41 protein-coding genes are annotated in these 47,963 nt (G+C 55.1%); 19 read left to right on the forward strand and 22 right to left on the reverse strand.

Translation table 11 applies throughout. The features are described from left to right. Positions 1 to 128 precede the first annotated feature (128 nt). From sucD to sdhC, 8 genes are all read right to left on the reverse strand, one after another. The gene (gene sucD / locus C5687_RS17150; protein WP_008501094.1) at positions 129 to 998 is read right to left on the reverse strand and encodes a succinate--CoA ligase subunit alpha; all 870 of its coding nucleotides are present in this window, start codon (positions 996 to 998) and stop codon (positions 129 to 131) included. Further along, positions 998 to 2,164 (reverse strand): ADP-forming succinate--CoA ligase subunit beta, encoded by a 1,167-nt coding sequence (sucC, locus tag C5687_RS17155; protein ID WP_006809579.1) that lies wholly within the window; start codon positions 2,162 to 2,164, stop codon positions 998 to 1,000. The genes sucD and sucC overlap by 1 nt, the downstream gene beginning before the upstream one ends. Positions 2,165 to 2,281: 117 nt before the next feature. Then, on the reverse strand, positions 2,282 to 3,502 hold the full coding sequence (gene odhB, locus C5687_RS17160) for a 2-oxoglutarate dehydrogenase complex dihydrolipoyllysine-residue succinyltransferase (RefSeq protein WP_047958039.1): 1,221 nt from the start codon (positions 3,500 to 3,502) through the stop codon (positions 2,282 to 2,284). A 14-nt stretch (positions 3,503 to 3,516) separates the two neighbouring features. Further along, positions 3,517 to 6,324: a 2-oxoglutarate dehydrogenase E1 component gene (gene sucA, locus C5687_RS17165; protein ID WP_045286158.1), complete on the reverse strand. Its 2,808-nt coding sequence runs from the start codon at positions 6,322 to 6,324 to the stop codon at positions 3,517 to 3,519. A gap of 238 nt (positions 6,325 to 6,562) precedes the next feature. Further along, positions 6,563 to 7,279 carry a succinate dehydrogenase iron-sulfur subunit SdhB gene (gene sdhB, locus C5687_RS17170; RefSeq protein ID WP_014883037.1) on the reverse strand — a complete coding sequence of 239 codons (717 nt, stop codon included), beginning with the start codon at positions 7,277 to 7,279 and terminating at the stop codon, positions 6,563 to 6,565. A 15-nt stretch (positions 7,280 to 7,294) separates the two neighbouring features. Further along, positions 7,295 to 9,061, reverse strand: a complete 1,767-nt coding sequence (sdhA, locus tag C5687_RS17175; protein WP_025756374.1) for a succinate dehydrogenase flavoprotein subunit — start codon at positions 9,059 to 9,061, stop codon at positions 7,295 to 7,297. Continuing rightward, the gene (sdhD, locus tag C5687_RS17180) at positions 9,061 to 9,408 is read right to left on the reverse strand and encodes a succinate dehydrogenase membrane anchor subunit (RefSeq protein ID WP_012016623.1); all 348 of its coding nucleotides are present in this window, start codon (positions 9,406 to 9,408) and stop codon (positions 9,061 to 9,063) included. The genes sdhA and sdhD overlap by 1 nt, the downstream gene beginning before the upstream one ends. Further along, complete coding sequence (gene sdhC / locus C5687_RS17185) at positions 9,402 to 9,806, reverse strand: succinate dehydrogenase cytochrome b556 subunit (RefSeq protein WP_020684965.1); 405 nt, start codon at positions 9,804 to 9,806, stop codon at positions 9,402 to 9,404. Before sdhC ends, sdhD begins: the two co-directional genes overlap by 7 nt. A 639-nt stretch (positions 9,807 to 10,445) precedes the next feature. On the opposite strand from sdhC, the gene C5687_RS17200 reads away from it, so the two are divergent. Then, positions 10,446 to 11,729 (forward strand): citrate synthase, encoded by a 1,284-nt coding sequence (locus C5687_RS17200; RefSeq protein WP_025756373.1) that lies wholly within the window; start codon positions 10,446 to 10,448, stop codon positions 11,727 to 11,729. A gap of 85 nt (positions 11,730 to 11,814) precedes the next feature. Here the strand turns inward: C5687_RS17200 and nei are convergent, their stop codons facing one another. From nei to C5687_RS17235, 7 genes are all read right to left on the reverse strand, one after another. Continuing rightward, entirely contained in the window at positions 11,815 to 12,606 is a 792-nt protein-coding gene (nei, locus tag C5687_RS17205) for an endonuclease VIII (RefSeq protein WP_104557435.1), read from the reverse strand. 19 nt (positions 12,607 to 12,625) lie between these two features. Beyond that, positions 12,626 to 13,363: a 5-oxoprolinase subunit PxpA gene (gene pxpA, locus C5687_RS17210; protein ID WP_059386115.1), complete on the reverse strand. Its 738-nt coding sequence runs from the start codon at positions 13,361 to 13,363 to the stop codon at positions 12,626 to 12,628. Next, on the reverse strand, positions 13,350 to 14,282 hold the full coding sequence (gene pxpC, locus C5687_RS17215; RefSeq protein WP_059386057.1) for a 5-oxoprolinase subunit PxpC: 933 nt from the start codon (positions 14,280 to 14,282) through the stop codon (positions 13,350 to 13,352). The genes pxpA and pxpC overlap by 14 nt, the downstream gene beginning before the upstream one ends. Then, complete coding sequence (gene pxpB, locus C5687_RS17220) at positions 14,276 to 14,932, reverse strand: 5-oxoprolinase subunit PxpB (RefSeq protein ID WP_104557436.1); 657 nt, start codon at positions 14,930 to 14,932, stop codon at positions 14,276 to 14,278. The genes pxpC and pxpB overlap by 7 nt, the downstream gene beginning before the upstream one ends. A 14-nt stretch (positions 14,933 to 14,946) precedes the next feature. Next, complete coding sequence (locus C5687_RS17225; protein WP_059386114.1) at positions 14,947 to 15,690, reverse strand: type 2 GTP cyclohydrolase I; 744 nt, start codon at positions 15,688 to 15,690, stop codon at positions 14,947 to 14,949. 10 nt (positions 15,691 to 15,700) lie between these two features. Next, positions 15,701 to 17,113: a deoxyribodipyrimidine photo-lyase gene (gene phrB / locus C5687_RS17230; RefSeq protein WP_104557437.1), complete on the reverse strand. Its 1,413-nt coding sequence runs from the start codon at positions 17,111 to 17,113 to the stop codon at positions 15,701 to 15,703. A gap of 604 nt (positions 17,114 to 17,717) precedes the next feature. Then, positions 17,718 to 17,924: a YbfA family protein gene (locus C5687_RS17235; protein ID WP_014069366.1), complete on the reverse strand. Its 207-nt coding sequence runs from the start codon at positions 17,922 to 17,924 to the stop codon at positions 17,718 to 17,720. A 308-nt stretch (positions 17,925 to 18,232) separates the two neighbouring features. On the opposite strand from C5687_RS17235, the gene kdpF reads away from it, so the two are divergent. The 9 genes from kdpF (at position 18,233) to potE (ending at position 30,164) form a co-directional block, all read left to right on the forward strand. Then, on the forward strand, positions 18,233 to 18,322 hold the full coding sequence (kdpF, locus tag C5687_RS17240; protein WP_015386886.1) for a K(+)-transporting ATPase subunit F: 90 nt from the start codon (positions 18,233 to 18,235) through the stop codon (positions 18,320 to 18,322). Continuing rightward, positions 18,322 to 20,001 carry a potassium-transporting ATPase subunit KdpA gene (gene kdpA / locus C5687_RS17245; protein ID WP_104557438.1) on the forward strand — a complete coding sequence of 560 codons (1,680 nt, stop codon included), beginning with the start codon at positions 18,322 to 18,324 and terminating at the stop codon, positions 19,999 to 20,001. Before kdpF ends, kdpA begins: the two co-directional genes overlap by 1 nt. An 18-nt stretch (positions 20,002 to 20,019) precedes the next feature. Continuing rightward, positions 20,020 to 22,068 (forward strand): potassium-transporting ATPase subunit KdpB, encoded by a 2,049-nt coding sequence (kdpB, locus tag C5687_RS17250; RefSeq protein ID WP_045286153.1) that lies wholly within the window; start codon positions 20,020 to 20,022, stop codon positions 22,066 to 22,068. Between the two features lie 12 nt (positions 22,069 to 22,080). Continuing rightward, entirely contained in the window at positions 22,081 to 22,656 is a 576-nt protein-coding gene (gene kdpC, locus C5687_RS17255) for a potassium-transporting ATPase subunit KdpC (protein WP_104557439.1), read from the forward strand. After that, entirely contained in the window at positions 22,657 to 25,344 is a 2,688-nt protein-coding gene (kdpD, locus tag C5687_RS17260; RefSeq protein ID WP_104557440.1) for a two-component system sensor histidine kinase KdpD, read from the forward strand. It begins immediately after the preceding gene. After that, positions 25,341 to 26,018 carry a two-component system response regulator KdpE gene (kdpE, locus tag C5687_RS17265; RefSeq protein ID WP_025756362.1) on the forward strand — a complete coding sequence of 226 codons (678 nt, stop codon included), beginning with the start codon at positions 25,341 to 25,343 and terminating at the stop codon, positions 26,016 to 26,018. Before kdpD ends, kdpE begins: the two co-directional genes overlap by 4 nt. A gap of 277 nt (positions 26,019 to 26,295) precedes the next feature. After that, positions 26,296 to 26,400, forward strand: a complete 105-nt coding sequence (speFL, locus tag C5687_RS17270) for a leader peptide SpeFL (RefSeq protein WP_003858645.1) — start codon at positions 26,296 to 26,298, stop codon at positions 26,398 to 26,400. A gap of 255 nt (positions 26,401 to 26,655) precedes the next feature. Continuing rightward, complete coding sequence (speF, locus tag C5687_RS17275) at positions 26,656 to 28,854, forward strand: ornithine decarboxylase SpeF (RefSeq protein WP_104557441.1); 2,199 nt, start codon at positions 26,656 to 26,658, stop codon at positions 28,852 to 28,854. Then, positions 28,851 to 30,164, forward strand: coding sequence for a putrescine-ornithine antiporter (gene potE, locus C5687_RS17280; protein WP_059386050.1), 1,314 nt, complete (start codon positions 28,851 to 28,853; stop codon positions 30,162 to 30,164). The genes speF and potE overlap by 4 nt, the downstream gene beginning before the upstream one ends. A 104-nt stretch (positions 30,165 to 30,268) precedes the next feature. Here the strand turns inward: potE and pgm are convergent, their stop codons facing one another. Together pgm and seqA are read right to left on the reverse strand one after the other, a co-directional pair. Then, positions 30,269 to 31,909 carry a phosphoglucomutase (alpha-D-glucose-1,6-bisphosphate-dependent) gene (gene pgm / locus C5687_RS17285; RefSeq protein ID WP_094919168.1) on the reverse strand — a complete coding sequence of 547 codons (1,641 nt, stop codon included), beginning with the start codon at positions 31,907 to 31,909 and terminating at the stop codon, positions 30,269 to 30,271. A gap of 24 nt (positions 31,910 to 31,933) precedes the next feature. Continuing rightward, entirely contained in the window at positions 31,934 to 32,482 is a 549-nt protein-coding gene (seqA, locus tag C5687_RS17290) for a replication initiation negative regulator SeqA (RefSeq protein ID WP_059386048.1), read from the reverse strand. Between the two features lie 183 nt (positions 32,483 to 32,665). Here seqA and ybfF point away from each other — a divergent pair, with 183 nt between their 5' ends. The 4 genes from ybfF (at position 32,666) to fur (ending at position 35,278) form a co-directional block, all read left to right on the forward strand. Continuing rightward, a complete protein-coding gene (gene ybfF, locus C5687_RS17295; RefSeq protein ID WP_047958029.1) occupies positions 32,666 to 33,439 on the forward strand; it encodes an esterase in 774 nt (257 codons plus the stop codon). A 128-nt stretch (positions 33,440 to 33,567) separates the two neighbouring features. Further along, complete coding sequence (gene ybfE, locus C5687_RS17300) at positions 33,568 to 33,855, forward strand: LexA regulated protein (protein WP_023334913.1); 288 nt, start codon at positions 33,568 to 33,570, stop codon at positions 33,853 to 33,855. Positions 33,856 to 34,010: 155 nt separating this feature from the next. Beyond that, positions 34,011 to 34,541 carry a flavodoxin FldA gene (gene fldA, locus C5687_RS17305; RefSeq protein ID WP_008501067.1) on the forward strand — a complete coding sequence of 177 codons (531 nt, stop codon included), beginning with the start codon at positions 34,011 to 34,013 and terminating at the stop codon, positions 34,539 to 34,541. Positions 34,542 to 34,831: 290 nt separating this feature from the next. Then, complete coding sequence (gene fur, locus C5687_RS17310) at positions 34,832 to 35,278, forward strand: ferric iron uptake transcriptional regulator (RefSeq protein ID WP_014169146.1); 447 nt, start codon at positions 34,832 to 34,834, stop codon at positions 35,276 to 35,278. A 106-nt stretch (positions 35,279 to 35,384) separates the two neighbouring features. Here the strand turns inward: fur and chiQ are convergent, their stop codons facing one another. From chiQ to nagE, 4 genes are all read right to left on the reverse strand, one after another. Further along, positions 35,385 to 35,714, reverse strand: a complete 330-nt coding sequence (gene chiQ, locus C5687_RS17315) for a ChiQ/YbfN family lipoprotein (protein ID WP_045286162.1) — start codon at positions 35,712 to 35,714, stop codon at positions 35,385 to 35,387. Positions 35,715 to 35,760: 46 nt separating this feature from the next. Next, positions 35,761 to 37,158, reverse strand: coding sequence for a chitoporin ChiP (chiP, locus tag C5687_RS17320; protein ID WP_025756355.1), 1,398 nt, complete (start codon positions 37,156 to 37,158; stop codon positions 35,761 to 35,763). A gap of 446 nt (positions 37,159 to 37,604) precedes the next feature. Next, positions 37,605 to 39,272 (reverse strand): glutamine--tRNA ligase, encoded by a 1,668-nt coding sequence (glnS, locus tag C5687_RS17325; protein ID WP_104557442.1) that lies wholly within the window; start codon positions 39,270 to 39,272, stop codon positions 37,605 to 37,607. Between the two features lie 169 nt (positions 39,273 to 39,441). Further along, positions 39,442 to 41,463: an N-acetylglucosamine-specific PTS transporter subunit IIBC gene (nagE, locus tag C5687_RS17330; RefSeq protein WP_104557443.1), complete on the reverse strand. Its 2,022-nt coding sequence runs from the start codon at positions 41,461 to 41,463 to the stop codon at positions 39,442 to 39,444. A gap of 328 nt (positions 41,464 to 41,791) precedes the next feature. Between nagE and nagB the strand changes: the two genes are divergently transcribed. From nagB to asnB, 5 genes are all read left to right on the forward strand, one after another. Further along, positions 41,792 to 42,592 (forward strand): glucosamine-6-phosphate deaminase, encoded by an 801-nt coding sequence (gene nagB, locus C5687_RS17335; protein WP_013097568.1) that lies wholly within the window; start codon positions 41,792 to 41,794, stop codon positions 42,590 to 42,592. A gap of 55 nt (positions 42,593 to 42,647) precedes the next feature. Further along, complete coding sequence (gene nagA, locus C5687_RS17340) at positions 42,648 to 43,796, forward strand: N-acetylglucosamine-6-phosphate deacetylase (RefSeq protein WP_059386044.1); 1,149 nt, start codon at positions 42,648 to 42,650, stop codon at positions 43,794 to 43,796. 8 nt (positions 43,797 to 43,804) lie between these two features. Continuing rightward, positions 43,805 to 45,025 carry a DNA-binding transcriptional regulator NagC gene (gene nagC / locus C5687_RS17345; RefSeq protein WP_095441824.1) on the forward strand — a complete coding sequence of 407 codons (1,221 nt, stop codon included), beginning with the start codon at positions 43,805 to 43,807 and terminating at the stop codon, positions 45,023 to 45,025. 45 nt (positions 45,026 to 45,070) lie between these two features. After that, a complete protein-coding gene (nagD, locus tag C5687_RS17350) occupies positions 45,071 to 45,823 on the forward strand; it encodes a ribonucleotide monophosphatase NagD (protein ID WP_025756350.1) in 753 nt (250 codons plus the stop codon). Positions 45,824 to 46,072: 249 nt separating this feature from the next. Next, positions 46,073 to 47,737 (forward strand): asparagine synthase B, encoded by a 1,665-nt coding sequence (gene asnB / locus C5687_RS17355; RefSeq protein WP_025756349.1) that lies wholly within the window; start codon positions 46,073 to 46,075, stop codon positions 47,735 to 47,737. On the opposite strand, the gene C5687_RS24815 is transcribed toward asnB, so the two are convergent. After that, positions 47,728 to 47,963 (reverse strand): hypothetical protein (locus C5687_RS24815; RefSeq protein ID WP_238380491.1); only part of this gene is annotated, 236 nt, incomplete at its 5' end. The genes asnB and C5687_RS24815 overlap by 10 nt on opposite strands.

The following is a 47,963-nucleotide window of genomic DNA, read 5'->3' on the forward strand; positions in this document are numbered from 1 at the left end:
TAACACCCAGTTGTGACTATTGCATGACGCCCGGCAGGCAATAAAAAAGGCCGCTTTACAGCGGCCAACCATGTCGAAACGGACATTTTTTATACTGCAACGCCCCCCTTCCGGGGAGCAGAGAGGACTTACTTAATGATGGATTTCAGTGCTTCGCCGATATCCGCCAGGCTGCGAACGGTTTTCACGCCTGCGGCTTCCAGCGCGGCAAATTTCTCATCAGCCGTACCTTTACCACCGGCGATGATTGCGCCTGCGTGACCCATACGTTTACCTTTCGGTGCAGTCACGCCCGCGATGTAGCCGACAACAGGCTTGGTCACGTGTTCTTTGATGTAAGCAGCCGCTTCTTCTTCTGCGCTACCACCGATCTCACCGATCATGACGATCGCTTCGGTCTGTGGATCTTCCTGGAACAGCTTCAGGATGTCGATGAAGTTAGAGCCCGGGATTGGGTCACCGCCGATGCCCACACAGGTGGACTGGCCGAAGCCGTAATCGGTCGTCTGCTTAACCGCTTCATAGGTCAGGGTACCGGAACGGGAAACGATACCCACTTTGCCCGGCTTATGAATGTGGCCCGGCATGATGCCGATTTTGCATTCGCCCGGGGTGATAACGCCTGGGCAGTTCGGGCCGATCATGCGCACGCCCGCTTCGTCCAGCTTCACTTTCACGGTCAGCATATCCAGCGTCGGGATGCCTTCAGTAATGGTGATAATAAGCTTAATGCCTGCATCGATGGCTTCCAGAATAGAGTCTTTGCAGAACGGAGCCGGAACGTAGATCACGGTCGCGGTGGCGCCCGTCGCTTCTACAGCTTCACGCACGGTGTTGAACACCGGCAGACCCAGGTGCGTGGTGCCGCCTTTACCTGGCGTTACGCCGCCAACCATCTGCGTACCGTAGGCAATCGCCTGTTCAGAGTGGAAAGTCCCCTGGCTACCGGTGAAGCCCTGGCAGATAACCTTGGTATCTTTATTAATTAAAACTGACATTATTTCCCCTCCACTGCGGCAACAACCTGCTGAGCTGCATCCGTCAGACTTTTCGCTGCAATAATATTCAGGCCGCTGTCAGCCAGTTTTTTCGCGCCGAGTTCAGCGTTGTTACCTTCCAGACGTACAACAACCGGAACGTTAACGCCCACTTCTTCTACCGCACCGATAATACCGTCAGCGATCAGGTCGCAACGTACGATGCCGCCGAAGATGTTAACCAGAACGGCCTTCACATTGTCGTCGGAGAGAATGATTTTGAACGCTTCGGTTACGCGCTCTTTGGTTGCGCCACCGCCTACGTCGAGGAAGTTTGCTGGCTCGCCGCCGTGCAGCTTAACGATGTCCATGGTGCCCATTGCCAGGCCCGCACCGTTAACCATGCAGCCGATGTTGCCATCCAGCGCCACGTAGTTCAGCTCCCACTGTGCAGCTTGCGCTTCACGTGGATCTTCCTGAGACTGGTCGCGCATTTCACGCAGATCCGGCTGGCGGAACAGGGCGTTACCGTCAGCGCCCAGTTTGCCGTCGAGGCAGATCAGATCGCCCTGAGTGGTAATCACCAGCGGGTTGATCTCGATCAGCGCCAGGTCGCGCTCCAGGAAGATCGTCGCCAGACCCATGAAGATCTTGGTGAACTGCTGAACCAGTTTGCCTTCCAGACCCAGTTTGAACGCCAGCTCACGACCCTGGTAAGGCATTGGACCTGCCAGCGGATCGATAGCCACTTTGTGGATCAGGTGTGGGGTCTCTTCCGCCACTTTTTCGATTTCCACGCCGCCTTCAGTAGACGCCATGAACACCACGCGACGGGAGCTACGGTCAACCACCGCGCCCAGGTACAGCTCTTTCGCGATATCAGTCGCCGCTTCAACCAGGATCTGGTTAACCGGCTGGCCGTTCGCGTCTGTCTGGTAGGTCACCAGACGCTTGCCGAGCCAATGTTCAGCAAACGCACGAATCTCTTCTTTGCTCTTAACAACCTTCACACCGCCCGCTTTACCACGGCCACCAGCGTGAACCTGACACTTAACTACCCACGGGCCGGAACCGATTTTAGATGCGGCTTCTTCTGCTTCACGCGGGGTAGTACAGGCATAACCCACCGGAGCCGGTAAGCCATACCGGGCAAACAGCTGTTTGGCCTGATATTCATGTAAGTTCATGTGTTCTATCCATCCTTCAGGGTAATCGTTATCTTCAAACCTGTAGACCGGTGCGGTCTGTGTGCCGGATGGCGCTACGCTTATCCGGCCTACAGGGCAGGTGATGCTAAATGGTTACTAGACGTCCAGCAGCAGACGCGTTGGATCTTCCAGCAGCTCTTTAATGGCGACCAGGAAGCCCACGGATTCGCGGCCGTCGATCAGGCGGTGGTCGTAAGAGAGCGCCAGGTACATCATTGGCAGGATCTCCACTTTACCGTCTACCGCCATAGGACGATCTTTAATGGCATGCATACCCAGGATCGCGCTCTGTGGCGGGTTGATGATTGGGGTAGACATCAGTGAACCGAATACACCGCCGTTGGTAATGGTGAAGTTACCGCCGGTCAGATCTTCTACGGTCAGCTTGCCGTCGCGGCCTTTCACAGCCAACTCTTTGATATTTTTCTCAATGTCAGCCATACCCAGGGTATCAACATCACGCAGGACCGGAGTCACCAGGCCACGTGGGGTCGAAACCGCCATGCTGACGTCGAAGTAGTTGTGGTAAACCACGTCATCGCCATCGATGGACGCATTCACTTCCGGGTAGCGTTTCAGCGCTTCAACCACCGCTTTCACGTAGAAGGACATAAAGCCCAGACGGATACCGTGACGTTTTTCGAAGGCGTCACCGTACTGCTTACGCAGGTCCATGATTGGCTTCATGTTCACTTCGTTGAAAGTGGTCAACATCGCCGTGGAATTTTTCGCTTCCAGCAGACGCTCAGCCACACGCTTACGCAGGCGAGTCATAGGAACACGTTTTTCGCTGCGCGCGCCCAGAGCAGGCTGGGCTGCAGGGGCTGCCGCTGGCGCTTTCGCTTCTGCCTGAGCAGGCGCTTTCGCCAGGTGTTTGTCGATGTCTTCGCGGGTCAGACGACCGCCCACACCAGTGCCTTTGATGGCTGCCGGGTCAAGGCTGTGTTCAGCCAGCAGGCGACGGATCGCCGGGCTGAGCGCGTCGTTAGACTGTTCTTCCAGAGAAGCCTGCTGGCGCTGAGCCGGGGTAGAGGCTTTCTCTTCAGATTTCGCGCTGGACTCTTTGCCCGCGCTGTTGCCTTCACGCAGGCGACCCAGGATCTGACGAGAGGTGACGGTGGTACCTTCATCTTCCAGCACCGCGTCCAGAACGCCATCCGCCGAAGCCGGTACTTCCAGTACCACTTTGTCAGTTTCGATTTCTACCAGCACTTCATCACGCTTAACGGCATCGCCTGGTTTTTTGTGCCAGGTAGCGACGGTCGCATCTGCTACAGATTCAGGCAGGTCGGGAACAAGAATATCTACGCTACTCATTATGTATCCTTTAATTAATCGACGTTCAGCGCGTCATTGACCAGATCTTGTTGCTGCTTCTGGTGAACGGACATATACCCTACCGCCGGAGAGGCGGAGGCCGGGCGACCTGCATAGCGCAGGGCTGACCCAAATGGAATCACTTCACGGAAATGATGCTGGCTGCAGTACCATGCGCCCTGGTTGAGCGGCTCTTCCTGGCACCAGACAAAATCATGTACGTGAGCGTACGGTTTCAGCGCTTCCTGCACCGCCTGGTGCGGGAACGGATAAAGCTGTTCGATACGCACGATGGCGACATCTTTCTGATCGTTCTTACGGCGCTGTTCCAGCAGGTCGTAATAAACCTTACCAGAACACATCACCACGCGCTTCACAGCCTGCGGATCCAGCTCATCAATTTCACCGATAGCCGGCAGGAAGGTGCCGTTGGCCAGTTCATCCAGGCTGGAGACCGCCAGCGGATGACGCAGCAGGGATTTAGGCGACATCACCACCAGCGGACGGCGCATACCGCGCAGCGCCTGACGACGCAGCATGTGGTAAACCTGAGCCGGGGTTGACGGTACACAGACCTGCATGTTCTGCTCAGCGCAGAGCTGCAGATAACGTTCCAGACGCGCGGAGGAGTGTTCCGGGCCCTGACCTTCATAACCGTGCGGCAGCAGCATCACCAGGCCACACATACGGCCCCATTTCTGCTCGCCGGAAGAGATGAACTGGTCGATAACCACCTGCGCGCCGTTGGCGAAGTCACCGAACTGCGCTTCCCAGATAGTCAGGGTACGCGGTTCAGCCGTGGCGTAACCGTATTCGAAGGCCAGCACCGCTTCTTCAGACAGCACGGAGTCCCAGACCTTGAACTGGCCCTGACCGTTGTGCACGTGCTGCAGCGGGGTGTACGTTGAACCGTTGGACTGGTTATGCACGACCGCGTGACGGTGGAAGAAGGTGCCACGGCCCGCATCTTCACCGGACAGACGAACAGGAATACCTTCGTCAACCAGTGTCGCGTAAGCCAGCGTTTCCGCGCCGCCCCAGTCGAACAGCTTCTCGCCTGCGGCCATAGCCTGGCGATCAGCATAAATTTTTGCCACGCGAGACTGCATCTCAATAGCGTCTGGTACGGTGCTGATGCGTTTAGCCAGCTCCTGCAGGCGCTTCATCTCGACCTTGTTCGGGTAGCTCTCATCCCACTCGTGGTTGAGGTACGGCGACCAGGTAAAGGAGTGCATGTTCATCGGACGCAGCTCTTTCACCACGCATTCACCTGCATCCAGCGCGTCGCGGTAGAGGTTGACCATCTCGGTCGCATCTTCCAGCGTCGCCACTTTTTCGCTTTCCAGCTTGTCAGCGTAGATTTTGCGCGGGGTCGGGTGTTTTTTGATTTTCTGGTACATCAACGGCTGGGTTGCACTCGGCTCGTCGGCTTCGTTGTGGCCGTGACGGCGGTAGCAGAACAGGTCGATGAACACATCGCGTTTGAAGGTGTTACGGAAGTCCAGCGCCAGACGGGTCACGAAGGCGACCGCTTCCGGATCGTCCGCATTAACGTGGAAGATCGGCGCCTGAACCATCTTACCGATGTCGGTACAGTATGGGGTAGAACGCGCATCCAGCGGGTTAGAGGTGGTGAAGCCCACCTGGTTATTGATGACGATACGCACGGTACCGCCCACTTCATAACCACGCGCTTTAGACATGTTCAGGGTTTCCTGAACCACGCCCTGCCCGGTGACCGCGGCGTCACCGTGGATGGTAATTGGCAGCACTTTATTACTGCTTGGCTCGTCCAGACGATCCAGACGCGCACGAACGGAACCGATAACCACCGGGCTGACGATCTCCAGGTGTGACGGGTTAAACGCCAGCGCCAGGTGAACCAGACCGCCTTCGGTTTCGATATCAGACGAGAAGCCCATGTGATACTTCACGTCGCCGGTGCCAAGGTGTTCTTTATGTTTGCCCGCGAATTCGTCGAACAGGTCCTGCGGTTTTTTACCCAGCACGTTGACCAGTACGTTCAGACGACCACGGTGCGCCATGCCCAGCACCACTTCACGGGTGCCGCTCTTGCCTGCGTGACGAATCAGCTCTTTCAGCATCGGCACCAGCGCATCGCCGCCTTCCAGCGAGAAGCGTTTTGCGCCCGGGAATTTCGCGCCCAGATAGCGCTCAAGCCCTTCCGCTGCCGTCAGTTCATTGAGGAAGCGTTTTTTCTCGTCAGCCGAGAAGGTCGCGTGGCCTGCTACGGATTCGATACGCTGCTGGATCCAGCGTTTCTCTTCGGTAGAGGTAATGTGCATGTATTCCGCGCCGATGGAGCCGCAGTAGGTTTGCTTGAGCGCGTCAATCAGATCGCCCAACTTCATCGTGTCTTTGCCGATGGCAAAGGAACCTACGTTAAAGCTTTCCTGGAAATCGGCCTCGGTCAGATCGTGATACGCCGGATCGAGATCGGCCACACGGTCTTGTTTCCACAGTCCCAGCGGATCGAGATTCGCATGCTGGTGACCACGGAAGCGATAAGCGTTGATAAGCTGCAGGACTTTAACCTGCTTCGCATTGGTGTCAGGGTCGGAAATCGCAGAAGAGTAACGTGAGGCATCCTTCGCCAGACGACGGAAATAATCACGTGTTTTGGAATGGAATTGATCCGGTTTGACTCCCGTGCCAGGCAACTGCTGGAACATGGAACGCCAGTTTGCGTCCACTGAGTCAGGATCGGTTAAGAAGTCTTCATAGAGCTGTTCTATCCAGCTCTGGTTGGCACCAGAGAGGTAAGAAGAGTCCAGCCAGGCTTTCATTGCGCCGTTCTGCATCGTGATCCCTTAAGCATTTTTATGCTTACTTTCGCCGTAGAAACTACCACGTACACACCGTGTACGTGCCGGGGTTCACCTGCGAGCTCTTTTCATTTGGCCCGCGAAGGAACCTTTAGAAACTGTCTAAACGTCAGGGCAGTTTTTAAAGGTTTCTGCATTTTGCCCGGTGGCGCTACGCTTACCGGGCCTACAGACTCGTAGGCCGGATAAGCGCAGCGCTGTCCGGCAAATTTACTTACGCACTGCGCTGCAGCAGCATCGACTTAATATGGCCGATGGCGCGCGTCGGGTTCAGCCCCTTCGGACACACACTGACGCAGTTCATGATGCTATGGCAGCGGAATACGCTGAAAGCGTCACTCAGTCCTTCCAGACGGCTTTCGGTTTCGGTGTCGCGGCTATCGATCAGGAAGCGATAGGCAGCCAGCAGACCGGCCGGGCCGATAAACTTGTCCGGGTTCCACCAGAACGACGGGCAGGACGTTGAACAACATGCACAAAGAATACACTCGTACAACCCATCGAGTTTTTCACGCTGCTCAGGAGACTGTAAGTGCTCACGAGCGGGTGGATTTTGCCCATTATTCAATAAGTAAGGCTTAATCTTCTCATATTGTGCATAGAATTGCCCCATGTCTACCACCAAATCACGCACGACCGGCAGACCTGGCAGAGGACGGATAACAATTTTCTGACCCGGACGCTGCAGCGCTGAAATTGGCGTGATGCAGGCCAGGCCATTTTTGCCGTTCATGTTCACACCGTCAGAGCCACAGACCCCTTCACGGCAGGAGCGACGGAACGACAGGGTCGGATCTTTCTCTTTCAGCTGGATTAAGGCATCCAGCAGCATCATGTCACGACCTTCTTCCGCTTCCAGGGTGTAGTCCTGCATACGCGGAGCATCATCAACATCCGGGTTATAACGATAAACTGAGAATTCGAGTTTCATTATCCTGTCTCCGCATTAGTAAGTACGAATCTTCGGCGGGAACGCCGGACGCAGTTTCGGTTCCATATTGACGCTACGACGCGTCATGGATTCCGACTCTGGCAGATACAGGGAATGGCACAGCCAGTTTTCATCGTCACGCTCCGGGAAGTCGAAGCGGCTATGGGCGCCACGGCTTTCGGTACGGAAGTTTGCCGCCATCGCGGTCGCGAACGCGGTTTCCATCAGGTTATCCAGCTCCAGACACTCTACGCGCTGGGTGTTGAACTCGCTGGAGGTGTCATCCAGACGGGCGTTTTTGAGACGCTCGCGGATCGCTTTCAGCTGCTCAAGACCTTTGGCCATCGCGTCGCCTTCGCGGAATACCGAGAAGTTGTGCTGCATGCACTCCTGCAGCGCTTTACGGATTTCCACCGGATCTTCGCCGTTACGGTTGCCGTTCCAGCGGTTGAGGCGTTCAAGAGAAGCATCAATTTCGTCGTCGGTCGCATCACGCAGCGCACCCTGCTCGGCAATGGATTCCTGCAGATGCAGACCCACCGCACGACCAAACACCACCAGGTCCAGCAGGGAGTTGCCGCCCAGACGGTTAGCACCGTGTACCGATACGCAGGCGATTTCGCCCACTGCGAACAGGCCAGGGATAACCACATCTTCGCCCTGCTCGTTTACGGTCAGCGCCTGCCCGGTCACTTTGGTCGGAATACCGCCCATCATGTAGTGGCAGGTTGGGATGACAGGGATCGGCTCTTTCACCGGGTCGACGTGCGCGAAGGTGCGCGACAGTTCCAGGATGCCCGGCAGACGGGATTCCAGCACCTCTTTACCCAGGTGGTCGAGTTTCAGCTTCGCGTGAGGACCCCATGGGCCATCACAGCCGCGGCCTTCACGGATTTCGATCATGATGGAACGCGCCACCACGTCACGACCCGCCAGGTCTTTCGCATTCGGGGCATAACGCTCCATAAAGCGCTCGCCGTGTTTGTTCAGCAGGTAACCCCCTTCACCGCGGCAACCTTCCGTTACCAGCACGCCCGCACCGGCGATACCGGTTGGGTGGAACTGCCACATCTCCATATCCTGCACCGGCACGCCCGCGCGGATAGCCATACCGACCCCGTCACCGGTGTTGATGTGAGCATTGGTGGTGGACTGGTAAATACGGCCTGCACCACCGGTCGCCAGCACGGTTGCGCGGGCTTTGAAGTAAACGACTTCACCGGTTTCGATGCACAGTGCGGTACAACCGACGATTGCGCCATCGGCGTTTTTCACCAGATCCAGCGCGTACCACTCGGAGAAGATGGTGGTGTGATTTTTCAGGTTCTGCTGATACAGGGTGTGCAGCAGTGCGTGACCGGTACGGTCAGCCGCCGCCGCGGTACGTGCCGCCTGCTCGCCGCCGAAGTTTTTCGACTGGCCGCCAAACGGACGCTGATAGATGGTGCCATTTTCCAGACGGGAGAACGGCAGACCCATGTGGTCCAGCTCCAGAATCGCTTCCGGGCCGGTCTTACACATATATTCGATGGCATCCTGGTCACCGATGTAATCGGAACCTTTTACCGTATCGTACATGTGCCATTCCCAGTTATCTTCATGGGAGTTACCCAGCGCAACGGTAATACCGCCCTGCGCAGACACAGTATGGGAACGGGTTGGGAAGACTTTAGAGAGCAGCGCACAGCTCTGGCCGCTCTGGGAAATTTGCAGTGCGGCACGCATACCTGCGCCACCCGCACCAATGACGACAGCATCAAATTCTCTGACTGGCAGTTTCATTACACACCCCACACCACAACAAATCCATAAATAACGTAAACCACCAGAGCAACAACAATGGCCAGCTGCAGAGGGAGGCGAATCGCCAGAGGTTTAACGTAATCGGTCAGCACCTGCCACATACCAATCCAGGCATGAATAAGGATGGAGAACAGCGCCAGCAAGGTGAACACTTTGGTGAAGGCCGATCCGAAGAACCCACTCCAGATTTCCCACGTAAGCTCCCCGCTGGTGGCGAAGAAACCGATCATATAGATGATGTAAAGGGTGAGAACGATGGCGGTAGCACGGACCAGAATGAAGTCATGTACGCCGTTGCGTCCTAATGCGGAGGCGTTGCTTACCATACGAGAACTCCTGCGAGAAGTGAAAGCACGACTGTAATCACAAATGAAATGTTAGCGGAGCGTTTCCCGGCTTCGAAGGTCTCTTCGAGATAGCCAAAGTCCATCAGCATATGGCGAACACCCACCACAACGTGGTACGCCAGTGCGGTCAGAATGCCCCACATGATGAATTTCACGAAGAAGCTGTTCATGATGGCCGAGGCCTGGAGGAATCCTTCAGGGGAAGAGAGGCTGGTACCCAGTAACCACAGCAGAATGCCGACCGCCACAAACGTAATCACACCTGAAACACGGTGCAGAATGGACGCTATTGCTGTTACAGGGAACCGGATCGTTTTCAGATCCAGATTGACAGGTCTTTGTTTTTTCACATTTCTTATCATGAATAACGCCCACATGCTGTTCTTATTGTTTCCTTCCTCCGGACTGCGATGCGGGTCAAGCAGCGTTCCTTTTCTATAACTGCGCGTCATGCAAAACATTGCTTCCAGATGCTAAAACGACACGTTACAACGCTGGGTGGCTCGGGATTGCAGGGTGTTCCGGAGACCTGGCGGCAGTATAGGCCGTTCACAAAATCATTACAATTAACCTACATACAGTTTGTTGGGTTTTCTCTGGAACAGTGATCAGGGTCACGATAACAACATCTTTTTAATTTTTAATCATCTGATTTGACAAATGTTAAACAATATTGTTACAAACGTCATCAGAAAAGGCATATAATGCGCAAAAGTTATGAGGTCTGTCTTTCACCTGACAAATAGTTATGTAACAGTGTGATGGTATTGACCGAAGTTATCAGGACAGTTATTAGTGATATACAGGTTTGAATAATTCGGACTGCAAAAACGCTGATTTGCTGTGGTTTCACTGATATTTCATTCGTTTACCTGCAAGGCGCCATAGCTCTGTACCCTGGTTTGTCCTCGTGAGCTGAGCGGTAAGCCAAATAACAATCTGGTAACGATGATTAACAGCTGAAGGCAAATCCGGTAAAGCGCAGTCTTAAGCATAAGGCGCTAAGGAGACCGTAAATGGCTGATACTAAGGCAAAACTCACCCTAAATGGTGATGATGCTATTGAACTGGATGTGCTAAAAGGCACGCTCGGTCAGGATGTTATTGATATCCGTACGCTGGGTTCCAAAGGGATGTTTACCTTTGACCCTGGATTTACTTCTACCGCATCTTGCGAATCCAAAATCACCTTCATTGACGGTGACGAAGGTATCCTGCTCCATCGCGGCTTCCCTATCGATCAGTTAGCCACCGAATCCAACTATCTGGAAGTGTGCTACATCCTGCTGAACGGCGAAAAACCGACACAGGCTCAGTTCGATGAATTTAAAACCACCGTGACCCGTCACACCATGATCCATGAGCAGATCACCCGTCTGTTCCATGCGTTCCGTCGTGACTCTCACCCGATGGCGGTGATGTGCGGGATTACCGGTGCGCTGGCGGCGTTTTACCACGACTCTCTGGACGTGAATAACCCGCGTCACCGTGAAATCGCCGCTTACCGTCTGCTGTCCAAAATGCCTACCATGGCGGCGATGTGTTACAAATACTCCATCGGCCAGCCGTTTGTGTACCCACGCAATGACCTCTCCTACGCGGGTAACTTCCTGCGCATGATGTTCTCCACGCCGTGCGAAGAGTACGAAGTGAACCCGGTGCTGGAACGCGCAATGGACCGTATTCTGATCCTGCACGCTGACCACGAACAGAACGCATCGACCTCTACCGTCCGTACCGCAGGCTCTTCAGGCGCTAACCCGTTCGCCTGTATCGCTGCGGGCATCGCCTCCCTGTGGGGACCGGCGCACGGCGGCGCGAACGAAGCAGCACTGAAGATGCTGGAAGAGATCAGCACCGTTGAGCACATTCCTGAATTCGTGCGTCGTGCGAAAGATAAGAATGACTCCTTCCGCCTGATGGGCTTCGGTCACCGTGTTTACAAAAACTACGACCCACGCGCAACCGTAATGCGCGAGACCTGCCACGAAGTGCTGAAAGAGCTGGGCACGAAAGATGATCTGCTGGAAGTGGCGATGGAGCTGGAACACATCGCGCTGAACGACCCGTATTTCATCGAGAAGAAACTCTATCCGAACGTCGATTTCTACTCTGGCATTATTCTGAAAGCGATGGGTATTCCGTCCTCCATGTTCACCGTGATCTTCGCCATGGCCCGTACCGTTGGCTGGATTGCGCACTGGAACGAAATGCACAGCGAAGGCATGAAAATCGCCCGTCCTCGTCAGCTGTACACCGGCTACGAGCAGCGTGATTTTAAGTCTGATCTGAAGCGCTAAAAGACAAGCCCGGTGGCGCTACCGCTTACCGGGCCTACAAATGCGAAACGTAGGCCGGGTAAGGCGTAGCCGCTACCAGGCTTTTTTATTTTTGACAATGTGGACACCAGTAAAACGGTCTTGAGGAGAGCATTGTCCTCTCTATAATCCCGCCGCACCGCTCGCACTTCTTCCCCGCCCGATGAAACACCTTAAAGCGGAACAGCGCCCCGTGATGCTTGTTCTCATCCACCACGCCACGCGTGTTATACGACAGACGCGGAATATCCAGCAGCGCATGAGAGAGCGCCTCCAGCTGGTCATCGCTTAACTCAGACGCTTTGTGCTGGGGCGCCAGCCCGACTTCCCAGAGGATTTCCACCCGCAGGTAGTTGCCAAGTCCGGCCAGAAACGCCTGATCGAGGAATAACCCGGAAAATTGCCGGTTGCGGAATTTGGGAGACAACAAGCGGGCTTTGACATCGCTCGCCGTCAGGCGCATATCCAGCACGTCAGGCCCGACCCGCTGTAAGAACGGGTGCGTAAGCAGTTGCTCAGGCGTTAACATTTCGATATCAGATGCGCTGTACAGCAGTATCGCTTTCTCTGCCGTTTGCAGCCTGACGCGCAGCACGCGGGTGGTTTGCGGCTGTTCATCCGCGTTAACCACGCGCCACACGCCGTAAAGCTGGTTGTGGCTATATAACGTCAGGTTATGGGAAAAGTGCGTAAGCAACGCTTTTCCGCGCGTTTCAATATGCGTCACCGTTTGCCCCACCAGCGGGGCTTCAAACGGTTTCAGTTGAGGGAAAGCAAACCAGACATCCGTCAGCGGTTTACCTTTTATCGCCGCCTCGAGGCTATCCGCCGCGCGACGGATCTCCGGGCCTTCTGGCATTTTTCTGTCCTTATGATGATCAGGCGCTAACGAGAATACCTTGCTCTGCAAAAGCCGCCCGTAAGCGGCGCGCAAACTGCAGCGCATGTTCGCCATCGCCGTGTAAACAAACCGTTTCCGCCTGTACGCTGGCCGTTGAGCCATCCGTCGCGTTGACGGTCCCCTCACGCACCATCTGAAGGGTCTGCGCCAGCGCCTGAGACGCATCGGTGATTAACGCGCCGGGCTGGGACCGGGAGACCAGGCTACCATCAGGCAAATACCCTCTGTCGGCAAAGACTTCCTGACGCGTGGTTAACCCCAGACGCTGCCCCGCACGAATAAGCTCGCTTCCCGCCAGGCCAACCAGTATCAGCTGCGGGTTGCAGTCCCGTACCGCGCGGGCGATGGCGTCAGCCAGAACGGGATCTTTTGCAGCCTGATTGTAGAGCATGCCGTGCGGCTTCACGTGACGCAGCACCCCCTTCTCGGCGCGAACAATCGCCTCCAGTGCGCCTGTCTGATAGAGCGTCTGGGCGTAAACCGTCTCCGGTGGGAGATCCATCGCGGTACGGCCAAAATTCTCCCGATCCGGAAAGCTCGGGTGAGCCCCCACCGCCACGCCGTTTTTGATGGCGTTTCGCACGCTCTCAAGCATCGTTTGGGCATCGCCCGCGTGAAAACCGCAGGCAATGTTGACCGACGAAACCAGCGTCATCAGTTCAGCGTCAGCACTACCGCCCTCGCCCAGATCGGCGTTTAAATCAATCTTTACCATCGAGCCTCCACGCCAGTTGTTCCAGATAACGCTGCTGATCCTGACGCGCCTTGAGCGCCTCCTCCAGCGAACATTGCACGAAGTGAATCGGCTGCCCCAGGGGGATTTGCGCCAGATGGTAGCGATCGGCTTCAATAATGCAGGCAATACGCGGATAACCGCCCGTTGTTTGCGCGTCATTCATCAACACTATCGGTTGACCGTTCCCCGGCACCTGGATGACGCCGGGCAATAAGCCGTGGGAAAGCAATTCACGCTCTGTCGTACGGGTCAGTGGCTGCCCCTGCAAACGGTACCCCATGCGGTTACTTTGTGGGCTGAGCTTCCACGGCGAGCGCCAGAAGGACTCTTTAGAGACCTCGTCGAACTCATGGTATTCCGGCCCCGGTAAGGCGCGGATCTGGTTGCCCCAGAGCAGTTGCTTCACCCCCTGAGCCGTCGAGAAGTGGCGCGCGGAGGGGTGAATCGCCAGACGGTCGCCATCGCGCAGCAACCGTCCTTCGTGACCGCCAATGCCGGCTTTCTGATCGGTACTGGCTGACCCCAGCACCTCCGGCACGTCAATCCCGCCCGCGACCGCAAGATAGCTGCGCACCCCGTGCAGAGGACGCTTAAGCGTTAAACGCTGTCCGGCTTTCGCCCGCAGCCGCCAGCCGGTCCAGACCGCTTTGCCATCCAGCGTGGCATCGCACCCTGCCCCGGTTAAGGCAAACCAGGTCTCCTGACCAAACTCAATGACACACTGCCCGAGCGTAATTTCGAGCGCAGCCGTATTGCCGGGGTTGCCCACCAGCACATTAGCAATCTCCAGCGCGGGCCTGTCCAGCGCGCCGCAATAGCTCACGCCAGACTGGCGCATGCCAAAGCGGCCCGCATCCTGAACGGAAGTGTAAAGCCCGGCGCGAATAAGCGTTAACATACCCCCTCCTTCTGCGGAATAAAGCGGAGGGTATCGCCGGCACGCAACAGGACCGGCGATGCCTGTCCGGGTTCAAATAACGGCATGGTCGTATGTCCGATAAGCTGCCAGCCGCCAGGCGAAGCCAGGGGATAAATACCGGTCTGCTCGCCGCCTATTGCGACGGTGCCAGCCGGTACACTCAGGCGAGGCTCCGCGCGACGCGGCGTATGCAGCCGCGGGGAGAGCCCGCCAAGGTACGGGAAGCCCGGCTGAAACCCCAGGAACCAGACAACGTAATCAACCGAAGCGTGCAGCTCGACGACCTGCTTTTCCGTTAACCCGCAGTGTTCCGCGACAAACGGGAGATCGGGTCCCCCTGTGCCACCGTACACCACCGGGATCTCAATCGTTCTGGAGTCAGGCTCCAGCGCTTCACTCTCTTCCCACCAGCGCTGTAAACGTTCGATAGCATCCAGCGCCAGCGTGTGCGGGCTACGCAGCACGACGGTAATGTTATTCATACCTGGAATGGCCTCAACCACCTCTGGCATGTCGGCCAGACGCTGGGTCAGCCGCCAGATTCGCTTTTGCGTCGCCAGCGTAACAGGCGGCTCCAGCTCCAGTACCACTGCGGTTTCACCCAGAAGATAACAACGCGCTCGCTGCACTTAACTACCTCTCATCAGGCCGGATTAGGGATATCAATAAAAGTCACATCCAGATCGGTATTTTCCGTCAGCCACTCGCTGAGGGCGCGAATGCCGCCACGCTCCGTCGCATGGTGGCCTGCCGCGTAGAAATGGAGCTCCTGCTCCCGGGCGGAGTGAACCGTCTGCTCAGAAACTTCACCGGTAATAAACGCATCGACACCGAAGCGCGCGGCGCTATCGATAAAACCTTGCCCGCCACCTGTACACCAGGCGACACGCTTCACAAGATCGGGTCCGGTGTCTCCACACCACAAGGGACGACGCCCGAGACGCGCTTCTATCCATGAGGCCAATTCCAGCCCCGGCACCGGCATCGCCAACTCGCCCCACGGCACCAGCGGCTCAATTTCCCCCATCACGGTTATGCCTAATAATCGCGCCAGCTGGACGTTATTCCCCAGCTCCGGGTGCGCGTCCAGCGGCAGATGGTAACCGTACAGGTTGATGTCATTCGCCAGCAGCGTTTTCAGACGGTTGCGCTTCATACCGCGGATAATTGGCGATTCGTTTTTCCAGAAGTAGCCGTGATGAACAATCACCGCGTCGGCTTCCTGACGAACTGCCTCGTCCAGCAGCGCCTGGCTTGCCGTCACGCCGGTGATAATTTTCTGCACCGTTTCGCGTCCTTCCACCTGCAGACCATTCGGACCGTAGTCGCTAAAGGAGACGGTATTCAGTTTTTCGTTAATCAGGCTTTCCAGTTCGCTGTTTTTCATCATCACTCTCTCAAGCTTTGCGGGCGGCTTCATAGGCCGCCAGCGTGGCGACGCGCGCCTGTTTATGGTCGACAATCGGGCGCGGATAATCGAGCTTCACGCCCTGTTTATCCGCCCATGTCCACGGGTCGTGGATCGCTTTAGCAGGAACATTCCTGAGCGCGGGTAACCAGCGGCGAATAAAGTCGCCGTTAGCATCAAATTTTTGCCCCTGGGTCGTGGGATTAAAAATGCGGAAATAAGGGGCCGCATCGGTACCGGTAGAGGCCGCCCACTGCCAGCCGCCGTTATTCGCCGCCAGATCGCCATCGATCAGCCGGGAAATAAAATAGCGCTCCCCGACACGCCAGTCGATAAGCAGATCTTTCACCAGGAAGCTGGCGGTAATCATCCGCAGGCGGTTGTGCATCCACCCGGTTTCATTCAGCTGGCGCATTGCGGCATCCACAATCGGATAGCCTGTCTCACCTTTCTGCCAGGCCTCTAAAAGCGCCACATCGTGCTGCCATTTTACGTTATCGGTCCATGAAATGAATGGTCGATGCTTACATAAATCAGGGTGATACGTCCTAAGATGGCGATAAAACTCTCGCCAGATAAGTTCGTTCAGCCACACCGAGCCTGAGCCACCATCCAGCGCCTGAGGTTGCTCGGCCAGAAGACGATGTAAACACTGGCGAGGAGAAAGGACGCCCAACGCCAGGCTCGCGGATAAACGGCTGGTTCCTTCAATCGCCGGGAAATCCCTGCGCGCGTCATAGTCTCCTGCGCCCTGTTTGCAAAACTGGCGCAGCTTCGCGATAGCCGCCTTCTCGTTTGCGGGAAACAGAAGCGCATCGAATGCCTGTTGGGGATAGTTAAACGTTAATTCAGGCAGATCGGTTATGGCATCCCCTCTGGTGGACGGCGCGGGTACACTCTCCGGCAGCGCCTCTTTAAGGCGTTTCACAAAGGCATTTTTAAAGGGCGTAAACACCTTGTACATTTCATGGCCGCCGGTCATGACGCTGCCCGGCGCCAGCATCACGCCGTCATCAAATCCCTGACACTGAACACCGCTCAGTAACGTCTCCAGCTGACGATCCCGCTGACGCTCGTTCAGTTCGTACTGGTAGTTATAAAAAAGATGCGTGACATCGTTCTGCTGGCAGACTTCCTGTATCGTCAGAAGCTGCGCAGCGAAGTCACTGACCTCTTTATAAATCAATGGAATGCCTTTTTCGGCTAGCGAGCGTTGCAAGTCGTTCAGATGTGCGCTGAGAAAAGCCGCCTGTCGCGGCGCCATATCATGCTGCTGCCACTGGCCAGGCGTAGCGATAAACAGCGCCAGCACCCTGGCATCCTGAGAGCGGCAGGCTGCCGCGAGAGCGATGTTGTCATGTACGCGCAGATCCGCGCGAAACCAAACCAGATGGGTGGGCATAAAACTCCAGGCAAATATCCATTATGTCCGTAAGGGCACGCCACCAAAGGAAAAAGCGGCGAGCTTTTACTGTACTTTGCCATGAAGTGTAGACGGGATGAAATAAAAAAGGCCGCCCGAGGCGGCCTTAACGCTACTTGTCCTGCGCTATCGAGGTGAAAGCAATGAACGAAATCGGTTCATCACGCTTTACCACAAGTACGCTGGCGACAATGAACGCAATGCATATATAGCGTTTCACTATGCGGTCCCTGCAGCTAACCGCTCCACCGTTCACCACCGGTTATAAATCGGTGGACACAAGCTCTGTGTGGAGCCTGACTCACGGTTGTGGAAATACCTCTCCCGTGACCGGTGCCCATTTGCGAGATGGCGGAAAGGGACGCTGCATAGTAATCTCCGCACGAACGAAGCGTAATCCATTGCAATTGTTTTTAAGAATATATTTAGGATCCAAGCGTTTGAATCTTCAGCTTGCAGAAGTATGCTTAAAAACCTCTGTGTGAGAGCCTGAAAAATCACCCAACGGACCGCGAATCCCGAGGAACAAAAAACCGCCACATTGCTGTTGGCGGTTTTTTTATTGCTGTGTGTCGTCTTAGTATCAGTAGAAATCGCAGGTCGCTTTCTCGGCCTGGTCCATCCACACCGGCTTCTCGCTGGTTTTCGCCCAGACGCGGTGTAGATAGCTGTAAAAACGTGCACGATCTTTCCAGAACAGCATCACCGGCAGGGCCAGTACACCAGCCACTACGGCGAAAGTGCGACGCATGAACACGATATGAGCCGGATACTCTTTATAAAGATCCATATTTTCTCCCCTATAGTTGGCCGGAAACGTCATCCGGAAAATTCAAAATCTGTGACCTGGCTAAAATAATATCGCTTTGTTTGTAATTTTACTACTCATCCGACCACTTATTTTCGTCTGTTTAGTGAAAATTTACCTTCACGCCGTAATTAAGTTACAAAAAAGTTAACGATTTACTTATCAATAGTTAAATTGTGGCTTTTGCCATTTTTATACTTTTTTTACACCCGCCCTTCTCATTTTTGCGAAATCTTTGCGCCGGAAATCCTACCGTTAGAGCAACAACAAAAGTCACCCGGAGGTGGATTGTGAGTGCAGGTCTTATTACCGGCATCGTGCTGGTGTTCCTGTTATTGGGTTATCTGGTTTATGCCCTGATTAACGCGGAGGCATTCTGATGGCTGCTCAGGCGTTTTTGCTTATTGCCAGCTTCTTGGCGGTATTGTTCATTCTGGCAAGGCCGCTGGGATCGGTACTGGCACGGCTGATTAACAAGGTCCCCTTGCCCGGCACGGGAAGCGTTGAAAAAGGGATCTGGCGTGTACTGGGAATCGACGATCGGGAGATGAACTGGCGTGAATACCTGTTCGCCATTCTGCTGCTGAACGTCTCGGGGCTCATTGCGCTTTTTGCCATGCTGATGCTGCAGGGCAGCCTGCCGCTGAATCCGCAACACTTACCGGGTTTGTCCTGGCATCTTGCGCTGAACACGGCGGTCAGCTTTGTCACCAACACCAACTGGCAGTCCTATGCCGGTGAAACCTCGCTCAGCTACTTCAGCCAGATGGCCGGGTTAACCGTGCAGAACTTCCTCTCTGCTGCCAGCGGTATCGCGGTGATCTTCGCCCTGACGCGTGCGTTTGCGCGTCAAAAAATCAGTACCCTGGGAAATGCCTGGGTCGATCTGACACGCATTACCCTGTGGATCCTGCTGCCGATTGCGCTGCTGATCGCGCTGTTCTTTATTCAGCAAGGCTCCCTGCAAAACCTGCTGCCTTACACGCCATATACCTCCCTTGAAGGCGCAAAACAGCTCCTGCCGATGGGGCCAGTGGCGTCACAGGAGGCCATCAAGATGCTGGGGACGAACGGGGGTGGTTTCTTTAACGCCAACTCGTCGCATCCGTTTGAAAACCCCACCGCACTGACCAATTTTGTGCAGATGCTGGCGATCTTCCTGATCCCCGCCGCGCTCTGCTTCGCCTTTGGCGACGTGGTCAACGATCGCCGTCAGGGGCGCACCCTGCTCTGGACCATGTCGCTTATCTTTGTGGTCTGCGTAGCGCTGGTGATGTGGGCCGAATGGCAGGGTAATCCGCACTTCCTTTCACTGGGTGCCGATAGCGCGATCAACATGGAAGGGAAAGAGAGCCGCTTTGGCATTCTCGCCAGCAGTCTGTATGCGGTGGTCACTACGGCAGCCTCTTGCGGGGCGGTTAACGCCATGCATGACTCGTTTACCGCACTGGGTGGCATGATCCCGATGTGGCTGATGCAAATTGGCGAAGTGGTGTTTGGCGGCGTGGGCTCCGGTCTTTACGGCATGCTGCTGTTCGTACTGCTGGCGGTGTTTATTGCCGGTCTGATGATTGGCCGCACCCCGGAATACCTGGGTAAAAAAATCGACGTTCGCGAGATGAAATTAACCGCGCTGGCGATTCTGGTCACCCCGGCGCTTGTACTGCTCGGCACCGCACTGGCCCTGATGACCGAGGCCGGACGCAGCGGCATTTTTAACCCCGGGATCCACGGCTTTAGCGAAGTGCTCTATGCCGTCTCTTCTGCCGCCAACAACAACGGCAGCGCCTTTGCAGGCTTAAGCGCCAACTCACCGTTCTGGAACTGTCTGCTGGCGTTCTGCATGTTTGTGGGTCGCTTCGGGATCATTGTGCCGGTAATGGCGATTGCCGGATCGCTGGTGAATAAAAAAATTCAACCGACCACTACCGGCACATTGCCGACCCACGGCGCGCTGTTTATCGGCCTGCTGACGGGCACTGTGTTGCTGGTCGGCGCCCTGACCTTTATCCCCGCCCTCGCGTTAGGCCCGGTCGCGGAATACCTCTCTTTACGCTGATTTTGCGGAGAAATTGTCATGAGTCGTAAACAACTGGCCCTGTTCGAACCGTCATTAGTTCGCCAGGCGCTCATGGATGCGGTGAAAAAACTCAGCCCGCGCGTGCAGTGGCACAACCCGGTGATGTTTATTGTCTGGGCGGGAAGCGTCCTGACCACCGCCCTGGCGATTGCCATGGGAACGGGCCACATGCCGGGAAACGCGATGTTTACCGGTGCCATCAGCCTGTGGCTGTGGTTTACCGTGCTGTTCGCCAACTTCGCAGAGGCGCTGGCGGAAGGCCGGAGTAAAGCCCAGGCCAACAGCCTGAAAGGGGTGAAAAAAACCGCCTTCGCGCGCAAGCTACGTGAACCAAAATACGGCGCGCAGATGGACCACGTCCCGGCGGATGAACTGCGTAAAGGCGATGTGGTGCTGGTGGAAGCGGGTGACATCATCCCCTGCGACGGGGAAGTTATTGAGGGGGGCGCATCGGTGGACGAAAGCGCCATCACCGGGGAATCTGCGCCGGTGATCCGTGAATCCGGCGGCGATTTCGCCTCCGTGACGGGCGGGACGCGCATTCTCTCCGACTGGCTGGTGATCCAGTGCAGCGTTAACCCGGGTGAAACCTTCCTCGACAGGATGATCGCCATGGTGGAAGGCGCGCAGCGTCGGAAAACCCCTAACGAAATTGCGCTGACCATCCTGCTGGTGGCCTTAACCATTGTCTTCCTGCTGGCAACGGCAACGCTCTGGCCGTTCTCCGCCTATGGCGGCACCGCGGTCACCGTCACTGTTCTGGTGGCACTGCTGGTCTGTCTGATCCCCACCACCATTGGTGGTCTGCTGTCGGCCATCGGCGTGGCCGGTATGAGCCGTATGCTCGGTGCCAACGTCATCGCCACCAGCGGGCGGGCGGTGGAAGCCGCCGGTGACGTGGATGTCTTGCTGCTGGATAAAACCGGGACCATCACCCTGGGTAACCGCCAGGCGTCAGACTTCTTACCCGCCCCGGGGGTGGATGAAAAAACGCTGGCGGATGCCGCCCAGCTCTCTTCCCTTGCCGATGAAACCCCGGAAGGCCGCAGCATTGTGATCCTCGCCAAACAGCGCTTCAACCTGCGCCAGCGCGACGTGCAGAGCCTGCATGCCACTTTCGTGCCCTTCACGGCGCAAACCCGCATGAGCGGCATCAACATCCAGGATCGCATGATCCGTAAAGGTTCCGTTGACGCCATCCGTCGCCACATTGAGGCCAACAACGGTCATTTCCCACCGGAAGTGGACAGCCTGGTCGAGAGCGTGGCCCGTCAGGGGGCGACGCCGCTGGTGGTGGCCGAAGGTGCGCGCGTGCTCGGGGTCATTGCCCTGAAGGACATCGTCAAAGGCGGCATCAAAGAGCGCTTTGCCCAGCTGCGCAAGATGGGGATCAAAACGGTAATGATCACCGGGGATAACCGGCTGACAGCCGCGGCGATTGCCGCCGAAGCGGGCGTGGATGATTTTCTTTCCGAAGCAACCCCGGAAGCCAAACTGGCATTGATTCGTCAATATCAGGCGGAAGGCCGTCTGGTGGCGATGACCGGTGACGGAACCAACGATGCCCCTGCCCTCGCACAGGCTGACGTGGCGGTAGCGATGAACTCCGGTACCCAGGCCGCAAAAGAGGCGGGCAACATGGTCGACCTGGACTCCAACCCGACCAAGCTGATTGAAGTGGTGCACATCGGCAAGCAAATGCTGATGACACGCGGTTCGCTGACCACGTTCAGCATCGCCAACGACGTGGCGAAGTATTTCGCCATCATTCCGGCCGCGTTTGCGGCGACTTATCCGCAGTTAAACGCGCTGAATGTGATGCATCTGCACTCCCCGGCCTCGGCCATTCTGAGCGCAGTGATTTTTAACGCCCTGATTATTGTCTTCCTGATCCCGCTGGCGCTGAAAGGCGTGAGCTATAAGCCGCTCACTGCCGCCGCCATGCTGCGCCGTAACCTGTGGATTTACGGCCTGGGCGGGCTGGTGGTGCCCTTCATCGGTATCAAGGTTATTGACCTGCTGTTGACGCTGTTCGGCCTGGTTTAAAAGGTGAATCAAATGACGATGTTACGCCCCGCTATACTTCTGTTTATTCTGCTGTCTCTTATTACCGGCGGGTTGTACCCGCTGGTGACCACCGCGCTGGGCCAGTGGTGGTTTAAGGATCGGGCCAACGGCTCGCTGATTATGCAAAATGGCGAAAACCGCGGTTCGCGCCTGATTGGTCAGAACTTTACGGATGCCCGCTACTTCCAGGGACGCCCTTCCGCCACTGCCGAAAGCCCGTATAATCCGATGGCATCCGGCGGCAGTAACCTGGCGGGCAGCAACCCTGAGCTGGACAAAGCCGTCACTGAGCGCGTGGCCGCTCATCGCGCCGCTAATCCACAGGCCAGTCAGCATGTTCCCGTGGAGCTGGTAACTGCCTCGGCCAGCGGGCTGGACTATAGCCTGACGCCGGTAGCGGTGGCATGGCAGATCCCGCGCGTCGCCGCTGCCCGTCAGCTGACCGTTGAGCAGGTTAGCCAGCTGGTTGCCGAGCACACGCAAAAGCCGCTGGTCAGCTTTATCGGCATGCCCGTGGTAAATATTGTTGAGCTGAATCTGGCGCTGGACGCGCTAAGGAAAAACTAAATGACCGACGAGCCCATGCGCCCGGATCCGGACCGGCTGCTCGAACAAACAGCTGAAGCCCATCGCGGCAAACTGAAAATTTTCTTTGGCGCCTGCGCAGGCGTCGGGAAAACCTTCGCCATGCTGACAGAAGCCCAGCGGCTTCGGGCACAGGGGCTCGATATTCTGATCGGCGTGGTTGAAACCCACGGCCGCAAAGAGACGGCATCGCTGCTGAAGGGGCTGGCCACTCAGCCGCCCCGACGCATCAGCCATCGTGGTCGTTTAGTCACCGAATTCGATCTCGATGCCGCCCTCGCCCGCCGTCCCGCCCTTATCCTGATGGACGAACTGGCGCACAGCAATGCGCCAGGCTCACGCCATCCCAAACGCTGGCAGGACGTGGAAGAGTTACTGGACGCCGGCATCGATGTGTTCACGACGGTTAACGTTCAGCATCTCGAAAGTCTGAACGACGTGGTGAGCGGCGTGACCGGCATTCAGGTCCGTGAGACGGTGCCCGACCCCTTCTTTGATTCCGCGGACGAAGTGGTGCTGGTTGATCTTCCCCCCGATGATTTGCGCCAGCGCCTGCATGAAGGCAAAGTCTATATCGCCGGTCAGGCCGAACGCGCCATCGAACATTTCTTCCGTAAAGGCAATCTGATAGCCCTGCGCGAACTGGCTCTGCGCCGTACCGCCGACCGGGTGGACGACCAGATGCGTGCCTGGCGAGATCTTCAGGGACAGGAGCGCGTCTGGCATACGCGGGACGCCATCCTGCTGTGCGTGGGGCACGGCAGCGGCAATGAAAAACTTGTCCGCACCGCCGCTCGCCTGGCGGCCAAATTTGGCAGCGTCTGGCACGCGGTGTATGTCGAAACGCCACAGCTGCACGCGCTGCCTGAAAACCAGCGTCGCGCTATTCTCAGTTCGCTGCGCCTGGCGCAGGAGCTGGGCGCGGAAACCGCCACCCTTTCCGATCCTCAGGAAGATAAAGCCATTCTGCGCTACGCGCGTGAGCATAACCTGGGGAAAATCGTGATTGGCCGTCGCCAGCATCGCCGCTGGTTTAGCCGCGAATCCTTTGCCGACAAACTGGCCCACCGCGCGCCGGATCTGGATCTGGTGATCGTGGCGCTGGATGACAAACCCACGCCGTTACCCAACCGCGCACCGGACAGCCGCACCTTCAGCGATAAGTGGCGCATTCAGCTCCGCGGCTGTCTTGTGGCCGTGGTGCTCTGTGCCCTGATCACCGTCATTGCCAGCCAGTGGCTGATAGCGTTTGATGCCGCCAACCTGGTGATGATTTACCTTCTTGGCGTGGTGGTGGTGGCGCTCTTTTACGGGCGCTGGCCGTCGGTACTGGCGACGGTTATCAACGTCATCAGCTTCGATCTATTCTTTATTGCCCCCCGCGGAACGCTCGCCGTGTCGGATGTGCAGTACATTCTCACCTTTGCGGTAATGCTCACCGTCGGGCTGGTGATCGGGAATCTGACGGCAGGGGTGCGCTATCAGGCGCGTATCGCCCGCTACCGCGAACAGCGCACCCGCCATCTCTATGAGATGTCGAAATCGCTGGCGGTGGGTCGCACCCCGCTGGATATTGTGCAGACCAGCGAGCAGTTTATCCGCTCGACGTTTCATGCCAGCAACCTGATTTTACTCCCGGACGAACACGGTAAGCTGCGTCCGCTGACGTCGGCCTCAGGCATGACGCCCTGGGACGAAGCCATCGCGCGCTGGAGCTTTGATAAAGGGCTGCCTGCGGGCGCAGGGACCGACACCCTTCCCGGCGTGCCCTATCAAATTCTGCCGCTGCGCAGTGCCGATAAAAATCAGGGGCTGGTCATCGTTGAGCCCTCCAACCTGCGCCAGTTGATGATCCCTGAACAGCAGCGGCTGCTGGAAACCTTCACTCTGCTGGTTGCCAGCGCGCTGGAGCGGCTGGCCCTCACCGCCAGCGAAGAGCAGGCCCGGCTGGCAAGCGAACGGGAAAGCATTCGTAACTCGCTGCTGGCGGCGCTGTCTCATGACCTTCGAACCCCGCTCACCGTCCTGTTTGGTCAGTCAGAGATCCTGACGCTGGACCTGGCGGCGGAAGGCTCTAAGCACGCCCTTCAGGCCAGCGAGATCCGCCAGCACGTGCTGAATACCACGCGCCTGGTGAATAACCTGCTTGATATGGCGCGTATTCAGTCCGGCGGTTTTAACCTCAAAAAAGAGTGGCTCACGCTTGAAGAGGTGGTAGGCAGCGCCCTGAAAATGCTCGAGCCAGGCCTCGGTGGGCGGCATATCGCGCTCAACATGCCCGAGCCACTCACCCTGATTCACGTTGATGGCCCGCTGTTTGAACGCGTGCTGATCAACCTGCTGGAAAATGCCGGCAAATATGCCGGTGCCAGTGCACGGATTGGCGTGGATGCGACGGTGGAAGAGGGAACGCTGCATCTTGACGTCTGGGATACTGGTCCGGGCATTCCTGCCGGGCAAGAGCTGGCTATTTTTGAAAAATTCGCGCGCGGCAATAAGGAGTCGGCCATTCCGGGCGTTGGGCTGGGGCTGGCCATTTGCCAGGCGATCATTGACGTTCACGGCGGGTCCATTTCCGCAGAGAATCGTCCGGAAGGCGGTGCGCGTTTTTGTGTTACACTTCCTCTGGAAACCCCGCCAGAACTTAATGAATTACCAGAGGATTTGTGATCAACGTTCTGATTGTTGAAGATGAGATCGCCATTAGCCGGTTTCTGCGCGCTGCGCTGGAAGGAGACGGCCTGCGCGTGCATGATGCGGGTACGCTGCAGCGGGGTTTAATTGAAGCCGCCACCCGCAAACCGGACCTGGTGATCCTCGATCTTGGTCTACCGGACGGCGACGGCATCGATTTCATTCGGGAAGTCCGCCAGTGGAGCCAGATGCCGATTCTGGTGCTCTCCGCCCGCACTGAAGAGACGGATAAAATTGCCGCGCTGGATGCCGGGGCGGATGACTACCTGATTAAACCCTTTGGTATCGGTGAACTGCAGGCGCGCCTTCGCGTGGCGCTGCGTCGTCACAGTGCCTCTACACCTGCCGACCCCACTTACACGTTTGGTGATATCCGGGTTGACCTTGCCGCACGCCGCATTGTGCGCGGTGAAGAGGAGATCCATCTCACGCCAATCGAGTTTCGCCTGCTCGCCGTGCTGCTCAACAACCACGGCAAGGTGCTCACCCAACGCCAGCTGTTAAGTCAGGTATGGGGCCCCAATGCCGTAGAACATAGTCACTATTTGCGCATATATATGGGGCACCTTCGTCAGAAACTCGAAATCGATCCCGCTCGCCCTCGCCATTTATTAACTGAAACCGGTATCGGTTATCGGTTTATGCTCTGAATAACTATTCATTTTATTTTAAATAAAAACAAAACCAACCAGAAAAATAGTAAAAAATAACCCAACGTTATTTTATCGGGTTATTTTCGCTCATTTAAGACATTGACAATACAATCCATTAACAGACTATCAACAAATCAGCATTTTGATCTGCGATATTCATCAAAAACGAATATTTATTTCTGATTTGATCGGTTAACGGTGATCTGTTTCACAGTTAATCGCCTTTTCCTGGATAAAATGACCATGCTTTCAATTACTGAAAGGAAAATGAAACATGGAAAACAACAATCGTTTAATGCCCCATATAAGGCGGACAACACATATCATGATGTTTGCCCACCGAAACTGCTTTGACTTTCATCTCTTTAATGCCCGGTAGTCCTTCGACTTCTGGCGCACTCGCTTACAGGTTATCCTGAAACTCCCTATTTTACAGGCTGTTGCCTGTAGCCTCGTGCGCTCATTTAACGTGATTCAGACTCATCCGCACCGGGCGGACTGAATTGCCATCATAAAAAAGCAATTCACTGATTTTTAATCAGCGGCCACCTTTTGCTTTTTTTTCCGGAAAATTATCGATTTCTTTTTTGCAAGAAATCGAGGGACTTTTATTACCTAAAATAAAGAGAGCAAGATGAACAGTTTAAAAATTGCAGCCAGCCGTGCCTGTCCGGATTGTTTTACCACCCAGCGTGAACTGGTGGATGTACGGGCCTCGGATTATATTGATGTTGCCGCTATTGTTCTGGCCGTCAGCGATATTACCGACGGTATACTGGACGAAATAGAAGCCACCGGATTTGGTATTCCTGTTTTTGTCGCGACGCACAAAGAAGAGATCATCCCGGCAGACTATTTATCACGCATTCATGGCGTATTTGAGTATTCAGACACCAGCAACGACTTTTATGGACGTCAACTTGAAGCGGCAGCGCAGAAGTATGAAACCCAGCTGCGCCCGCCGTTTTTCCGCGCCCTGGTCGATTATGTGAAACAGGGCAACAGTGCGTTTGACTGCCCGGGGCATCAGGGCGGGCAATTCTTCCGCCGTCACCCTGCCGGGAACCAGTTTGTCGACTTCTTTGGTGAGACGCTTTTCCGTGCCGATCTGTGCAACGCCGACGTGGCGATGGGGGACCTGCTGATCCACGAAGGCGCACCGTGCATCGCCCAGCAGCATGCGGCCAAAGTCTTTAATGCCGATAAGACTTACTTCGTACTGAATGGCACTTCATCATCTAACAAAGTGGTGCTTAACGCCCTGCTCACGCCGGGTGACCTGGTCTTGTTCGACCGTAACAACCATAAATCCAACCATCACGGTGCCCTCCTTCAGGCAGGCGCTACGCCGGTCTATCTGGAAACCGCGCGCAACCCGTACGGTTTTATCGGTGGTATTGACGCCCACTGCTTTGATGAACGTTATCTGCGCGAGCTTGTGGCAGAGGTGGCGCCTGGCCGTGCACGCGATGCGCGTCCGTTCCGCCTGGCGGTGATCCAGCTGGGTACCTACGATGGCACCATCTATAACGCCCGTCAGGTGGTGGATAAGATTGGTCATCTGTGCGATTACATCCTGTTTGACTCGGCCTGGGTGGGTTACGAGCAGTTTATTCCGATGATGGCCGACTGCTCTCCGCTGCTGCTGGAGCTGAACGAAAACGATCCGGGGATCCTGGTGACCCAGTCTGTGCACAAACAGCAGGCGGGCTTCTCACAGACCTCGCAAATCCACAAGAAAGACAGCCACATCAAAGGCCAGCAGCGCTATGTCCCGCATAAGCGGCTGAATAACGCCTTTATGATGCACGCCTCCACCAGCCCGTTCTATCCGCTGTTTGCCGCGCTGGACATCAACGCCCGGATGCATGAAGGCCAGAGCGGCCGCAACATGTGGATGGATTGCGTGGTGAACGGTATCGAAGCGCGAAAATTAATTCTGGAGAACTGCCACTACCTGCGTCCGTTCGTACCCGAAACGGTAGATGGTCGTCCTTGGGAAAGCTGGGACACGGCGGAAATTGCGACCGACCTGCGTTTCTTCCATTTCGTGCCGGGTGAACACTGGCACGCTTTTGAAGGCTACGCTGAGCACCAGTATTTTATCGACCCGTGCAAGCTCTTGCTGACCACGCCGGGCATTAACGCCCGCACCGGCGAGTATGACAACTTTGGCGTGCCTGCCACTATCCTCGCCAACTTCCTGCGTGAAAATGGCATTGTGCCGGAGAAATGCGATCTCAACTCGATCCTGTTCCTGCTCACGCCAGCGGAAGATATGGGCAAACTGCAGCAGCTGGTGGCGCAGCTGGTCCGCTTCGAAAAACTGCTCGAGAGCGATGCCCCGTTAAAAGAGGTGCTGCCTTCCATCTGCAGACAACATCCGGATCGCTACGCGGATTACACCCTGCGCCAGATCTGCCAGGAGATGCATGACCTGTACGCCCGCCACAACGTGAAACAGCTACAGAAAGAGATGTTCCGCAAATCTCACTTCCCACGCGTGATGATGAACCCGCAGGACGCGAACTACGCCTATCTGCGCGGCGAGGTCGAACTGGTACCCCTGCGCGACACGGAAGGCCGCATCGCCGCTGAAGGCGCCCTTCCTTATCCGCCAGGGGTGCTATGCGTTGTCCCGGGGGAAGTCTGGGGCGGTTCCGTGCTGCGCTACTTTGCCGCGCTGGAAGAAGGCATCAACCTGTTACCGGGCTTTGCGCCCGAGCTGCAGGGGGTCTACGTCGAAGAGTGCGAGGGTCGCAAACAGGTTAGCTGCAATGTCATCAAACAACCCGCCGCTCAGCCCGCGCTGCTGAAAGGAGAGAAATTATGAGTAAGTCCAATAAGATGGGCGTAATGCAGCTCACCATCCTCACTATGGTGAATATGATGGGATCGGGGATCATCATGCTGCCCACCAAGCTTGCAGAAGTGGGGACCATTTCGATTATCTCCTGGCTGGTGACCGCCTTAGGTTCAATGGCGCTGGCATGGGCGTTTGCCAAGTGCGGAATGTTCAGCCGCAAGTCAGGCGGTATGGGGGGCTATGCCGAATATGCCTTTGGTAAGTCCGGCAACTTTATGGCCAACTATACCTACGGGGTGTCGCTGCTGATCGCTAACGTGGCCATTGCTATTTCCGCCGTCGGTTACGGCACAGAGCTGTTTGGCGCGACGCTTAGCCCGGTACAGATTGGTTTAGCCACCATCGGCGTACTGTGGATCTGCACCGTGGCCAACTTTGGCGGCGCGCGCATCACCGGCCAGCTCAGCAGCATCACCGTCTGGGGCGTAATTATTCCGGTTGTCGGCCTGTGCATCATCGGCTGGTTCTGGTTCAGCCCGACCCTGTACGCTAACTCATGGAACCCGCACCATGTACCGTTCTTTACCGCAGTGGGCTCTTCTATCGCCATGACGCTGTGGGCCTTCCTCGGCCTGGAATCCGCCTGCGCGAATGCGGAAGTGGTGGAGAATCCGGAAAAGAACGTTCCGATTGCCGTTCTTGGCGGCACGCTCGGCGCGGCGGTGATCTATATCGTCTCGACGAACGTGATTGCAGGCATCGTGCCGAACATGGACCTGGCAAACTCCACGGCGCCGTTCGGGCTGGCTTTTGCGCAGATGTTCACTCCAGGCGTCGGGAAAGTGATCATGGGTCTGATGGTGATGTCCTGCTGCGGGTCACTTCTCGGCTGGCAGTTTACTATCGCTCAGGTATTTAAATCTTCGGCTGATGAAGGCTACTTCCCGAAAATCTTCTCCCGCGTGACCAAAGCCGATGCGCCGGTGCAGGGCATGTTAGCGATTGTCATCTTCCAGAGCGGATTGTCGCTGATGACCATCAGCCCGTCGCTGAACAGCCAGTTCAACGTGCTCGTCAACCTGGCGGTCGTGACGAATATCATTCCGTATATTCTGTCGATGGCGGCGCTGGTGATTATTCAGAAGGTCGCGAAAGTGGAACCACGCAAAGCGCGCGCGGCGAACATCGTGGCGTTGATTGGGGCGATTTACAGCTTCTATGCGCTCTACTCATCCGGGCAGGAGGCGATGCTGTATGGTGCGATGGTGACCTTTATGGGCTGGACGCTGTACGGTCTGGTGTCACCACGGTTTGAATTGAAGAATAAGCACAGCTAGGTAAAAGCAAAACGGCAACCCGAGGGTTGCCGTTTTTTATGTTTTCTCCCTCTCCCCGTGGGAGAAGGCCGGGGTGAGGGTATCAGCCCGCACCAGAACCGTACTTACGCGTTTTTCAGCACTTCGCTGACAATCTCTACCGCTTCTTTCTCAATCTGCTGACGGTGCTCAGCGCCAAGGAAACTTTCGCAATAGATTTTATACGCATCTTCCGTACCGGATGGACGCGCCGCGAACCAGCCGTTGTCGGTCATCACTTTCAGTCCGCCAATGGAGGCGCCGTTACCCGGTGCCGCCGTCAGACGGGCAGTGATCGGGTCGCCCGCCAGGGTGCTTGCGCTGACCATCTCAGGAGAGAGTTTCGACAGCGCCGCTTTCTGGGCAGACGTCGCGCTGGCCTGAATACGGTTATAGCTCGGCGCACCAAAGCGTGCCGCCAGGTCGTTATAATGTTCCTGCGGGTTTTTACCGGTGACCGCGGTGATTTCCGCCGCCAGCAGGCACATGATGATGCCGTCTTTATCGGTTGACCACGGCGTGCCGTCAAAGCGCAGGAAAGATGCCCCCGCGCTCTCTTCACCGCCGAAGCCGAAGCTGCCGTCGTGCAGACCGTCAACAAACCATTTGAAGCCAACCGGTACTTCCACCAGCTTGCGGCCCAGCGCGTCGACCACGCGGTCGATCATGGCTGAAGAGACCAGCGTCTTACCAACAGCCACCTCTTTGCCCCACTGCGGACGGTGCTGGAACAGGTAGTTAATCGCAACCGCCAGATAGTGGTTCGGGTTCATCAGCCCAGCCGGGGTGACAATACCGTGGCGGTCATAATCCGGGTCGTTAGCAAACGCCAGGTCGAATTTATCGCGCAGCGCCAGCAGGCCCGCCATGGCACACTCTGATGAACAGTCCATACGGATCGCGCCATCTTTATCGAGGTGCATAAAGCGGAAGGTCTGATCGACGTGATCGTTCACGATAGTCAGGTCCAGCTTGTAATGCTCAGCGATACGTTTCCAGTATTCAATACCGGAGCCGCCCAGCGGATCCACGCCCAGTTTCAGACCGGCTTTCTGAATCGCCGCCATATCGACGATATCCGCCAGCCCTTCCACGAACGGCTGAACCAGATCCTGTTCTTTCACGTGACCCGACGCCATGGCGGCATCCAGAGAAATACGTTTCACGCCTTTCAGGCCATCTGCCAGCAAGGCGTTGGCGCGATCTTCCACCACTTTGGTGACGTTGGTGTCAGCCGGACCACCGTTAGGCGGGTTGTATTTGATGCCGCCGTCTTCCGGCGGGTTGTGGGATGGCGTGATAACGATACCGTCCGCCAGCGCGCCACCTTTTTTATTGTGCACAAGGATAGCGTTAGAGACCGCAGGCGTTGGGGTGAAGCCATTGTTCTCCTGAACAATCACATCGACGCCGTTTGCAGCCAGCACTTCCACAACAGAGATGAACGCCGGTTCAGACAGGGCATGGGTATCTTTCCCCACGTAGCACGGACCGGTAACGCCGTTTTTAGCGCGCTCTTCCGCAATGGCCTGAGCAATGGCCAGAATGTGCGGTTCGTTAAAGCTGTGGCGCGCCGCGCTACCGCGGTGGCCAGATGTACCAAACTTCACTGCGTGTTCTGCGTTGCCCACGACCGGTTTCAGCACGTAATACTGCGCGGTCAGCTGAGCGACGTTAATCAAATCGCTTTGTTGTGCAGGTTGGCCTGCACGGCTGTGATTTGCCATTACCGGGTCCTTCTGATGCAAGGGTTAAATTGTACCGCAAACCTTTTCAGTCAATTCCGCCGGGAACTGCATGGACTGCATGATGTGTTCAATCATGCTGCACTTGCGGCCCGTATTGGTATTGGTGATCACCCAGTACGGAGTGCCAGGGACATGTTTGGGTTTGGTTTGGTTGCCATTTTGCAGCAGCGTCTGCTCATCACCCGCGAAATAGACGCGAGTACGACCGTGAAGCGACTCGGTCGCTTCAGCAAACGCATTGTTATCCAGTGAATAAAGTGTAGACAGCACCAGCATAAAGCGGTTAACCGCCTTTTTCTGCTCCGCATATTCATCGGACAGGAGCAGCTCGCGCATCGCGCGCACTTTATCTTTTGCCGGTGTCACGGCAGGTTTTGCTTGTGCGACAACGCTCGGCTGAGACACGACATCTTTGGTGACTGGGGTAGCAGGCTGTGAAGCGGCGGAAATTTTAAGCATGCGCCGTAAAATGTCGGACGCGCTCTCCCCGATATGCCGCGTCTGGCTGGCAATATACTGATAGAGTTCGTCATCAACTTCGATTGTTTTCATCTTAATCCAGTGCGATATCTTATCTGAATACAAGTCATTGGGATTATAAGGTCAAATCCCAACAGCGGATAGCGTCAAACCAGGTTGGCCACAAAAGTCAGATTAAACTGGAACCTTGCAGCCGGGCGGCAGAATGGTCAACATGATACCCTAACCTGACATACGTAAAAAAAGAACTTTGCCATGAAATTGAATACCCGAGCGCAAACTGCACAATCGCCGAACAATAATTCTCCCATCGTACTGGTTCACGGGCTTTTTGGCAGTCTGGATAACCTGGGCGTGCTGGCGCGCGATCTGGTTACTGACCACGATATTTTGCAGGTCGATATGCGCAATCACGGTCTTTCCGGGCGTTCAGACGAGATGACCTATGCCGCGATGGCGCAGGATCTGCTGGATACGCTGGACGCCAACGGCCTGCAGAAGGTAACCCTCATCGGGCATTCAATGGGCGGCAAAGCGGTGATGGCCCTCACAGCGCGTGCGCCGGAGCGTATTAACGGCCTGGTGGTGATTGATGTCGCGCCTGTCGATTACGACGTTCGCCGTCATGACGACATTTTTGCCGCCATCAATGCGGTCACCGAAGCGGGTGTCGCGACCCGCCAACAGGCGGCGGCCGTCATGCGTGACCATCTGGACGAAGAAGGCGTTGTGCAGTTCCTGCTGAAATCGTTTGTGGACGGACAATGGCGTTTTAACGTGCCGGTGCTCTGGGCGCAGTACAACAACATCGTGGGCTGGGAAACGGTACCTGCCTGGCCACACCCTACCCTCTTCATTCGTGGCGGTAACTCTCCTTATGTTACCGACGCGTACCGCGACGCTATACTGGCGCAATTCCCTCAGGCGCGAGCCCACGTCATTGCCGGTGCCGGACACTGGGTTCATGCCGAAAAACCTGACGCCGTGTTGCGCGCCATTCGTCGCTATCTCTCTGATACGGCAAATTGATTAAAAAGAGAGCGACTGGAAGGCTGCGGGCTTCCAGTCGTTGGCGCGCCGTTTTTGGTGATGTATGATGGCGCGCTTATCGCCCGGGCATTAGCAGGGCGGCGTGTTTCCCCCGAAGTCTCAGAATCATGGCCAAAGAACAAACGGACCGTACGACACTAGATCTGTTCGCGAATGAGCGTCGCCCGGGACGACCCAAGACGAATCCGCTTTCGCGCGATGAACAGCTGCGTATCAATAAACGCAATCAGCTTAAACGCGATAAAAATCGTGGGCTTAAGCGTGTCGAACTGAAGCTTAACGCCGACGCCGTCGATGCGCTGAATGAGCTGGCTGACGCGCGCAATATCAGCCGCAGCGAACTCATTGAAGAGATGTTGATCGCCCAGCTTGAGACGTTGCGCAGCCAGGCATAAGTCTGAAAATCCCCTTAATGACCCTTTTCATGTAGCACAGAGTGCAGTCCTGCGTGATAGCTGTTTCCGCAGGGTTGCCAGTTCTGCTATTATTGCCCTTATCCGTGGCCAAATTGCGCCACCATACTATTAAGTTTCAAGAGGTTATTTTACTCATGGCAATCATCGGCATTTTCTTCGGCAGTGATACCGGCAATACCGAAAACATCGCAAAAAACATTCAAAAACAGCTCGGTAAAGACGTTGCTGATGTGCATGACATCGCCAAGAGCAGCAAAGAAGACCTCGAAGGCTATGACATCCTGCTGCTGGGCATTCCGACCTGGTACTACGGCGAAGCCCAGTGCGACTGGGATGATTTCTTCCCGACGCTGGAAGAAGTGGACTTCAACGGTAAACTGGTTGCCCTGTTTGGCTGTGGCGATCAGGAAGACTACGCCGAGTACTTCTGTGACGCGCTGGGCACTATCCGCGACATCATCGAGCCAAATGGCGCCGTGATTGTTGGCCACTGGCCGACTGCCGGTTACCACTTCGAAGCGTCTAAAGGCCTGGCGGATGACGACCATTTCGTGGGTCTGGCCATCGACGAAGACCGTCAGCCAGAACTGACCGCAGAGCGTGTTGAGAAGTGGGTGAAGCAGATCCGCGAAGAGCTGCATCTGGACGATATTCTTAACGCCTGAGTTTTATCACGGCGCAACGGCGGTTGCGCCCGTGTTCCAGGTCAAACCGATTAAATTAATCGCTACAATCTTTTAACTTTTTCGTCCAGACCTGTACAATGTCTCCCTGATAAAACGTGGTTTTCCATTGCGCAAGTTTGTTGGTGATACCACGTTTTTATAAGCATATTTTGCCTGAGACTTGCAGTTTTCATTTAGCCATGGCAGTTCTATAATGAGACGCATTATCCCAGGTGCATTTTCTGTCACTTCCTAAGAAGTGAATCGTTTAGCAACAGGACAGATTCCGCATGACTGACAACAATACCGCATTAAAGAAGGCTGGCCTGAAAGTTACGCTTCCTCGGTTAAAAATCCTCGAAGTGCTTCAGGGTCCAGACAATCACCATGTCAGTGCGGAAGACCTTTATAAACGTCTTATCGACATGGGTGAAGAGATTGGGCTGGCTACCGTTTATCGCGTGCTGAACCAGTTTGATGACGCGGGCATTGTTACCCGTCATAATTTTGAAGGCGGAAAATCTGTCTTCGAACTGACCCAGCAGCAGCACCACGATCACCTGATCTGCCTCGATTGCGGCAAGGTCATTGAATTTAGCGATGATTCCATCGAAGCGCGTCAGCGTGAAATCGCGGCGCGTCATGGCATCCGCCTGACCAACCACAGCCTGTACCTGTATGGTCACTGTGCTGAAGGCGATTGCCGTGAAGATGATCACGCGCACGACGCAAAATAATTTGTGTTCATGCTCTGAGCCAGCCGCGAGGTTGGCTTTTTTTTGGCATGCTTTCAGGCATAAAAAACCCGGCAAGCGCAGCGCCACCGGGCAGGGTAACAGCGAATCAGTTACTGTTATTGCTACGAATCTCTTTCCAGATCTGATCGCAACGCTTCGCCACTTCCTGATCGTTACCGGTTTTACGCGCCTGGATACAGGCCTGGTAATCCATCACGCGCACCGTCTCCTGCGTCGCGAACTGCTCGTGCGCTTTCTCTTTCTTCAGCACATTCAACACGCTCTGACAGGCTTCAATTTTCTCCGGCGAACCTTCAGCGGTATTGATACATGCGCTATAGGCCTCTTTCAGCCGGGAATCTTCTTTCGGTGCCTGAGTCTGAGCACACGCCACCAGTCCCGACGCCAGCAGCGCGACAATTACGATTTTTTTCATCATGTGCAGTCTCCTGTCCGGCGGGCACTGCCCGCCAGACGATTCATCAGAAGATGGTGAACGGTGCGATAACCATGAATTTCACGTCACGTTCATCCTGGAAGATGTTGCCGTAACCGCCCGCATAGCTCGGGATATCGGAGTGGTTGTCATACTGGGTGAAGTGCAGTTTGAACATCGTGCCTTTTGCGCGACCATCCTGCAGGGTATAGATCGCATCCAGGCTGTAGGAGGACTCTTTCAGGCGATAGTTTGGATCGTAGTAAGCGTCTGGTGTGGCCATATCGGCAGGTTTTGCATCCCAGGCGTAAGCGTAAGAAGCCCCCACCGCCCAGCCAGGCAGGTTCCAGTTTTTCAGGTCATACATCGCACCGAAGAAGACCGCTTTCTCGCCGTCGGCGTTGAAGTCTGAACGGTTATCCCACCAGATATCAAGACGGCCATTGGACGATGCATAGGTCGGGGTCATACGCTGCAGGAAGTAACCCTGCTGCCCTTCCGCCTTCACCCACGTTCCTTCCAGACGTAAATCAACCTGGCCTACCTTGTAGCCGAAGGTCAGAGCCTGTAACCATGCTGTACCGTCATAGATGTCGTTGACGCCACCATCACTGACTTTATCGCGCGTGCCGTAGAACTGATAGCTGGTGCTCAGCGGGCTACCGGCGATATCAAATTTGTAGCTGGCTTTGGCAAAATACTGATCGACATAACCTTCTGCCTGACCAAATGCCGCTTCAAGAACCAGATCGTTTTTGAAGTCGTATTTCGCGCCCAGCGAGTGCAGGTAATCGACTTTGGTTTTTTTATCGTTCTGGTAGAACTTGTCCATTTCGATGTGCCATGGAGCTTTGTACTCGTTGGTCCACATGTAAGAGAAGCTCAACGCACCCGCATCACCATAGTCGAAGTTCGCCCCGGCTTCGGCCCCCTGATAAGTGCCAGGCATAAAGCTCCAGTGCGGCGCTAACAGCGTCTGGCCGGTTGGCTGAATATAGCCCCCGCGCGCCCATACCGGGCCGTATTTAAATTTCGCTGCGGCCTTGTAAAGGCTGATACCGCTTTTATCTCCGGACCAGTCTTCTTTATAGGCTTTGTTGCTGGAGGAGAAGGCAATTTCGTTAGGGTGGGCGCTGTCGCCGTTTTCCGCCATTTCGATCGCGGTGAACGCTGCAATATCCAGACCGAACATATCCGCGGCGTAGCCTGACTGGAAGTCCAGATTGGCGTTCCAGGTGGAGTGAGAAAGGTTGGTTTTGTATTTGTCTTCGGTAACGTCTTTACGGTCACGCTCACGCTGCCAGTAATAAATACCGCCCGTAAGGGTAGAATCTTCGATGAAACCCGCCGCTTTTGCCTCTGGGGTAACGACCAGGCCCGACATTGCTGTCACACCGGCAATAGCCAGCGCCAGCGCACTACGTTTGCCACTGAACGTACGCATAGATTATTCCTCTTTGACGAATTAAAACGCCTGAAACGGCGAAAATAAAAAAGACCTAATGGTCTGGGGTAGTTATAAATACCCTCGAATTAACTACCGTCTTTAGGTTATTTTTCGCGACGCGAATTATCAATGCTTTTCAGCGGGCAAAAGTCAGGATTATGACGAAGTGCACATAATTGGTAGTGCTTTGTAACATTTACCGGAGGACGAGATTTGGCGGGCTAAGACATTAAATTTCAGTAGTTAAGATCGTTAAACTCTGTAACGTTTTCCTCATTCTGTATTTATGGAAACAAACAAACTTTTTTCAGGAAAATAAGTAGCACCTCATTGACCTGATATTTTTATTGAAAGGTTTACAGCCCGGCTTTAACGATATGATCATAAATAAAAAAAACGCCGCAATACGCGGCGTTTGTCTCTCATTGACCAATACAGCGTTATTATTCGCCGATCTTGGTCCAGGTATCACGCAGACCCACGGTACGGTTAAATACCGGTTTTTCCGCCGTGCTGTGACGGCTGTCGAGGCAGAAATAACCTTCACGTTCGAACTGGAACGCTTTGCCCGCTTCAGCCGCTTTCAGTGATGGCTCCGCATAGCCCTGTTTGATAACCAGTGATTCCGGGTTAATGGTCGCCAGGAAGTCTTCAGCCGCACCCGGGTTAGGCACGCTGAACAGACGATCGTAGAGTCGAATTTCGACCGGCAGCGCGTGGGGCGCACTCACCCAGTGAATAACGCCTTTTACCTTGCGTCCGTCCGCCGGATCTTTGCTCAGGGTCTCTGCATCGTAAGAGCAGAAGATGGTGGTGATGTTACCTTCCGAATCTTTCTCCACGCGCTCGGCTTTGATGACGTAAGCATTACGCAGACGCACCTCTTTACCCAACACCAGACGCTTGTACTGCTTGTTAGCTTCTTCGCGGAAGTCAGCACGATCGATCCAGATTTCACCACTGAACGGCACGTCACGGCTTCCCATTTCCGGTTTGTTCGGATGGTTAGGCATGGAGACCAGCTCGCTTTCACCCTGCGGATAGTTCTCGATAACCAGTTTCACCGGGTCGATAACTGCCATCGCACGCGGTGCGTTTTCGTTGAGGTCTTCGCGAATGCAGGATTCCAGAGACGCCATTTCAATGGTGTTGTCCTGCTTGGTCACGCCAATGCGTTTGCAGAACTCACGAATAGACGCGGCAGTATAACCACGACGACGCAGACCAGAGATGGTCGGCATACGCGGGTCATCCCAACCCTCAACGTGCTTGTCGGTGACCAGCAGGTTCAGCTTACGCTTGGACATCACGGTGTATTCCAGATTCAGACGAGAGAACTCGTACTGACGCGGATGCACAGGAATGGTGATGTTATCCAGTACCCAGTCGTACAGACGACGGTTGTCCTGGAACTCCAGCGTACACAGCGAATGGGTGATACCTTCCAGCGCATCGCTGATGCAGTGGGTGAAGTCGTACATCGGATAGATGCACCACTTGTTACCGGTCTGGTGGTGTTCAGCGAACTTGATACGGTACAGTACCGGATCGCGCATTACGATGAACGGAGACGCCATGTCGATTTTGGCACGCAGACACGCTTTGCCTTCTTCGAAGCCACCCGCACGCATTTTTTCAAACAGCGCCAGGTTCTCTTCCACGCTGCGATCGCGGTACGGGCTGTTTTTACCCGGTGCGGTCAGCGTACCGCGATATTCACGGATTTCATCCGCAGACAGCTCGTCGACATACGCCAGACCTTTGTTGATCAGCTCAACCGCATAGGCGTACAGCTGATCAAAATAGTCAGAGGAGTAGCAGATATCGCCAGACCAGTTGAAGCCCAGCCATTGCACGTCGTTCTTGATCGACTCAACGTATTCGATGTCTTCTTTTACTGGGTTGGTGTCATCGAAACGCAGGTTGCACTGCCCGTTATAGTCCTGGGCAATGCCAAAGTTCAGGCAAATTGATTTTGCATGACCAATGTGCAGATAGCCGTTCGGCTCCGGCGGGAAACGGGTATGGATCGTGGTGTGCTTACCACTGGCCAGATCTTCATCGATGATCTGACGAATAAAGTTACTCGGGCGGGCTTCTGCCTCACTCATCGTGGATTCCTCAAAGCGTAAACAACGTATAACGGCATATGATCTTATAAGCCGGACGTAGTGACAACCCTTAAAACGGCTCTGAAGAAAATAATGGGGGCATTTGCTGCAAAAAAAAGCGGCGGAGGAGATCCCCCGCCGCTTAAGGCATGACTCTACTCAGGAGCGATTACTTGCCTTTAATCTCATACAGCGGTGTTTGGCCCGCAACAACCTGACCTTTCGCCTGAATGACCAGGCCACTGAAGTCGTCGATGTTGCTGCAAACCACCGGGCTTATCATGGAGCGCGCGTTGGCGTTCAGGAAGTCCAGATCCATTTCCAGAATCGGCTGCCCGGCGACCACTTCAGCGCCCTCTTCCACCAGGCGAGTAAAGCCCTGACCGTTCAGCGCTACGGTATCGATACCCATGTGGACAACGATCTCTGCGCCATTTTCGGTTTCGAGGCAGAACGCGTGGTTGGTGTTGAAGATTTTCACAATGGTACCGGCAGCAGGAGACACAACGGTTTTGTCCGTTGGTTTCACCGCGACACCGTCACCCACCGCTTTGCTGGCGAATGCTTCATCAGGCACCTGCTCAATCGCCACGACTTCACCGGTGACAGGAGAAACCAGCGCAGCAACGATTTTGGCGTTTGGTACGGCCTGCGGTTTTGCAGCAGCAGGTGCGGCAGCGGGGGCAGCGCCTGCTTCAGCGGCGGCAACCGGGCCGGTTGTTTTCATGGCGTTGGCAATTTTTTCCGCAACGAAGCCGACAATAATCTGCACGCTGGTTTTGTTCAGGCGGATAACGCCGGACGCGCCCAGACGTTTTGCCAGCGCTTCATTCACCAGAGAGGAATCTTTCACGTTCAGACGCAGACGGGTGATACAGGCATCAATGCCGGTCAGGTTGTCAGAACCCCCGACAGCGGCGATGTACTGACGCGCCAGACCAGAAACATCCTGATCCTGCGCACCGCTCACGTTCACGTCCTGACCATCCGCTTCGCTACCGGCCACAGCCAGCTCACGACCCGGGGTCATCAGGTTGAATTTGGTGATAGTGAAACGGAACACCACGTAGTAGATCGCGAAGAACACCAGACCTTGTGGAATCAACATCCACCAGTGGGTCGCCAGCGGGTTACGGGAAGAAAGCACCATATCCACCAGACCCGCACTGAAGCCAAAGCCTGCAATCCAGTGCATGCTGGCAGCGATAAACACGGAGATACCGGTCAGCACAGCGTGGATCACATACAGCACAGGTGCCACGAACATGAAGGAGAATTCCAGCGGTTCGGTGATACCGGTGAAGAAGGCCGCAAACGCCCCCGCCATCATAATACCCAGCACTTTCGCTTTGTTCTCTGGACGCGCGCAGTGGTAGATAGCCAGCGCAGCACCCGGCAGACCAAACATCATGATCGGGAAGAAGCCAGCCTGGTAGCGACCGGTGATACCGACAACCGCTTTACCGGCTTCGATGGACTGTGCGCCACCCAGGAAGTTAGGGATATCGTTAATACCCGCAACGTCGAACCAGAACACGGAGTTCAGCGCGTGGTGCAGACCAACCGGGATCAGCAGACGGTTGAAGAACGCGTACACGCCCGCCCCGATGGAGCCCAGTTTCTGAATGTGCTCACCGAAGTTAACCAGACCGTCGAAGATCATCGGCCAGATGTACATCATGATGAACGCAACGACGATCATCACGAACGAGGTCAGGATTGGCACCAGACGACGGCCGCTAAAGAAGGAGAGCGCTTTTGGCAGTTCAACGCTACTGAAGCGGTTATACAGTTCGGCGGAGATGATACCTACAAGGATACCGACAAACTGGTTGCTGATCTTACCGAATGCCGCCGGCACCTGGTCCGCCGGAATTTTTTGGATCATCGCCACTGCTGCTGGTGAGCAGAGCGTGGTTAAGACGAGGAAACCGACAAAACCGGTCAGCGCAGCGGCACCGTCTTTGTCTTTGGACATACCATAAGCCACACCAATCGCAAACAACACGGACATGTTGTCGATAATGGCGGAGCCTGACTTGATAAAGAACGCCGCCAGCGCGCTGGTGCTACCCCAGCCGTTGGGGTCGATCCAGTAGCCGACACCCATCAGGATGGCTGCGGCAGGCAGCGTGGCGACCGGCACCATCAGTGCGCGACCAACCTTTTGTAAATAACCTAGAATACTCACTTTCTTCCCCCTATGAGACCCCGTTTAAGGCGTGTTCTCAGCTCTGTTTTTTATTGTGTCACGAACTATAGATACAGTTGATGATTCACTGGCATTGTGAGTGTGTGAAAAATTAATTCGTATCGCAAATTAAACACCTGCTTTTTGTGATTTTTGTCACCAAATATCGTTTCTCACCCTCCCTTTCACTGGCTAACAACGAAAACTTATTTTATCATTCGAAAAATCAAGACGGATTGATCCGGCCTGAAAGGTTCCAGGTTACGCTTACGTATCAGGTCCCGATAGCCATCCGCCCACTCTTCTACTTTAACTCTTGAGGTGAACAATGAGACTGATTCCCCTGGCAACTGCTGAACAAGTCGGTAAATGGGCCGCTCGCCATATCGTTAACCGCATCAACGCGTTCAAACCGACCGCCGATCGTCCTTTCGTACTTGGCCTCCCGACGGGCGGCACACCGCTGACCGCGTATAAGGCCCTGGTTGAGATGCACAAAGCAGGCCAGGTTAGCTTCAAACATGTTGTGACCTTCAATATGGACGAATACGTCGGCTTACCGAAAGATCATCCGGAAAGCTACCATAGCTTTATGCACCGCAATTTCTTTGATCACGTTGATATTCCAGCTGAAAATATTAACCTGCTGAATGGAAACGCGCCTGATATTGACGCAGAATGTCGTCAGTATGAAGAAAAAATCCGTTCTTACGGTAAAATCCACCTGTTTATGGGCGGTGTGGGTAATGATGGTCACATCGCATTTAACGAGCCGGCATCATCTCTGGCGTCCCGTACCCGTATTAAAACGCTGACCCATGACACGCGCGTGGCAAACTCCCGCTTCTTTGATGGCGATGTGAACCAGGTTCCAAAATACGCCCTGACCGTAGGCGTAGGCACCCTGCTGGATGCCGAAGAAGTGATGATTCTGGTGCTGGGCAGCGTGAAGGCGCAGGCGCTCCAGGCAGCCGTTGAAGGCAACGTTAACCATATGTGGACCATCAGCTGCCTGCAGCTGCATCCAAAATCAGTCATCGTCTGCGACGAGCCATCCACGATGGAGCTGAAGGTAAAAACGTTGAAATACTTCAACGAGTTAGAAGCTGAGAACATCAAAGGTCTGTAATTGAATAACCGCCTCTTCAACAAGAGGCGGCCGCTTTTTTTAACCGGGGGTCGTTATGTACGCTTTAACCCACGGTCGGATTTATACCGGCCATGATATTCTGGATGACCATGCGATTGTTATCGCCAATGGCCTGATTGAACGTGTTTGCCCGCTGGCAGAGCTGCCGCCGGAGATTGAACAGCGCTCACTCAATGGAGCAGTAATCTCCCCCGGTTTCATCGACGTACAGCTGAACGGCTGCGGCGGTGTGCAATTTAATGACTCCGCCGACGCGGTGACGGTCGAAACGCTGGAGATCATGCAGAAAGCCAACGAGAAATCTGGCTGCACCAGCTATCTGCCAACGCTCATCACCAGCAGTGATGATCTTATGAAACAGGGTATCCGCGTGATGCGTGAATACCTGGCCAAACACCCCAATCAGGCGCTGGGTCTGCACCTTGAAGGACCATGGCTCAATATGGTCAAGAAAGGGACGCATAACCCGGATTACGTGCGCAAACCGGATGCAGAGCTGGTGGATTACATGTGTGCGAACGCTGATGTGATCACCAAAGTCACGCTGGCCCCTGAAATGACCGGCACTGACGTCATCAGCAAGCTGGCCGCCGCCGGGATTGTGGTTTCAGCAGGCCACTCTAACGCCACGCTGAAAGAGGCGAAAGCCGGTTTCCGCGCGGGCATTACCTTTGCGACGCATCTTTATAACGCCATGCCGTATATCACGGGGCGTGAACCGGGTCTGGTCGGTGCGATTCTGGATGAGCCAGACGTATACTGCGGCATTATCGCCGACGGTTTACACGTCGATTACACCAACATTCGCAATGCCAAGCGGCTGAAAGGTGACAAGCTTTGTCTGGTCACGGATGCCACCGCACCGGCAGGTGCAAATATTGAGCAGTTCATTTTTGCCGGTAAAACAATATACTACCGCAATGGACTGTGTGTGGATGAAAACGGTACGCTGAGTGGTTCCTCTTTGACCATGATTGAAGGGGTGCGTAACCTGGTGGAACATTGCGGGATTGCGCTTGATGAAGCCCTGCGTATGGCCACCCTCTATCCGGCTCGTGCAATGGGCGTGGATAAACAGCTTGGCGGAATTGCACCAGGTATGGTTGCAAACCTGACGGCATTCACACACGATTATAAAATTATTAAGACCATCGTTAATGGTAACGAGGTCGTCACTGAGTAAGTAAAAGTATGACACCTGGCGGACAAGCTCAAATCGGTAATGTCGATCTCGTTAAACAACTTAACAGTGCGGCGGTATATCGCCTGATTGACCAACATGGTCCAATCTCACGTATCCAGATAGCCGAACAAAGCCAGCTTGCTCCCGCCAGCGTGACAAAAATTACCCGCCAGCTCATTGAGCGCGGTCTGATCAAAGAAGTCGATCAGCAGGCCTCTACCGGGGGCCGCCGCGCGATCTCCATTGTTACCGAAACCCGTAATTTTCAGGCGATCGGCGTCCGGCTGGGTCGTCATGACACCACGCTCACGCTCTACGATCTGAGCAGCAAAGCCATTGCGGAAGAGCACTACCCTCTTCCGGAGCGCACCCAGGAAACACTGGAGCATGCGCTGCTGAACACCATCGCGCTGTTTATTGAAAGCTGTCAGCGCAAGATCCGCGAACTCATCGCCATCTCCGTGATTCTTCCCGGCCTGGTCGACCCGGAAAGCGGCGTGATCCGTTATATGCCGCATATTCAGGTTGAAAACTGGGGGCTGGTCGACGCGCTGGAAAAGCGTTTTAAAGTGACCTGCTTTGTGGGCCATGACATTCGCTCTCTGGCGCTTGCTGAGCACTACTTTGGTGCGAGTCAGGACTGCGAAGACTCTATTCTGGTGCGCGTTCACCGCGGTACGGGTGCCGGCATTATCTCTAATGGCCGAATCTTTATTGGTCGCAACGGTAACGTCGGTGAGATTGGTCACATTCAGGTTGAACCCCTCGGGGAGCGCTGCCACTGCGGAAACTTCGGTTGCCTTGAAACCATTGCCGCCAACACCGCCATCGAGCAGCGCGTTCGCCATCTGCTGGAACAGGGTTACCAAAGCCGCGTGACGCTGGACGATTGTAAGATAGGCTCCATCTGTAAAGCCGCCAATAAAGGCGACGCGCTGGCCTGTGAAGTGATCGAACAGGTGGGACGTCATCTGGGGAAAACCATCGCCATCGCCATTAACCTGTTTAACCCGCAAAAAGTGGTGATCGCAGGTGAAATTGTGGAGGCGGAAAAGGTCCTGCTCCCCGCCATTGAAGGCTGTATTAACACCCAGGCGCTGAAAGCATTCCGCCAGAACCTCCCGGTGGTTCGTTCAAAGCTTGACCATCGCTCGGCGATTGGCGCGTTCGCGCTGGTCAAACGGGCTATGCTCAACGGAATTCTGCTGCAGCATTTGCTGGAAAGTTAATCGGACCTTATAGTAACGCCTTCTTTTTTTGATGTCGGAATGTCCATGACCATTAAGAATGTAATTTGTGATATCGACGGCGTGCTGATGCACGACAACGTTGCCGTGCCGGGTGCTGCGGAGTTTCTTCACCGCATCATCGACAAAGGAATGCCTCTGGTTCTTCTCACGAACTACCCTTCTCAGACCGGTCAGGATCTGGCAAACCGCTTTGCGACGGCGGGTGTCAACGTCCCGGACAGCGTGTTTTATACCTCGGCGATGGCCACGGCGGATTTTCTGAAGCGTCAGGAAGGGAAAAAAGCCTACGTGGTTGGTGAAGGGGCGCTGATCCACGAGCTGTACAAAGCGGGCTTTACCATCACCGACGTCAACCCGGACTTTGTGATCGTGGGTGAAACGCGCTCCTACAACTGGGAAATGATGCATAAAGCTTCTTTCTTTGTGGCTAACGGTGCGCGCTTTATTGCCACCAACCCGGATACCCATGGCCGTGGCTTTTATCCGGCCTGCGGCGCGCTGTGCGCCGGTATCGAGAAGATCTCCGGGCGCAAGCCGTTCTATGTCGGCAAGCCAAGCCCGTGGATCATTCGCGCCGCGCTCAACAAGATGCAGGCCCACTCTGAAGAGACCGTGATTGTCGGCGACAACCTGCGCACCGATATTCTGGCCGGTTTCCAGGCTGGTCTGGAGACGATTCTGGTGCTCTCCGGCGTCTCTCAGCTTGATGACATCGATTCAATGCCGTTCCGGCCAAGCTGGATTTACCCCTCCGTCGACGAAATTGACATTATCTGATACCGAACCACGCCTCAGGGCGTGGTTCTTTATTTTTATGTATGCAAAACACAACCCCATCTAACAAAAAGGTGCTTTTGTTGAATAATCATCAATAAATGCGCTCATCACATACGCGTTTTTCACTGATCCGCAACCGCCATTGCACTATTTCCGTTTTCACCCGTAAAACGCTTGCGCGCCCTGCCCCTTTGCGGCATTTTCATAAGCAAGCAACATCACAATGCAACAGGGTTAACGGAGAAGGTTATGTGTTCTATTTTTGGCGTACTGGATATTAAAACTGACGCGGGCGAACTGCGTAAAAAAGCACTCGAACTGTCCCGCCTGATGCGCCATCGCGGCCCGGACTGGTCCGGCGTTTACGCCAGTGACAAAGCCATTCTGGCACACGAACGTCTGTCAATCGTCGACGTCAATGCCGGTGCACAGCCGCTGTATAACGAGAAAAAAACGCACGCGCTGGCGGTTAACGGTGAGATTTACAACCACCAGGCGCTGCGCGCCGAGTACGGTGACCGCTACGCGTTCCAGACCGGCTCTGACTGTGAAGTCATCCTGGCGCTGTATCAGGAGAAAGGACCCGAGTTCCTGGACGACCTTCAGGGTATGTTTGCATTCGCCCTGTACGACAGTGAAAAAGACGCCTACCTGATTGGCCGTGACCATATCGGTATTATCCCGCTGTACATGGGCCACGATGAACACGGCAACTTCTATGTCGCGTCTGAGATGAAAGCCCTGGTGCCGGTTTGCCGCACCATTAAAGAGTTCCCGGCGGGCAGCTACCTGTGGAGCAAAGATGGCGAAATCCGTCAGTATTATCAGCGCGACTGGTTCGACTATGATGCCGTAAAAGACAACGTCACGGACAAAGCCGAGCTGCGCCAGGCACTGGAAGATTCCGTAAAAAGCCACCTGATGTCTGACGTGCCCTACGGCGTGCTGCTCTCCGGCGGTCTGGATTCCTCCGTGATCTCGGCGATCACCAAGAAATTTGCCGCCCGTCGTGTGGAAGATCAGGAGCGCTCTGAAGCCTGGTGGCCACAGCTGCACTCCTTTGCCGTGGGTCTGGAAGGAGCGCCTGACCTGAAAGCCGCGCAGGAAGTGGCGAACCACCTGGGGACGGTGCACCATGAAATTCACTTCACCGTGCAGGAAGGTCTGGATGCGATCCGCGATGTGATCTATCACATTGAAACCTATGATGTGACCACCATTCGCGCCTCCACGCCAATGTACCTCATGTCGCGCAAGATCAAGGCGATGGGCATTAAGATGGTGCTCTCCGGTGAAGGCTCTGATGAAGTGTTCGGCGGCTACCTGTACTTCCACAAAGCGCCAAACGCCAAAGAGTTACACGAAGAGACGGTGCGTAAACTGCAGGCGCTGCACATGTTTGACTGCGCACGAGCTAACAAAGCGATGTCCGCCTGGGGCGTAGAAGCACGCGTTCCGTTCCTGGATAAGAAATTCCTTGATGTGGCGATGCGCATCAACCCGCAGGATAAAATGTGTGGCAACGGCAAAATGGAAAAACATATCCTGCGCGAATGTTTTGAATCCTACCTGCCGGCAAGTGTGGCATGGCGTCAGAAAGAGCAGTTCTCTGATGGCGTAGGCTACAGCTGGATCGACACCCTGAAAGAGGTGGCGGCGAAACAGGTTTCAGACCAACAACTGGAAACCGCGAGCTTCCGCTTCCCGTACAACACGCCGGGCTCTAAAGAAGCGTATCTGTACCGTGAGATCTTCGAAGAACTGTTCCCGGTACCAAGTGCTGCAGAGTGTGTGCCAGGGGGGCCGTCCGTCGCCTGCTCTTCCGCGAAAGCCATTGAATGGGATGAATCTTTCAAAGCGATGAACGATCCATCAGGCCGCGCGGTAGGCGTTCACCAGTCTGCCTATAAATAATCAATCATTTCATCATCAGGCCCTGCGGGGCCTGATTTTTTTTGCTCCACTTTTCCTCCGCTAAAACCGATTAATAACCAATAATTGCCGAATATTCGGCCATGCTGTTCGCAACCTAACCAAACAGTCACATTCCCGCCATTTTCGTTGAAAAAGGTGTTGACGCTGCAAGGGTCTATACGCATAATGCGCCCCGCAACGCCGATAAGGTAACGCGAAAAAAAGA

This window comes from Enterobacter sichuanensis (genome assembly GCF_002939185.1).
In the GTDB taxonomy this organism is placed as follows: domain Bacteria; phylum Pseudomonadota; class Gammaproteobacteria; order Enterobacterales; family Enterobacteriaceae; genus Enterobacter; species Enterobacter sichuanensis.

Coding starts and splice junctions, on each gene's coding strand:
- sucD (WP_008501094.1), bottom strand. CDS start 998: ATGTCAGTTTTAATTAATAAAGATACCAAGGTTATCTGCCAGGGCTTC.
- sucC (WP_006809579.1), bottom strand. CDS start 2,164: ATGAACTTACATGAATATCAGGCCAAACAGCTGTTTGCCCGGTATGGC.
- odhB (WP_047958039.1), bottom strand. CDS start 3,502: ATGAGTAGCGTAGATATTCTTGTTCCCGACCTGCCTGAATCTGTAGCA.
- sucA (WP_045286158.1), bottom strand. CDS start 6,324: ATGCAGAACGGCGCAATGAAAGCCTGGCTGGACTCTTCTTACCTCTCT.
- sdhB (WP_014883037.1), bottom strand. CDS start 7,279: ATGAAACTCGAATTCTCAGTTTATCGTTATAACCCGGATGTTGATGAT.
- sdhA (WP_025756374.1), bottom strand. CDS start 9,061: ATGAAACTGCCAGTCAGAGAATTTGATGCTGTCGTCATTGGTGCGGGT.
- sdhD (WP_012016623.1), bottom strand. CDS start 9,408: ATGGTAAGCAACGCCTCCGCATTAGGACGCAACGGCGTACATGACTTC.
- sdhC (WP_020684965.1), bottom strand. CDS start 9,806: ATGTGGGCGTTATTCATGATAAGAAATGTGAAAAAACAAAGACCTGTC.
- C5687_RS17200 (WP_025756373.1), top strand. CDS start 10,446: ATGGCTGATACTAAGGCAAAACTCACCCTAAATGGTGATGATGCTATT.
- nei (WP_104557435.1), bottom strand. CDS start 12,606: ATGCCAGAAGGCCCGGAGATCCGTCGCGCGGCGGATAGCCTCGAGGCG.
- pxpA (WP_059386115.1), bottom strand. CDS start 13,363: ATGGTAAAGATTGATTTAAACGCCGATCTGGGCGAGGGCGGTAGTGCT.
- pxpC (WP_059386057.1), bottom strand. CDS start 14,282: ATGTTAACGCTTATTCGCGCCGGGCTTTACACTTCCGTTCAGGATGCG.
- C5687_RS17225 (WP_059386114.1), bottom strand. CDS start 15,690: ATGAAAAACAGCGAACTGGAAAGCCTGATTAACGAAAAACTGAATACC.
- phrB (WP_104557437.1), bottom strand. CDS start 17,113: ATGCCCACCCATCTGGTTTGGTTTCGCGCGGATCTGCGCGTACATGAC.
- C5687_RS17235 (WP_014069366.1), bottom strand. CDS start 17,924: ATGGATCTTTATAAAGAGTATCCGGCTCATATCGTGTTCATGCGTCGC.
- kdpA (WP_104557438.1), top strand. CDS start 18,322: ATGGCTGCTCAGGCGTTTTTGCTTATTGCCAGCTTCTTGGCGGTATTG.
- kdpB (WP_045286153.1), top strand. CDS start 20,020: ATGAGTCGTAAACAACTGGCCCTGTTCGAACCGTCATTAGTTCGCCAG.
- kdpC (WP_104557439.1), top strand. CDS start 22,081: ATGACGATGTTACGCCCCGCTATACTTCTGTTTATTCTGCTGTCTCTT.
- kdpD (WP_104557440.1), top strand. CDS start 22,657: ATGACCGACGAGCCCATGCGCCCGGATCCGGACCGGCTGCTCGAACAA.
- speFL (WP_003858645.1), top strand. CDS start 26,296: ATGGAAAACAACAATCGTTTAATGCCCCATATAAGGCGGACAACACAT.
- speF (WP_104557441.1), top strand. CDS start 26,656: ATGAACAGTTTAAAAATTGCAGCCAGCCGTGCCTGTCCGGATTGTTTT.
- potE (WP_059386050.1), top strand. CDS start 28,851: ATGAGTAAGTCCAATAAGATGGGCGTAATGCAGCTCACCATCCTCACT.
- pgm (WP_094919168.1), bottom strand. CDS start 31,909: ATGGCAAATCACAGCCGTGCAGGCCAACCTGCACAACAAAGCGATTTG.
- seqA (WP_059386048.1), bottom strand. CDS start 32,482: ATGAAAACAATCGAAGTTGATGACGAACTCTATCAGTATATTGCCAGC.
- ybfF (WP_047958029.1), top strand. CDS start 32,666: ATGAAATTGAATACCCGAGCGCAAACTGCACAATCGCCGAACAATAAT.
- ybfE (WP_023334913.1), top strand. CDS start 33,568: ATGGCCAAAGAACAAACGGACCGTACGACACTAGATCTGTTCGCGAAT.
- fldA (WP_008501067.1), top strand. CDS start 34,011: ATGGCAATCATCGGCATTTTCTTCGGCAGTGATACCGGCAATACCGAA.
- fur (WP_014169146.1), top strand. CDS start 34,832: ATGACTGACAACAATACCGCATTAAAGAAGGCTGGCCTGAAAGTTACG.
- chiQ (WP_045286162.1), bottom strand. CDS start 35,714: ATGAAAAAAATCGTAATTGTCGCGCTGCTGGCGTCGGGACTGGTGGCG.
- chiP (WP_025756355.1), bottom strand. CDS start 37,158: ATGCGTACGTTCAGTGGCAAACGTAGTGCGCTGGCGCTGGCTATTGCC.
- glnS (WP_104557442.1), bottom strand. CDS start 39,272: ATGAGTGAGGCAGAAGCCCGCCCGAGTAACTTTATTCGTCAGATCATC.
- nagB (WP_013097568.1), top strand. CDS start 41,792: ATGAGACTGATTCCCCTGGCAACTGCTGAACAAGTCGGTAAATGGGCC.
- nagA (WP_059386044.1), top strand. CDS start 42,648: ATGTACGCTTTAACCCACGGTCGGATTTATACCGGCCATGATATTCTG.
- nagC (WP_095441824.1), top strand. CDS start 43,805: ATGACACCTGGCGGACAAGCTCAAATCGGTAATGTCGATCTCGTTAAA.
- nagD (WP_025756350.1), top strand. CDS start 45,071: ATGACCATTAAGAATGTAATTTGTGATATCGACGGCGTGCTGATGCAC.
- asnB (WP_025756349.1), top strand. CDS start 46,073: ATGTGTTCTATTTTTGGCGTACTGGATATTAAAACTGACGCGGGCGAA.